Genomic DNA, 56,034 nt, shown 5'->3' on the forward strand with positions numbered 1-56,034 from the left:
TTTCTTGCTTCTTTTAACTGTTCGATTAATAATTGTTTCCAATCTTGATTATCCATATGTAATAATTTAGAAAGAGTTTAGAAGATATCCCATGAATATAAATTATAATCTATTATTTTTATTTGTTAGCAATATTATCGCTTTAGGTTTAGCTGTATGGAGATTATCTCAATGGGAAGAAAGATTACAGCATCAAATTAATGAAAATAAAAAAGATATTAATTGTGGGTTAGAATCTTTGCGCTCCGAAATGCGTAGACGAGATTATTTAATGGGAATTAAACTTAATACCCTTATTAAGTTTATTGAAAAAACGAGTGATTACCAACCACCTACTATGGATGATTTCGATATTAAGGATTAATTGAAAATGGTACAATAAAGGGTTATTTGTTTTGGAGTGAGTTTTATGGCTGGAAAAGGTGGAAATACCAAGAGCGATATTGATTTTCGGTTAAGCTGTCCTACTGTAAGAATCCCCAAGCCCTATCATCGCGCTTGCCAGGAATATGCTAAGGAGCTAGAAAACCGAGATGTTGAATCAGGAAAAGTGTATCAAGCCGATGATGGAAAATGGTATTACCGCGATTAATCCAAGTATTGTTATAAGCTATTGACTTAAACCCATACTTAATAATCTTTCGTAATATTACTTTACAGGAATCCTATTGACGGATTCTTTTTTTTGTTGCTACTGTAGGTTTATTGGTGAAACATCAATTGCTATAGATGAAACATCAATAAAGTTAAGTAAACAATGAGCGCATAAGGAAAACAAAATGCCTAGACATAAAAAGACCGTTAGCTTAACAACTGCTAATGACGCAGAGTTAACAAAAGTAATTCCCCATTTGACTCAATTGATTATGTCGATTAGTCCATTATATCCAGGGTTTCCAGCTTTAACTTTGCACGATAAATTACAAAACGACAATTGGGATTTAAGCCCCCATGAACAACAATTTTTGTACGCAGGGATTGAGATGTTATCCATTCTGAGTAACGAGTTAAGACTCAATAACACATCTAGTTTTAAGTCAAAAATTGAGCAGAAAATTGAGTTGGCTCAAGCCCAAAATTCTCTCTAGTTGACCTCTAATTATTTTCTATAGCCGCAATGGATAGCGGCTATAGACAGAAAACCTAACCACTAACACGATGGATAATGACATCTACGACTGGACAGAAGTGATGGGAAACAACATGATCACCCCTACACCCAGAATGGTTTATCTAAAACATCACATTCTTACCCGTAAAACCCGATTAAAAAGGGAAGGTAAGGACGGGATTGTTAGACCTTTAAGGGTTAAGCATGATATTCACTTTGTAGTTTGGAGAATCGCTAACGTTTTAAAAGACTTTAAGTCATGTGATGAAGAAAAACTAAGAGAGGTTTTTGAATTAGTGATCCACGAAATTAATTCCAGGGGTGATGCTAATGAAGTATCAGAATAGTCCTGTAATAATGTACGGGATACAGTTTGATTCTAAGTGGGAGTGTGAAGTTTATAGACTTATCAAGTCTATAATTCCCCCAAGCTATATTTCTGTTCACGAAAGAGTGTTAATCAAGCCTACGACTAAAAATTATCGTGCGAGATATTGGAATTGTGACTTCATTATCAAAGATGATTTTGATAACCCCCTGCTACTAGTTGAAGCGAAGGGTATGCCTACAAGAGAATTTTTGAGGCAACTACAGTTGTTAGATGCCTTTGAACCTACATTGATTGGCAAAATCAGAATCGTTCAACAGCAATCAACAAAAATTGATGAATGCTTTACCTCTCTTAATCCAACACAATTACAGGCGGAATTAAAGATTGTTTCAAAACAACTAAAAGGTGATTCATGAACATTACAGATACCGACACTCAAACCCTAACAGATGAGCAATTCATTAACTTGTTAGCATTTGCTTTTTTAATTTTGGTCAATGAAGTTACTGATGATGAAACCCGAAATGAGGTGAGTTCTTTAGTTGCAGAACAAGCTGTTCACATGACCGGTAATATGGAACCCGAGGATCTTAAACTGTTAGTTGATGCAGCAAGAAAGGCGTTCACTGCTGACTGGTATTTCTATCAGAACAACAAAAATTAATTGCTTGACCGAAACGTCGTTAAACTACCCATCAGTTATTAGTTATCAGGATTAAAACTTTAGTAAGTAGGTGAGAGTATGTATCGCTACAATAAAATCAGTGAAAAACTGAGTAAGTTAACTTTTGATAGCTATAATCGTCAGGATAGTGAGTTAACTTTCTTGGAAGCAAAGATTGTTAAAACCGAAAATTTTCTAACGATTTACGGTGCAATTTTGCCGGGAATATCTGGAAAATTTACTAACATAACAAAAGCAAAAAAACTGGATGACGGTAAATGGGGTAACGACCCTGACTTTAAGTTTCCAGTAGAAGGATTAGAAGCTAACCCCATGCCGTTAGTAATGATTCAAATACCTATCAAGGCATTCACTAACGATAAAGGTAAGGATATCAAACCTTCTGTGAGTGAAGAATTTATTGCCAAAAAGTTGTTAGAAGATTTTGGCAATGGTGGAATGTTTGAGGGAATGTTGGATCTCGGTGTCGATAAAACAAGGATAGCTAAGTATGAGGAGTACATCGGATATGGTGACGCAGGATTATCCCGTGCGGTCGGAGTCTTAAAGGAGTTTTATAACGTATCGAAAATTGACGCTTTGACAACGATAACCGATGACGTTTTAAGTCAGGACACTAATGGAGCCAAAGGTAACGGGTACGGTGGGAAAAATTTTGTCCCTAAAGAGACAGAATCAGAGCGACTCAATGCCCGTGCCGAGTTCGCTAAACGATTCTTAGCTGATGACTGGGACAAAACCAAAGATTTCTCTGTGATTACATTTGATAGTTGCTTAACCCTCTGGGATGGACGCTCTCACGACTTAGGACAAAGTGGATGTCAGTATATGACAGACATTCTTAAAAATATCCTTTCTTAGTAGTAACAAGCTCTAATTATTTTCTATAGCCGCAATGGATAGCGGCTATAGACAGAAAACCTAACCACACGAAAGGAATATGGAACATTTAGACTTTGTTGATTATCGACTTGACAGAGAGGAGGACGGCATAGATTATCGTGACCTCTGCGATCCAAAAGATAATTTTTATTCAAGAATCGACTCCCTTCTGTCTCAGATAGTGATTTTACCGTCCAGTGACTTGCAGACAATCCCGTTAATCTCGTTCCTGTTAACACCGAGTGCAATGTCAAATAACTTACCCATAGGGGTGCTATACGGTGCAAGCGGTAGCGGCAAAAGTGAGACAGCAAAATTTATCGCAACATTACACAACACCCCTATGCAGACCGCAGCGAGTACGTTCGCGAGTATCCGTAACCTGATTTCAAATAGCCGCTATTATGATAGCGATAAAGAGTTTGAGAAAAATTTTTTATTGGTTTGGGATGATATCAACGAAAAGGTTTTTACCGATTCAGAACAAATGTTTTCAATGTTTAAAAGCGGTATTAATCGAAAATCAGTTATCACTATTGCTGACAAGATGGGGATAAACATGGAGTTTTACCCGTTCTCGCCAAAGCTGGTTAGTACCGTTAATCCGTTCTGGGATAACCCTAAGCTAACTGAATTAAAACGCCGTTTAATACCGTTTTTATTCTCTAAAATCCAAGATTATTCAAGTGTAGAAGTTAACCTACTCTCTGTAGAAGATATTAACTTCAATGGATTAAATAGCGAATTTGAACAATTCTGGCACATCCAAGAAAATAGAACGAGCTTTAACCAAAAAAAACGGGGGCTTGCCCGATTGAAAAGTGAAATAATCCCGTTAGAAGTTTTTCGACTGTATCAAGATAATATGGCTGCGTGTTGCGTATTACTTGATATTCCACTTAAAGAAGCATTAACGCTTTGGGAAAAATACTTCCAATTCATAAACGAAAAGATATTTGATACTAATGTTGGTATCAAGCGAATTTTTGAAGATTATATCGATAGAGAGGAGAATGAAGTTTTAGAGATAATGGAAATTCAGAATAAATTATCTGAGAGAATCTTCATTAAACCCCTAACAATCTTTGATTATTTAGATGGTTGTTACTCTAACGGTGAGATATCTCAAAAACCAGATAGAGCGATTATTGAGGGTTTGTTAGTAGGTTGTGGATATCAAAAGACCAAAACAAAGATTGGTTATCAGTGGACTAAAACATTAAATCTGTAAATAATCAGTCATCAGTTATCAGTTTTAACCAAATCTATCAGGATTGAGGATTAAACCAATGAAAATTAGAACAATCAAACTCAAACATTGTGATTTATGGTCAGTCAGTCTTTCAAGGGATATTAACTTGTGTTTGAGTTTCTTTTCGTTAAAAGCATTAATCATTAAGCCGGAATTTTTCACTAAAGGAATAATGGGGTCACAAATAACAACCTTTAATCTTTTCACCCTTTCAATTCAATTAATCACCCCTAGATTATTCTTTTGGGTTAATGACAATAAACTAATTAATCTAGCGGTAAATATCCTACATGACAGGGCTTTAGAATTACAGGATTATCAAGTTGATTACCTACTCGGGAATATTGAGTACAACGCTGAAAAAATGGCAGACTGCAACGCAGAATCAAGTGTTTTATGGAATTTAATCAATTTTTATGGAGTTAATAAAGAGGTAATACTGAAGCGATGAAATATTTACTTGAATTTAAGACGGAGGACGACTACGAAATTAAGGAAATAGAGTTTGACACGATACAGGAGGTTTGTGAATTTGTCATCAAAAACAGAACCGATATGTGGGAATACTGGTTACTCTATGATCCTAAAGGTAATTGGATTGCAGACAATTGGACAGGTCTTAATAGTAGTTGGCTGATTGACCTCTAATTTCCTTTTATAGCCGCTATCCATTGCGGCTATAGAAAATAATTAGCTACACATAGAAGGAATGCTGGACATTATGGGCAAAATTGACAACCTAGAAAAAGGTAGGCAAAAAATATTTAATGATGATTTGGAAAAGGTACGAACCACGCTAACCCTATCTAAATCATCCCGTGAGTTTCTAAGTAATAGGGGTAATAAGATGAGCGAAACTATAGAAGCGTTGGTCTGGTTAGCATCTAACGGCAAGTCGGGGTATTTAAGCCAAAGATTTGAACTATGGAAGGAGTTGCCACCGGGTAAATTTAAACATCGGTAATTTATTTTGTGCAACTACTTATTAGGAGATTAAACAATGAATCATCAAATCAAACCATTTTCTAGGTATATATGGCAGATAACTTATCAATTTGGAGAATATGCCACTTATACCGAAACACTAAAAGAAGCAATGAATAATAGTTGTTTTCTTAATTATGCTGACCATGATGTAGAATGTGGGTTCTGGACATGGGATTCCATCGAAAAACACTGTAAAAAATACGGCTATGCCAGAGGGAGTTATGATGTAAAAAAAGATGATTATTGGTGGGAAGTTAAAAAAGTAAAACAATTTTCGTAAAAACAGTATCCCCCCCAACCGGACAAAACCTCTTAAATGAAGCGTAGTAAAGTTGTCAAGAGGTACTCAGTGAAACGTCTCTTGACAAGTGAACAAGCGAAATAAAATAGAGGTTGACGGTTAGGGGGGGGATACTGTTAATATAAGTTTGAGCTTGAGTTTAGTAAATCTCGCTTCTTAAAAAAATCAAAACTACTATTAACCCTCCTGAACAGATACCCGGTTGCAACTTAATGGAAATCGGTAGTAGGTAATCCAGGGGGGTTTTAAGTGTCTACTTTTTTACGGTTCTGTAGAAATATTTTCTATCTTCCCTTTATACATACCTTGGGAAGATTCACACTCAACACTCCCAATCCCTACCGACACAGCCCCAATAAAAAAGCAACCCTGGTTAGAGGTTGCTTGATAGATTTTTAATTTTGTCTTAGGCTCTAATCGTCTAATTGATAGATGATTCGCAGAATTGCTTTAACCGATGGATCGTCTAAGTTAAAGCCAGAGGATTCTAGTTCTCCTATGGCTACCTGATAGGGTAGCGGGTATTTTGTCGCTTGTTCTGCTAAATCATTAGCGGTCGCCATTGTTTGACGGTTATAAAACTGTTCACTAGCCAACTCTGTATGCCCCATATTTTTGGCGATAACTCCTATGGGTAGCCCTGACAACAAACCCATCATCTTCCCTAGGTGTCTAAATGAGTACCCTTGAGTTGTTGGACATTTCCAGTCTTGTAGTTTGTCACCAAGTTCATTAGAAAATCCACCCGCTATTGTTCTTGGTTTACTATTGGCGTTTGGAGTATATTCTGGTAACTGAACGGGAATATTCTGTAATTTTAAGTAATTTAAAATTACTTTGTTTTGACAGGGAGGGTAGCAAAATCTCCCACCAGTTTTATTGGTAATAAAGTGTTTTTTACCAGATGTATCAGTAACCTCAAATCCGTTGCCCAAAATTAACAACATTTTGGGATTGTTAACCTTATCATTAAATGCGGGGTTAATGCCTTTAGAGTCGGCGTACTTTTTTCCTTTTTCGCCCCATAGTTTTTTAACTTCATTATTGCTAATTGGTTTAAACAAATTAATGGCACTCATAATTTCAGCAGGTCTTAACCCGTAGGCTACACACATTTTAAAAATCCATAACCATCCCTCCCTTGCCATTGCTTGCTTTTCTGGCATTTCTTGGACTAACTTCTCTTGAGATTGCAACCATTCAAAGAATTGCTCCCAATCAATGGCTTTAGTATTCTCCCCTCGTTTTTTTTCAACCTTAATTCTGTTAAGTTTTGGCAATATTTCCTTTTTTGTTAATTCAGGACAATAGGAGATGATTTTTTTAATCTTTCCTAACGCTTCATACTGACAGGTATTTTCTGGGAAGCGTTCCCAGAATGCTTTGGCGTTATCCCAATCAGGGTACTCATCCCAGTTAAGACATTTTACAAAATAATCTGTATATGTCCTCTGAAAAGATGATTGACAACTAACTGACTCTCTTGACCGCTTCTCACCCGTAAATTTATGCCGTCCTTGATAGTATTCATTTTCGATAATCTCGAAAATTTGACGGTAGGTTAGACGGTCATCGCTCCCTAACTTGTTGCTGGGTAGGATATTCTTAAGCCACAAATCCCATTCACTAGCGTTAATTCCCTCCCGTTTAGCTTCATTTAGTTTTGTTCTTAACTTGATACACTTTTCCAAAAAGTCATTAATACCCGCAATACTCCATTCACACCCTGATCCTAGTAATTTTTGCTTACCTCCCTGATAAGGTTCTGTGAATTTAAAGTTAAGTCGGGTTTCAACCCTTTGGGCTACCCCTTTAGGGATTAGCGGCTCAATAGCCAACCAATGTTTTAGAACGTCTCCATACGTTCCAAAACCCTCTACAGTGACGTTATCCAATCTATCCATTTTCTATCCATTCCAAAATTAATCACTTATTTTGGATAGACTACTGAACGATAGAATCAGTGTTTGAACGTTATTCGGGAGTTCGAGTCTCGCCATCCGCATTAGTTTTAAACCTGATCAGTACCTTGCTGTATATATTTCAAAAGAGTAGAGGCGACAAAAAAAGCCAAATTAACAGGAACAGAGTTTCCAATCATTTGTTCTAAATTGGTTTTTGTTCCTATAAATTTAAAAGAATCGGGGAAGGTTTGAATATAACTCCGTTCAATTGTTGATAAAGGTCTGATTGTGGTTAGATCAATATCTTGCGGATCACCCCTATGGAGTTTATAGTTGGGTGGGATCGGACGATTAACCCCTCTGATGGTGGGACTGGGTTCATCAATAGAAAATATCCCTCGTCGCGCGTAGCTTCTGGGATGTCTATAATAATATTGGAGATTCAATCTATCCCCAAGATAATCTCTAACTGTCATTGGTTTTTTTGATAAACCCAACTTCAATAAATCTACCAAAGCATTATATTTCCCCCCCAGTTCACCAATCAGAAAAAAGCGAGATCTCGATTGGGGTGTATGACAAAAAGACGCATTTAAAACAATTGCAGATAAACCATAACCATTGCTCAAAAACTGCTCAGATATTTGCTTCAAAATAGGACTTTTAGTTATTCTTGGTACATTTTCCATAACAAACCATTGAGGCTGAATAGCACAAACAATATTAGCAAAGTTATAAGTTAAATTAGCGCGATCGCCGTTTAAATCTCGCTTTCCCGCACTAGAAAAATCTTGACAGGGCGGGCCACCAATAATCATTTCAGGATCAAGTTTTTGAATAATTTTGATAGCTGCAACTTCATCCGTGAGATCTTGTAAAATTGCCAAATGATCAAAATTAGCTTGATAGACCTCTAGGGATGGATTCCAGTTGTCAATAGCTGCCAATATCTCAATTCCCGCTTGCTTAAACCCAAGGGATAAACCACCACAACCACAAAATAAATCAACCGCAGTAATCATGAAAACAATGTGATTAATGATTCGAGACTGTTAAAATCGTTCTCCCATTAACCGTTGTCGCATACCCTCGGCAATTTTTTGGCCAAGATATTCAGGAATCAAACTTTCATTCGGCCCCAATAAATATAAAATTAATCGGGTGCGTCCTCGCCAGACTAACAAATTAGCATTGACCACCAATAAATCCTCCTGCCAGATAGCATACATAACCTTATAAAACAATCCGGGCTGGTTATCCGCCTCAATTAATAACGCCGGGAGATGAAATACCGGGTCAACATAAAATTCCGTGGCCACATCCTCTAACCCGGCATCCAGGTTAAATTCCACCGCCAACATTTCTTCCACCTCAAAATGTCCTGCTAAGGCTTCCCGCACGGCCCGACAAACATTTTCTGAGGTTTTATCCGTGAGGGCTTTTCCCCCGCGAGAAACCACTAACTTAATAAACACCAACATCGGCGGATAAATTTGGCCATACAAACTCAGACTATGAATCGTCAGGCCATAGGCTGCCAAAACCCCAAAAATATCGCTGAGTAAAAATGATTGATTTCGATAGGCAAAATGGAGAGCACTTTTGTTCCCATCCGGCTCAATTTCAATAACAGCCTGCTTAGTTTGGTAAACTTGATAGGCCAGTTTAAGATTTTGCAGTTGAATTTCACTACTGACAAATTGCTCATAAAACTGTGGAAACGCCCGATTGAAGCGTTTTAGGAGTTCTAAAGTTGAGGATTTTAAGCCCGGAGCCATAATTGAGGTGAAGGTACGGGAGATATACTATCTAATAAGGTCATTGAAAATCTATTACCTTAACTACGCCTGCATGGGTTTTTGGAAAAACTTGTTTAGCAGTTCAGATTCCTCCGCCTCGTCCTCCTGCCAAGTGGAGTATGAGGGGTATGAGGGAGGAAGCGAGGAGTCAGTATCCCTAAACTCTCGCCCGTCATCGAGCAATAATGGTCGCATTTTTTTTAGTACGGATCGGGACATTGATTTATATGAATTGGAAGAACTTTGCAATGCAGTGGGCTGGTCTCGGCGACCCCTGCGGAAAGTAAAAAAAGCCATTCAGTATAGTTTCCTTGTAGTTTCTATGTGGCAAATTCGAGGGAATCAGCGACGGCTGATTGGTTTTGCTAGGGCCACATCCGATCATGCTTTTAATGCTACGCTCTGGGATGTGGTTGTTCACCCAGATTTCCAGAATAAGGGTATGGGTAAAGCCTTGATGAAATTTATCATCAAAAAACTCCGTAGCGATGATATCAGCAACATTACTCTATTTGCCGACCCTCATGTTGTAGATTTTTACCGAAATTTGGGTTTTATGTCCGATCCAGAGGGGATCAAAGGAATGTTCTGGTATCCAGATTAGGCTTGGGTTGGCGGTTGAGGTGTTGAGGTATGGAGGTGTGAACAAATAACCGATAACCGACAACAGACAACCGACTCCTAGCTTCTTATGAATCAATTTTGCAATTTTTAATCAGATTTGTGTAAACTTAGGGTATACTCAGAAAAGATTAAACGGGATGTAGCGCAGCTTGGTAGCGCGCCTGCTTTGGGAGCAGGATGCCGCAGGTTCGAATCCTGTCATCCCGATTCTGGATTTTAACTTGATTAGTGCCGATTCTTTTTGTCCATCCTCTGATCGGTGTGTTACGATGGGTCATGTTTTAAATTGAGTATAACTACACAACTTTAAAACTTAACGGGACAGGCTGACTTGGGTTAAAACTTTCTCCTGGTGACAATTTCCTCAGATTTTGGGGAGAAAAACAACTCCCTGATCGTCAGTGCAATCTATCAGTGGTCAACACGACCCGGGTTCTCTGTTTAGCGTTACTCCTACTGTATCCCCCTGGGTTCAGTGGTACATACTGCATCTGCAATCTAAAAAATATTTAATTCAAAATTTGGAAACATGATCAGATCAATTGTTCGTTTGGGCGCGGTATTGGGAGTTGTGGGCGGTACGTTTTTACTAAGTCCTGATTCGGGATTGCGTGTATTCAACTTTATTCCGGTGGGAACTGAGCCAGCCTATGCCATTCCAGAAAGCCAAATTCTGGAAAAACTCCGTTCAATTCCGGTGTTCACGATTACCGATACCCAGGGCGCGCCTTTAGTTGCGACTGTACCCCAGGGAGATAAAAAAGCGGCGGTGGCGGGTGTGTTTATCAGTCGCACCGATGCTGTGGCTTTTGTCGATCGCTTAAAAAGTCGTGACCCAAAATTGGCTTCGACCATTCAAGTGACCACGGTTTCTCTGGGTGAAGTATACCGCATGAGCCAGCAAGGTCAGGGTTCGGCGGAGGAAGTGCAGTTTGCCTATGTCCCGGTGCAAAAACAGGTGGATTTGGCAAAAACGGTTCTCAAGGAAAATGGGCAAACTGTCAGCGATTTTAACGGTGTTCCGCTATTTATTGCTAAGGGTGGGCCGGATAATGGCTATCTGACGATTCAAAATGGCAATGAACAGGTGATCCCGATGTTCTTCTACAAAGAGGATCTGCAAAGTATGTTGACTCAATTTAAAAGTCAACAGCCTGATTTAATCTCTAACGTTAAGATTGATGTGGTTAACCTGGAAGGGTTGTTGGATGCTTTGAAAAAGGATAATGATCAATTCTTAAATCGGGTTGTGTTGATTCCGCCCCGTGAAACTTTGGAGTATTTACAAAAAAATCAACCCTCCCCCGCCCCCGCCCCCCGTTAATTGAATCAATCCTAGGAAACTATCATGGGGGAAATGATATCGGGTTGGCAACTGGAACAGTGGATGGAACAGGCTGATGCTGAATGTACCGCCCTGGGGATTTCTCCGAGTGAAATCCACTGGTTTCTCCAGGAGTTGGGAGGTTTAGACCGATTAACGCTACGTTTACAAACCTTCAAACAACAACCTGCAATTCCCCTGGGAGTTCCTTGGTCGGAATTGACCCAACTTTGGCAACGACGCCTAACGGAGCGTATCCCTTTGCAATACCTGTTGGGGAGAACTTACTGGCGCGATTTTGCGTTAAAGGTGTCTTCTGGGGTGCTGATTCCCCGTCCTGAAACGGAATTAATCATTGATTTAGCCGTATCTGCTATTGAGGATATTAATAATAATGGGGTTTGGGTGGATTTGGGTACCGGAAGCGGGGCGATCGCCCTGGGTTTAGCCGATAGTTTTCCAATGGCCGAAATTCATGGGGTAGATACCAGTTTAGAAGCCTTGGCGATCGCTGAATATAACGCTCAAACCACAGGTTTAGCTGATCGCATCCAATTCCATCACGGGTCTTGGTGGGAACCCCTAGAATTCCTACAAGGAAAACTAACCGGAATGGTTTCTAACCCTCCCTATATTCCTTCTGATATTATTCCAACTCTGCAACCAGAAGTAGCCCAACATGAACCCCTGTTAGCTTTAGATGGCGGTGATGATGGTTTGGATTCTATTCGCTATTTGGTTGAAACAGCCCCCCGTTATTTGCGCCCTGGAGGGGTTTGGATTGTGGAAATGATGGCAGGACAAGGAGAAGCGGTTGCCGGGTTGTTAGAGGCTCAAGGAAGTTACTCTGGGATTAAAATTATCCCTGACTTAGCGGGATTTGATCGTTTTGTTATAGCTTATTTGAATTGACTAAAGATCCAGCGGTTGAAACCGTGGCTACACAAACAAAAACCGCCTGCGCGGGTTTTAAACCTGCTTTTTGAGTTAACGCTATGGTTCAAATCCAGCGGTTGAAACCGTGGCTACACAAACAAAACCCGCCTGCGCGGGTTTTAAACCTGCTTTTTGAGTTAACGCTATGGTTCAAGTCTCTATTGATACTCTAATTGATATGGCAATTTCGGGTGAGGCGGTGGTGAGTTTCCCGACGGATACTGTCCCCGCTTTAGCTACCCGTCCTGATCGGGCGGAATTGATTTTTCAGACCAAACAACGTAGTCCAGATAAACCCTTAATCTTAATGGCCGCCACACCGGAAGCGTTATGGCCCTATGTGCAGGGGACGCTGGAAGAATTATCCGTTTGGCAAAAGACTGCCCAGAAATATTGGCCTGGCGGCTTAACTTTGGTATTACCCGCTTCTGAGCAAGTTCCTCCGGCCATGAATCCGGCTGATCCGTCTACGATTGGGGTAAGGGTTCCCGATTGTGCGATCGCTCAATCTATTTTAGCCCGCACTGGCCCGATGGCAACCACGAGCGCCAATTTATCAGGACAACCGCCCCTGTTAACCATGGCTGAAATTAATCATCAATTTCCCAAGGTTTTGACGTTATTTTCGTCAGACTTTGATCCAATTATCCCTCAATCTACCTTACCTTCAACGGTGGCAAAATGGGAAAGCAATGGTCAATGGACAATCTTACGACATGGTAATTTATTAATCAGTTAACAGTTATCAGTTAACAGTTATCCGTAAATAAATAATACCAATCTGTTGATAAACTTCGAGCTTACAAACCGTTATTCAACTCTTGCACTAATAACTAATAAATGTTAACTAATAACTGATTCGGTGTTGACCAATAACTGATCAACTCTTACACTGATAACTGATCACTGATTACTGATAACTGAAATGGGTTGGAGCGAATTTTTATATTTCGGTTTTGGGTTAGGGTTAGGGGTTAGCCTAAATCAGCTATGGCGGGGAAAAGGAACAAAATCGCCCGACCCGGTTGGGACAGAAGACCGCTCCAAAGAGGTTGATTATCAACAGCAGGTGCAAACCCTCTCTTATCAATTGAAACAAACTCAACTTGCCTATCATTCGGCGGCGGAATTGAGTTTATTTAAAGCGGGGTTTTTGGCGCGGACGTCCCATGAGTTGCGATCGCCTTTGAGTAGCATGATTGGTACGTTACAACTAATTATCTCCGATCTGTGCGAAAACCCAGAGGAGGAGCGAGAATTTATCAATCTCGCCCACACATCGGCGTTAAAAATGGTGGGATTATTAGATCAAGTGATTTTTGTATCTAAAACCGAATATGGCACAGACACAATGGATATTCATGCCATTGAGTTAGCAAAAGTCATGGATGAGGTAGAAGATTTAACTTGTATGCAGGCGGCAAATCGTAGTATTAGATTAAACATTGATCCTCCTGATCAAGATATTTATGTGATGGCAGATTTACCCCGACTGCGACAAGTTTTAGTCAGTTTAGTTGATACTGCGATCGCTCAAATGAAAGAGGGAAGTGTGAATGTTTCTGCCCATCCTTCTCCCGAAACAGGATTTGTGCATATTTGGGTTGATGATCAACGTCCTATTAGTGCTTGGAGTGAGTCTTGGGATTTATTAAAATCTACATTAGATATTGATCAACCTCCATTTGAGCAAGGGACTTTATCCCCAGGAATGCGGCTGTTGATGAATCAAACTTTATTGAGTTTAATGAAGGGTCGTTTAGAAATTTTAGCGATTCCTTCTGAGGGAGAAGATTCTAATTTTAATCGGACTCAATGTTCGATTCCCTTAGCAAAACCCTAACGCAGTATTTTAGACAGTTTAAGCTCTAATTAAGTTATAATATTGGCAAACTCTAATCGTAACCTAATATGACTAAAACTCTTGATGTTACTGGCTTAACTTCTGAACAAATCGAGCAGATTTATGTAATCATAGACACATTCAGAGCTATTAATAAACAGCAAAACCCATTGACAGAAGATCAACTATCAGAATTTGATCTAACTCCGTTGTTTTTTGAAAGTGAAATCCTTCAGCCATTTAATCGAAGTCTGCTTTATGGCAACAGAATCTAAACGAATTTATCTTGATACCAACATTCTCGCTTATGTTGCTAATACCAAAGCACCTCAACACAAGACTGCATTAGAAATATTTCGACCCTGTGAAACAGAAATTCTCTGCGTTTCATCACAAGTTTTAGCAGAATTTTATTCCTATATTACAAATCCTGCTATCTTAGCAAAACCCTTAGAACCAACAGAAGCTATTAAGCGCATTCAACGAATTTGTCAAATGCCTCATGTCCGCTTGCTCTCAACTCCTTTCGATCTTTTTGAAGGTTGGATGAGGTTATTGGAAGAACAACCTGTGACCAATGGAGGGATTTTTGACTTACTTCATATTGCCATTATGTTATCTCATCAAGTCACCAGTATTTACACTTTTAATGTCAAGGATTTTTCTTGGTGTTCCCAAATTAAAGTTATTGATCCTAGTCATCTTTAAAAAGTCCAAATAAATACTGGAATACTTAACCGAAAATACCTTTAAAAATTCAGTAGAGACGCTGCATTCAACGCCTCTACAAACAACAAATTAAAATCCCATGACTGTTGCAACAGCTTCCATTTCTGGTGCAATTCCGGCTTTGAATTTATTGTTGCTGTGAGTAATAGCCGTATCGGGATCTTTTAACCCATTTCCAGTTAACACACAAACAATTTTAATCCCCTCTGGAACCTGATCTTTCACTTTCAATAATCCGGCAACGGAGGCGGCACTAGCAGGCTCACAGAAAATTCCCTCCCCAGAAGCTAACAACCGATAGGCGTCGAGAATTTCGGCATCGGTGACAGCGTTAAAACTACCTTGACTGGCATCTTTAGCCGCCACCGCAAAGTCCCAACTCGCCGGATTTCCAATTCTAATTGCTGTTGCTAAGGTTTCGGGGTTTTCCACCGGATGGCCTAATACTAACGGTGCGGCTCCGGCGGCTTGAAATCCCATCATTTGGGGTAAACGAGAACATTTCCCAACAGAATGATATTGACAAAATCCCATCCAATAGGCACTAATATTCCCGGCATTGCCCACCGGAATACATAACCAGTCGGGGGCATCTCCCAGGGCATCTACCACCTCAAAGGCGGCGGTTTTTTGGCCTTCTAAACGATAGGGATTAACAGAATTAACTAAAGTAATCGGATAATGTTCGGCCATCTCCCGCACAATATTTAGTGCCTGATCAAAATTACCCTTAATCGCTAAGACTTCTGCCCCATATAATAACGCTTGGGCCAGTTTCCCTAACGCCACATAACCATCGGGAATTAAGACAAAGGCTTTCATCCCGGCTCGACGGGCATAGGCGGCGGCTGCTGCTGAAGTATTTCCGGTACTGGCACAGATGACGGCTTTGCTGCCTTCCTCTTTGGCTTTGGAAATCGCCATGGTCATGCCTCGGTCTTTGAAACTACCTGTGGGGTTGAGTCCGTCATATTTCACATAGACTTGCACCTGTTTGCCAATGATTTCGGCAATGGTTGGGGCCGGAATCAGGGGCGTGTTGCCTTCTTGTAGGGTGATAACGGGTGTCGATTCAGAAACAGGTAAATAGTTGCGGTAGGCTTCAATCAGACCAGGCCAGCACTTCAATGAGGACTGGGTTGTAGGCAAAGTCAACGTCATCTCGGTAGTAGTTAATAAACGAAAAATAATCCGGTTAAGGATTGACAAATAGACGGATTTATGATACTCAGGAATGCTCTTGACGGTTGGAATCTATAAACTTTATCAGTTGACAGGATCAGCCGTTGGGTGTATTCCTTAATTTAGTTTACCTTCTCGTTTACATTCCGTGAAAAAACTAATCAATTTTGATGTTTTTTTCTATGGGAGTAAACGTTCAGGGTAAAATATAGTTAAGATTTGTTGAGCTAACATTTTTAGATGTCAAATCAACTGCTGATGCCCACTCGTTCATCCACCGTATCTGGGACTCAAACCTTAGATGCCCCTTCAAGCCGGACTTCCGGTTCTGTTATGTCTAAGCCACTGACGATTGATACGATGAAAAATCTGTACAACGCCGATCAGCAAGTGAAGTTTCTGCATTTGCACGCTGAAGTTGAAACCTTGCTCCTAGAATTGCAAACTGTCAAGCAACAGCGCCAAGAAACAACCTCACCCGCAAAGACTTGTTGAGTTGTCCTCTAAGTTCCACTCCCCCGATCATCACTAGCTGGGTTTAGCAAAAACCGCTAAACACCCTAGCTTTTGATGGACTCCGTTTAGAGGCGGTTACCATCGGAGTCGGAGTTACATGGATAGATGGAAAGTGCCTGTTTGTCCCATGCAGGTCGGATTTTTCGTGTCAAATTAAGTAATTGATCAGACTACCCAAAAATTGGGAAGATAAAACCACACAACCTTAGTATTACCCTAGCCCCCAGTGCTGAGGGATTTGAAAGTTTAAAAAATTCTATGACATTATCCTCTGTTCAACCTCAAACCCTAGCATCTTCTGCTAGTTTTCCCTCGGATTTACGTTTAAAAGACATTATCAAAAGTCTCCCTCGGGAAGTTTTTCTTAAAGATCAGAAAAAAGCTTGGCTGACTGTTGTTGTTAGTGTTCTTCTGGTGGTTGCGGGCTATTTTGCGATTGCTTACTCTCCCTGGTTTCTTTTACCCTTGGCTTGGGTTTTTACCGGGACAGCTTTAACGGGTTTTTTCGTCATTGGTCATGACTGTGGACATCGTTCTTTTTCTGACCGTCGTTGGGTAAATGATTTAGTCGGTCATTTGACATTTCTTCCTTTAATTTATCCCTTTCATGGTTGGCGTTTAGGACATAATCACCATCATAAACATACTAATAAACTGACTGAAGATAATGCTTGGGAACCCTGGAAAATCGAAAATTATGAAGCATCCCCTAAAATTGTACAAATTGCTTATAAATTAACCCGAGCTAGACTGTGGTGGTTAGGTTCAATTTTGCATTGGGCAATTGTTAACTTTGATTGGCGCAAGTTTGAAGGGAAAGGAGAAGAACAGGTTAAATTTTCTGCCTTATTTGTGATTGGATGTGCGGCGATCGCCTTTCCTACGATAATTTTTACTCTCGGAATTTGGGGCTTTGTTAAATTCTGGTTAATGCCTTGGTTAGTATACCATTTCTGGATGAGTACCTTCACTATTGTTCACCATACTGCCCCCGATATTAAGTTTCAAGAACCCGAGGATTGGAATGAAGCCCTAGCCCAATTATCGGGAACAGTTCACTGCAATTATCCCGCTTGGGTTGAGTTTTTCTGTCACGATATTAATGTTCACATTCCTCACCATATTTCTACGGCTATTCCTTCCTACAATTTACGGAAAGCCTATAAAATTATTCAAGACAATTGGGGTGAATATCTCTATCCTGAATGTGATTTTTCCTGGTCTTTAATGACTCATATCGTAGATCAGTGTCATTTATATGATGCTGAAAATGCTTATGTTTCCTTTAAGGAATACAAGCAGTAATTAGATTTAGTAGTGAGTCCTAAAAAACTCAAATATAGAGAGTCCTGAAGGACTCACTACGGGTTATTCGGGTTGATTTGGGGTGAATATCATTACCCCAGATCCTTGATTTGTTTTATAGTTAATTTGTAGTTTACCTTCAGCATTAATCTGAAAAGTTCGACTTTTTTCTAAAGCTGAGAGAAATTGATCTTCTTGCTTCATAATTTCTTCAGGACAGGCCATTTTAGTTCTCCCGGCTACACCAAATTTTAATTGCTCATCCTTGAGGGTGTAGGAGGCAAAATAACGGTTACAACTCGATGAACCACTAATTTGATTATTTTCAAATTGTAGGGTGATTTCCGTTTCTTTTAGGGGCGTTTTGGTGGATTTTTCATTCCCCCAGGATACTAATTTCCAAGAGGTTCCACTGAGAGCATCAGAAGCTATAGAGGGGTTAATCATAGACAAAATGGATAGACTAGCAACGGATAGGGATAGGAGTAGTTTTTTCATAGGGGTCGGTTTATTTTTTAATTGTCCACAAGGGTAATTGTTGAGTTAATTGTAAACGAATATTGTCAATCCCGTTTTGAGCAAAAACATAGGTTTTATCTTGCCAAAGGGGAATATAAGGCACATCTTCGGCGAGCAGTTCTTGAATTTCCTGAAAGATTAATTTGCGAGTTTCTGGATTTTGTTCCTGCCGCTGTTGAGCAATTAATTGATTCATGCGATCGCTATAATAAAAAGAACCCTGATATTGACTAGAACCCTTGACACATCCAGTTTCAACGGAACCTTGACTACATTCTAAAAAGGGTTGAATATAGTTATCCGCATCAAGAAAATCCGCATACCAATCTAAGACAAAAGTGGGATAAATCCCCTCCTCTAAATATTTAAAGGCTGTAGTCGATTCTACACTATTAAGTTGTAATTTTAGTAACCCGCCTAAATCCCTATCTGCTAAGGCTTTTAAGGTTAATCCTAAAAACCCTTTATTAGATGAATTAGACGCATACCAAAGCTCAACGATGGCTGGATTTTCTGGCGTATATCCAGCTTGGGTTAAAAGTTGTTTGGCTTTTTCAATATTACCATCCCCGTACTTTAAATAAAAGGTGGGTTGATAATCGCTAAAGGTGGTAGGAATTAAACTAAACAGTTCTTCTCCTTGATTTTGTAATACCCGTTCATTAATAATAGAACGATTGATTAAAGCGGCTAGGGCTTGTCTAACTTCTATCCGATTTAATGGTTCTGATTTAACATTAATCAGGAGATAATTAATCGTATTTCCATTAGCAGAAATCACTTGCCAATTTCCCGCTTCTGCTCCTTTTTGTAAACTCGAAATTTGATCGGGATTTAAGGATAAATAGGCAATATCAACTGCACTACTTCTAAAAGCATTAAATAAATTAGAGGAACTGGAAAAACGTTGAATATCAACTCCGGCATTGGCGGGTTTTTCTCCCCAATATTGGTCAAAAGCATCGAGGCGAATGACATCAATTCCTAAAGACTTTAATTGATAAGGCCCGGTTCCGACAAATTCATTGGGTTTAAATTTACCTTCTCCAATTTCATAAAATTCGGGAGAAACTGCCGTAATTCCTGAAAATGCTAGGAGGGAAGGAAAGGCGGCAAAGGGTTTTTTAAGTTTAATCGTTAATTCATATTCTCCTATTGCTTGAACTGTATCTATTGTATCTGCTAATAAGGAGGAGGGAGACCCGGCATTTTGAATAAATCTTTTAATAGAAAACTCCATCGCGGCGGCGTTAAAAGGGGTTTGATCATGAAACAAAACGCCCTTTCTGATCGGAATAGTATAGGTTAATCCATCGGCACTCAGGGTGGGTAAAGCGGTGGCTAGTTTGGGTACAAGTTGATTGGTTCCTAGTTTATAATCATAGAGGCGATCGCCTAAATTATACAGGATATTTCCTGACATAACTTCATAGGCATCAGCCGGATCTAAGGTGCGGAGTTTTAAGGTTGTTCCAATAGTAATTCGTCCATTACCCGATGAGGATGAAGAGGAAGAATTAATCGTTTGATGAGAAGTACAACTAACAAGAATTAGACAAAATAAGCAAAATAAACTAATCCATTGGGTGAAAAATTTTCGGGAAAATAGATGCGGATTTTGTAATTGATTCCACAGGTTTACCATCGGTTAAAAATATTAAGGATAAATCTAATCTTTGATCATAGCATTTTGCAACCCCATAAGCGAGATGCAGTGCGAGCGTCCTCGCTCGCTAAGTTTTAGAATACTGCTAAGTACCTAAACAAAATTAATTACAAATCCTCTAACCTGTTCCCTGTTCCCTCTCCCAACTAGGTAATTTATTTTGCACAAGCACTTATATTTTATTGAATTACCCGTCAAGTTTCCGAATCCGAATTTTTATCTTTTTCTTCCTCAATAATCACCATTCCAGGTTGTAGGGGGATATCGGTTGGAGGAATTACTAAGGTATCACCCACTTTCAAACCGGATTTAACTTCAACTTTAGTTAAATCTTTTAGTCCCAGGGTTACGGGTTGTTTTTGAACTTGATTATTTGCGTCTAATTTCCAGACAAAAGACGATTTTCCTTGGGATTGAATTAATTCTGTATTGACCGCAATCACATCTTTTTGTTGTTCTAAAATGATCTCAACACTCACCTGACCCCCTGGAATTAATGCCTGGGTTGGTTGATCCAATCTTACCGTAGCAGGAACGGTGACTTGACCGGATGAACTGCTAGATTGGCTGCTATTCGTATTTTCAGAGACCGCTTGTCGATTGACCCGTTCGACCCGCCCGGAAAATGGTTTTGAATCAGGGCCAATAATTGTAATTCGAGCGACTTGATTCGGTTTAACTTGAGCCGCATTCAGGGTCGATAACCGAAGTAGAACCAGTTCTTGATTTGGATCTCCAATTGTAATTAAATCACTTCCTCGAATAATTCCATCCCCTGGTTTAATATTAATATTTAGTACGACTCCATCCAAGGGAGAAATGACAAGATTATTCTGTAAATTTGATTCTTGTTCTTTATATTCTACTTTGAGTCGCTGAAGTTCACTTAAACTTTTTTGAAATTCAGATTGAACTTGTTGGAGTTCGATTTTAGCAGTTAAGATATCATTGGTGGGATCTGTGATTGGTTCAAATTTATTTTTACTGGTTTCCAGGTCAAGAATCGCATTTTTCAAGGCTAATTGTTCATTTTTTAAACTTGCTTCTTTTGACCGAATATCTGCTTTCTTTCCATCTAATTCTGTTTCTGGAATAAACCCTTTTTCCAAGAGATTATTTGATTTATTTAACTCCGCTTCTGCGACGGTTAAATCTTCTTTTGCTTCAATAACTTTCTGTTGTTGACGTTCCAATTGCGCTTGGTTCTTTTGAATTTCAATCCTTTGAGTGATTTGTTGAGATTTAACTTGCTTTCGATACTTCTCTAACTCATCTTTATAATTAATTTCGGAGTTTTTTAATTTGATTTTTGCTTCTTCTACTTTTTGGCGATTTCGTTCTATTTCAAGTTCTTGTTGCTGAATCCCTAATTGTTTTTGCAGTAAGGAATTTTCCCCGGCGGTAGATCTCAACAGAATTAAATTTTGCCCCCGAATAATCGGATCGCCTACCTTAACAAAAATCTGCTCCACCGCACTATCAGCAGGGGATTTAATTGTTCGTTGCCCACCTAATTCAACGGTTCCCCCTTCACTAATTTTGTTTTCAACCGTTCCCAATTCCACTTTTTGTAACTCAGCTGGAACCGCTTCTGCATCCTTTTTTTGTAGTTTATAATACAAAGCAATACCCGCTAAACTGACTCCAGTTAATAGAGTCATCACCACTAACCATTTAACTCCCCGTTGATAGGCTCTTTTTGCTTGGTAATCTAGGGTTGACACAGATTTCTAACATCCTCCTTATAAGTTGAAACAGGGGACACCATCATTATATCCTAAAAGGATGAATAGGTTTGTTTTAGACGGACAATTAATCGTTAATTTTTATTGTGTATCGTGAAGATTTATATAATTTAATCAAGTGATTATAAAACAAGAAAAAACTTAGTTTTAGGTGGGATATAATCAATCAATACGATAGGTCAATGCCACCAAAACAGTTTATTCTAAAATCTGCCTAATGTTCATAAATTAGAGAATAAAATGGAGAAGTCAAGATGTATACATCTGTAAAATCTCAGAGTACAGTTCTCGCTGTCGATGATAGCATTCCTGTGCAAAAACTGGTTAAACGGATTTTGGAAAAACACTATCAGCTAGTTTTTGCAAACAATACCACTGAGGCTTTAGCGGTACTCCATCAGCAGTCCATTGACTTAATGCTTTTAGATATCTCTATGCCCGGAATGGATGGTTTAGAACTGTGTCGAGTTTTGCGAGGATTACCCAATTTTAATCATCTCCCGATTGTGATGCTCACATCCCGGAATGGGGCTCAGGATCGGGTGGAGGGTCGGTTATCCGGGGCAACGGAATATTTGACTAAACCTTTCTCTGAAGAAGAACTGCTGCATACGATTGAAAAAATTTTGAATCAGACAGTCAGTCTAATGTCTGAATTCTAATGGATTTTGGGAATATTTAGATTAGTTACTATAACACTCGAGAATCGGAAAACCCAAAGAAACGATATAATTTCTTTAGGTTTTCCGATGCGCCTTTAACGATGACAAGCATAATTCCACAGGGTGAGCAGAATCAAGTAGATCTGCATCAGATCGCCGATAATTTGCCGGGAGTGATTTATCAATCGTTGCTACACCCTGATGGTGCTCAAGAGTATTTATATATTAGTCCTAGTTGCCGAAGAATTTACGAGCGAGAACCCGATGAAATTCAGCATAATGCCGCTTTAATGTGGGGATGGATGAATGATCGGGATCAATGGGTTTTTACTCAATCCCTTGTAACCTGTGCTCAAAAATTAATTCCCTGGCAACGACAATGGCAATATCAAACTCCATCGGGACAGATCAAATATTTATCTGCGATCGCCCAACCTTGTCCTCAACCCAATGGCGATCTAATTTTTGATGGATTAATTTTAGAAATTCCACCCCCAACCCTTGATAATTGTTGTCCCTGTTATCCTAAAACCTGCGAGATTGAACCTATTACAACCCATGAAATTGAACAAGTTTTAACTTGGTTTGACCCCTCAGATCATTTAATAGAACCGGAAAAAACTGAAGCAGTTGTAGAAGAACAAGAGGAATTTTTAAGAAATATTTATAACGGCGTAGAACAGGTTATTTTTGTTGTTGCAGTTTTTCATGAAAAGAACTTTCGATGTTTAGGTTGGAATCCCAAAACCGAACAAATAACGGGACGGAAATCTGCTGAGGTTTATGGAAAAACCTTTACAGAAATTTTCGGTTTGGTGGAAGGGGAAAAAGTTCTACAACATTATCGAGATTGTGTTCAGGCTAAAACCTCAATTCAATATGAAGAAGAAATTTGGTTTGAAGAAAAACAAACCTTTTCTTTAACCACCCTCAATCCCATTTTAGATCCCAGAGGAAAAATCTATCGAATTATCGGGACTTCTTTGGATATCACCGCCAGAAAAAACGCAGAAATAGCATTACAAAAGTCACAAATCCGCTTCCAACAATTAGCAGAAAATGTCCCCGGTGTTACCTATCAATATCATCAATATAATCATCAAGGACAGGGCTGTTTTACCTATTTAAGCCCGAAATGTTTAGAATTAACTGAAATTAGACCCGAAGTTATTTTAAAAAATGCTGATTTCTTGTGGAAACTGATTCATCCTGATGATCTAAATAGCTTTGTAGATTCCATGGCCCAAGCTGTAGATACGGGAAAACCTTGGCAACATCAATACCGTTTAATTACTCCTTCGGGTAAGATTAAGTGGATTCAAGCCGGAGGCAGTTTAGGGAAACAACCGGATGGATCAATTGTTTGGGATGGTTTGCTTTTAGATATTAGCGATCGCAAACAAACTGAAGCAGCTTGGCAAAATTCAGAACAACAATTGCGGGAATTAGCCGAACGAGAAAAGATGCAAAATTGCATCGGTAATTTGATTAGAAATTCCCTAGATTGGAATACAATTTTAGAAACAACAGTACAAGAAATTCGTCAATTATTAGGAATTGATCGCTGTTATTTTGTTGGATATCACTCCGAATTAGATCCTCCAGAATGGGAAATCCTCAAGGAATCCAAAGCCTCGAATTTAGTCAGTATTTCTGAAATGTATCCCGGGGATGCCCTACACCCGATTAGTGAGATGGTTTTACAGGGAAAAATGATCCAAATTGATCAAGTAATTACCTGTGAGATTTCATCTATTAGGAATTTTTTAATGGTTTTAGAATTGGAATCGGTTTTAATTTTCCCGTTAAAAATTCAATCTGGTGATATTGGAGCTTTAGTATTAGCCCATTCTCAGGAGCCTCGACCTTGGAAACCTCAAGAAGTCGAACTTTTGCGCTCTGTTATCAATCAATTAGAAATCGCAATTAATCAAGCAAAACTCTATACAAAATCTCAAGAATCTGCTATAATTGCAACAGCAAAAACCCAAGAATTAGAACAAACAGTTTCTAAATTGCAACAAGCTCAAATGCAATTAGTTCATTCAGAAAAAATGTCAAGTTTAGGACAAATGGTTGCCGGAATTGCCCACGAAATTAATAACCCTGTGAGCTTTATTTTTGGGAATCTCACCTATGCTAAAGAATATCTGGATGATTTATTTTCCGTGATTAAACTATATCAAAAACACTATCCCCATCCTGACTTAGAAATAGAAGAAAAATTAGAAGCAGTCGAACTAGATTTTATTGCAGAAGATCTCCCCCAATTATTAAATTCAATGAAAACTGGGGCGGAGCGAATTAGAGATATTGTTAAATCCTTGAGAATTTTTTCTCGTTTAGATGAATCAGAACTAAAAAATATTGATTTACATGAAAACTTAGACAGTACCTTAATGTTGTTAGAAAGTCGTCTCAAAGAACAACCCCATCATCCGGCAATTCAAGTGATTAAACAATATGGAAACTTACCTTTTGTTGAATGCTATGCCGGGGAACTAAATCAAGTTTTTATGAATTTATTGGCTAATGCCATTGACGCTGTAGAACAACGCAATAAACAGCGATCATTAAAGGAAATTATTGCTGATCCGGGTGTAATTTGGATTACGACCTCATTAACAGATTCCCAGCGCGTACAAATTAGAATTGCTGATAATGGAATTGGAATGTCCGCCGAGGTTTTAGCGAAAATTTTTGATCCATTTTTCACCACTAAAGATGTGGGTTTAGGAACGGGTTTAGGACTATCTACCAGTTATAAAATTATTGTTGAAAAACATAGAGGTCAATTATCCTGTATTTCAGAAGTGGGGTTAGGGACAGAATTTGTCATCGAGATCCCTACAGCACAATCTATGACTGACTAACGGGCTGAGAATTTTGTGTTAATGGGACGCTTTAAAACAGGGAGAATTTTGTTATGTTCTTAACTGTCGGCAAATGGGAAAATCCTCCTTACGGGTTCAAACGTCTCACCTTTGCCCTTTTAGGGGTAACAACTCCTTTCAAATAATTCCTCTTATCTCAATAAATCCTCAATTAAAGTTACTAAATTATCATCGATTTCTAAAGGTGAAATTAACTCAAATTCAACGGTGGGGAATTCTTGAGAAAATTTTTGCAGGGATTGGGTGATCGCATCTTTTATTCCACCAGAAAACATAAAATAAGGGATAATTCCAATTCGGTGAACTCCCGATGCAGTTAATGCTTGAATTTGAGTTTCTAAATTCAAAGAAACTGACCAATAGGCAGGAATTGCCCCGATTTGAGTTGCTAACTGTTCAATGGGTTGATTCCCCCCAGGATGGCGACTTCCATGGGCTATTAAAATCCAATTTTCGATCTCAACCCTTGCCATTTTTGTTGCGATCCAATCGGCTAAAAGGTTGATTTGAGAACCGAAATAAGGTAATAAATTCAGTTGAATTTCTGCTCCGAGTTGTTCCTGAGCAATCGCAACTTCTTCGGGTAAATCGGTGTTAACATGAACGCCTGACGAGAGAAATAACGGCAAAATTTGAACTTGAGAATATCCCCAAGATTGACTTAACTTGGCAAAGTTTTGAATCTGTTGATGCAGAGGAAGGGGAGCTAATTCTAAAGTTGCAGTTCCAACGGAAGAACAACCTGAACGTTCCCCTAAGCGTTTAGCCAATTGATTTAAGGCTTCTTGGGGACGGGGATCACGGCTACCGTGAGCAACGAGCAAAGATGTGGATAGCAAGGGTTAGGATCAATCCTGAATGTGCAGTTAACGATTGATATTGTATCGAAAATTGATCAACTTCAGGAGTTTGGGAATAGAAAACACAAACCAAAATAAATTTTTTTTAAAAAAGTTGCTGATAATTTTGTGATTCCAAAACAATCAACTACATATCAACTAATTTCACCCAACCGCGGCGGACATTGTAAAGTAGTCGATTAATAATTGCTTGTTCGTCTTCAGTTAAACTATCCCCTAAAATGGCGGATCTTAGATGTTGGCGATCGCTACGGGTCACCACACTAGAAAACATAATTTGACCAAAAAGCTCCTCAAGGGGTACGGGACAGTATGCCATCATGGATCACCTCTACTTAGAATGGCTTGCTCAAAGATGAAAGTTCGTGAGCTTGTATAGATTAATTATGAACTTTTTGTACAGAATATTAAGTGATTCAAAGCTATGTAAATTTGTGATTAATCTGGATAACTGTTGTGATTTGAGTCAATGTGCATCCAAACCCAGCCATAAAGAGGGTTTGGAGACCAAACCCCTACGATAAAATACTACAACCTACAAACATTTTTCTAAGGTAGCCACCACCGATTGGGATAAACTCGGCAAATCATAGCCCCCCTCAAGTCCAAAGACAATTTTAGAAGTAAGTTGTAGACAATATTCGGTAAATATTCCATAGTCTTCAGGTTGTAGAGAAATACTAGCTAAGGGATCATCTCGGTTAGCATCGTACCCCGCACTCACGATCAGCAGATCCGGCTCAAACTGCCGTAAAAAGGGCATAATATAACCTTCAAAAGCAGGTTTATATAACCCCATTGTGCTGCCCGGAGACATGGGAATATTCAGAACATTGTTGTGAGAGCCACGTTCATCAGCATATCCCGTCCCCGGATAACAGGGAGATTGATGTAAAGAACAGTAAGCAATCCGAGGATTATCTTCCACTAACTCTTGAGTTCCATTGCCGTGATGGACGTCCCAATCTAAAATTGCCACTTTCTCAATTCCTGGCTTTTTGAGCGCGTAATAAGCCGCGATCGCCGCATTCGACAATAAACAAAATCCCATACCCCGATCCGATTCAGCATGATGTCCGGGGGGACGAGCTAAAACAAAAACCGGACGTCCCCTATCCAAAACCCGATCCACCCCATCCAACCAAGCACTCACCGCCAAAAGTGCCACATCATAACTTTCCGCCGACATGGGGGTGTCCCCATCTAAATATCCCCCTCCCTGATCTGAGATCGCTTTCACCTGCTGAATATGGGCGGGAGTATGTACTGTTTCCAAAAGCTTGATTAAAGATTCCAGGCGATCGGCTACCGGAGTCGGCTGTTCCCACCGTAACTGTTCTGTCCAAGGTACGGATTTGAGGGCGTTTACAATTGCCGTTAAACGTTCTGGCCGTTCGGGATGGAACAATCCCGTCTTATGGTTGAGGAATTCGTCAGAATAAATAACTGTTAGCATTTGTCAAGAGTTTTTTCAATTTTAAATCCCAGATTTTACCCCCAATCAGAAGGCAAATTATGGTAGAATTTTAGGCATTAGTCACTGATTTTAGAACCCCCACCGAAAGGGATTTTTTTTCTATTAATATTTTCGGTTAAATGTGACTAATTTTAAATTGTAATGGAGTTTTTGAAGGTATGAGTACCTCTGAGTCGAGAATTGTCCCGACGGATCTGAGAAATGAAATGCAGCAGTCCTACCTGGAATACGCCATGAGCGTGATTGTAGGGCGAGCGCTGCCAGATGCACGGGATGGTTTGAAACCCGTTCACCGTCGGATCTTGTACGCGATGAACGAACTGGGCTTAACCCCCGATCGGCCCTTCCGTAAATGCGCCCGTGTGGTGGGGGAGGTACTCGGTAAATATCACCCCCATGGGGATGTGGCCGTTTATGACGCCTTGGTGCGGATGGCACAGGACTTTTCCATGCGATCGCCCTTAATCAACGGCCATGGTAACTTTGGCTCGGTTGATAACGATCCCCCAGCGGCTATGCGGTATACCGAATGCCGTCTACAGGCCCTCACCAGTGATTCCCTCCTGCGAGATATCGATTCAGAAACCGTTGCCTTTGGCGATAACTTTGATGGATCTCAACAGGAACCCTTAGTTTTACCCGCACGAATTCCCCAATTACTATTAAATGGATCTTCGGGAATTGCTGTGGGAATGGCGACCAATATTCCCCCTCACAATTTAGGAGAATTAATCGATGGTTTAGTGGCATTAATTCATAATCCTGAGATTACCATTACCGAATTAATGCGCCATATTCCCGGCCCAGATTTTCCCACCGGAGCACAAATTTTAGGGACATCGGGCATTAAAGAAGCCTATAATGATGGTCGAGGTTCGATTACCATGCGCGGCATTGCTACCATTGAAACCATCGAACATAAAGGTAGACCCGATCGAGAAGCAATTATTGTTACCCAACTGCCTTATCAAACCAATAAAGCGGCGATGATTGAACGCATTGCCGAAATGGTGAATGATAAGAAATTAGAGGGAATTTCCGATATTCGGGATGAAAGCGATCGGGATGGAATGCGGATCGTGATTGAACTGAAACGGGATGCTTACCCCAGAGTTATCCTCAATAACCTCTACAAACAAACGCCCCTACAAACCAATTTTGGGGCGAATATGTTAGCTCTGGTTAATGGTCGTCCCGAAATTCTCACCCTGAAACGCTTCTTAGAAGTATTCCTGCATTTCCGAGAACAAACTATCCGCAAACGCACGGAATATGAACTGAGAAAAGCCCAAGAACGGGATCATCTTTTACTGGGTTTATTAATTGCCTTAGACAATTTAGACGCAATTATTGCCTTGATTCGTCATGCGGCGGATATTCCCATCGCCAAACAAGAATTAATGACCAACTATGGCTTATCTGAACAACAAGCCGATGCAATTTTACAAATGCAATTGCGACGGTTGACCGCTTTAGAATCCCAAAAAATTGACCAAGAACACCAAGAATTACAAATCAAAATTACTGATTTAGAGGATATTTTAGCCCGACGAGAAAGAATTTTAGTAATCGTTGAAGATGAAGCCCTAGAAATCAAACAAAAGTTTAATACCCCCCGCCGTACTATTATTGAACATACCGAGGGAGAGTTAGAAGATACGGATTTAATCGCCAATGAAAAAGCATTGATTCTATTAACAGAACAGGGCTATATGAAGCGAATGCCTGTTAATACCTTTGCCGCCCAAAGTCGAGCCACAAAAGGCAAACAAGGCACAAAAATGAAAGAGGATGATGGGGTTGAACACTTTATCACCTGTTGCGACCATGACACGGTTTTATTCTTTAGTAATCGTGGGGTAGTTTACAGTATTAGAGCCTATCAAATCCCTGCTTCATCCCGCACGGCGCGAGGAGTTCCCATTATTCAAATGTTACCCATTCCCAAGGAAGAACGGATCACATCTATTGTTCACGTTAGCGAATTTAGCGATGATGAATACTTAGTGATGTTAACTAAAGGCGGATTTATTAAGAAAACTCAACTCTCCGCCTTTAGTAATATTAGAACTAATGGTTTAATCGCCATTTCCTTAGAGGAAGGAGACGAATTACGCTGGGTCAGACGGGCAAAAGTTGACGATGGTATTATCATTGGTTCCCGTCACGGCATGGCGATTCATTTTAAAGCTAATAATAAACAATTGCGACCCTTGGGACGGGCAACCAGGGGGGTTAAATCCATGAAATTGAAAGGGGATGATACCTTAATCAGTATGGATATTTTGCCTAGTGCAATTATTTCTAATTTTGTTGAAGCGGAGGGAGAAGAAATTGAAACCGATGACGAGTTAGTGCTCACAACGGTAGAAACCACCGAGGAAGAAAACGAACTCACACCCGCAGAAACCACCGAAGAAAATGAAACAGAAACTGAAGTTGTAGCGGAGGTCAATTCTCTGGGACTATCGGTTTTAGTCATAACTGCTAGTGGTTATGGAAAACGGGTTCCGGTGTCCCAATTCCGCCTCCAAAATCGCGCAGGAAAGGGGATTATTGCCACCAAGTTTAAACCCCATGCTAAAAAGGATGAAGTTGTGGCTTTAAAAGTCGTGGATGAAACCCACGAATTAATGTTAATTAGTAGTCGAGGGATTATTATTCGTCAAGTCGTGAATGCCATTCCCCTGCAATCTCGAAGTGCTACCGGGGTTCGGGTTCAACGATTATACGAGGAAGATTCCATTGCTGCGGTGGCCATTGTTCCCGCTTCTGGGGAAGAAGACGTGGAAAGTCTATCCAATGCTGAAGAATCTGGAGAATCTGGGGAGTCTGGAGAAGAAGAATAAAAAATAACCCCCTTTCCCTCCGAAACCTCCCGTCTGGGGGGGCAGGGGAGGCAGGGGGAGCAGGGGGAGCAGAGCCCTGCTAATATAAATGTTTTCCAGGTAAGTTAACTAAAAAAGTTCACCTTACCTGAAAAACCAGATATTAAGTAATCTAACGGGCTAGGAGGGATTCGAACCCCCGACACCGTGGTCCGTAGCCACGTGCTCTAGTCCACTGAGCTACAAGCCCCCGTCAGTTCAGCACAACAATCTCAAAAATTAGCTTTTTTTGACTGCTTTATTAGCATAACACATTTTTTCCAAATGGCAAACATTTTTTTTTCAGAATCCGCCGATCTCCTTTCCCACCTGGATGAAACCGGAGAAGCAAGGATGGTGGATGTGTCCGAGAAGGAGGTTACTCGTCGTCAGGCGATCGCAGGGGGACAAGTCAGGATGTTAAGCACCACCTTTGACGCCATTGAAGCCGGAAACGCACCCAAAGGGGATGTTTTAAGCACAGCAAAACTGGCGGGAATCATGGCGGCCAAACAAACGGCCCAATTAATCCCCCTGTGTCATCCCTTACCCCTGGGCAAAATTGATGTCCAAATTATTCCCGATCCCGAATTACCCGGGTATCAAATTCGAGCCCAAGTGATTACCAAAGCAGAAACCGGGGTAGAAATGGAAGCCTTAACCGCCGTTTCCGTGGCGGCTTTGACCCTCTATGACATGGCCAAAGCCTTGGAAAAATCCATTGTGATTGAGTCAATTCGCCTGTTGAGTAAAACCGGAGGAAAATCCGGGGACTACCAACAACAGATAGAAGTCAATCCCAGTTAAGCCTAAAATGGAATAGAAATGCTTGGGAATTAATTGTCTATGCCTCCTCGTTGGCCCCGTCAACCTGACCGGAAAGATCCAGACTATCGTCGTTTGGATGATCGGGTGAATTTTGCCACCCATGTTGCTATTTTTGCCACGATTAATTCGGGTTTATGGTTTTTCCATAATCTGCAATCCACGGACTGGTCTTGGTTAACTGGATTTACTCTAATTTGGTTATCTGCGATCGCCCTTCATGGTCTTTATATTTTTGCGATCGCCGACTATTCTCCCGTCACCCCCGATCAATAACATTTGAGTTAACCATTAATCGTTAACCCTTAACTATTTAGGAGTTTAATCATGTCTGTTTTAGATACCAAAACCCTGGAAAAATTAGCCGCTGAAATTGGAGAAAATATCTATATTGATATTGCTAAATGGCATCTGTATTTATCGGATGCCCATTTGCATACACAATTAGCCGAACAACTTTATCCCCTCTTGGAGCAGGGAGACTTTACCGAAAGTGAAGTTCAACAGGTCTTGCAAAAAGTTTATGTCAATTTAGGGGGCGGAAAACAGACGACCTCCTTAGTGAATTTAATTCCCAATGCAGGAATTCAAGACCTGGTAAGAATTTTAAAAGACTTCCAAGAAGACCTGTAAACTTTGTTGTGAGGCGTTCACGCCTCCCTCAAATTCCCATGATCTACACTTATTATCAGTTTGATTGAACTTTACTACTGGTGTTCCCTTTGAACAACAACAGCAAAATTTAGAAGATTTTCCCCACTTAAAAGCTTGGTTTAATCGAATTCAGTCCCGTCCAGCAGTGATCCGGGCTTATGAAAAAGGAAAAGCCTATGCTTCCGGTAAAAAAATGACCGATGAAGCTAAAAAAATCCTGTTGGGTCAAAGTGCAAAAACCCTGGAAAATTAGGATTCAAAAAATTAGAAAAACCGGGTTTTGAAAGTTAATAAACCCGGCTTTTAAACGAGTAAAAAACACCGCTATCAACTAACGCAATAGGGTTTTAAAGAGTTTAATGCCATCGGTATTTCCTAACATGGGATCGGAGGCTCTTTCGGGATGGGGCATCATACCTAAAACGTTACCTTGACGGTTACAGATTCCCGCAATATTATTTAAAGATCCATTAGGATTTTCTTCGGGTTTGGGAGTTTTATCAGTTCCATAACGGAATAAAACCTGGTGATTTGCTTCTAATTCTTCTAGGGTTTTTTCATCGGCATAATAACAGCCTTCCCCGTGGGCAATGGGTAAATTAATCACTTCTCCCACTTCATATTCAGAAGTCCAGGGAATATTCTGATTAATTACTGTTAAAGGGGCAGACTCACAAATAAAGTGTAAATCCCGATTTCTGACTAATGCTCCGGGTAATAATCCCGCTTCAGTTAATACCTGAAATCCATTACAAATTCCCAGAACAAATTTCCCTTGGTTGGCGTGTTCAATTGTTGAACGCATGATCGGAGAAAAACGCGCGATCGCCCCACAGCGCAAGTAATCCCCGTAACTAAATCCCCCCGGAATTACTACCACATCAATATCCGATAAATCCGTATCTTCATGCCAAATCATCCGGGTTGGTTGTCCTAATAATCCTTGAGTGACCCAAGCCACATCTCGATCGCAATTAGAACCCGGAAAAACAATAACCCCAAATTTCATAGTGTATTTATGTAGTAAATTAGTGATAGAAAGAAGTTGATCAAAAAATGTTTTTAGTTAATTTTTGATCAACCCAAATGTTCATCAACTTAACGAGTAACAGCCACAACTTCCGTCAGATCAAATCGATAAATTTCAATCACGGGATTAGCTAGTAACTGATCACAAATCTGGTCAAGTTGACTTTTTGCTTCGGTTTCATCCGTTGCTGAAAGGGTCATTTCAATATATTTACCAATCCGCACCTGTTCAACATTGTCATATCCCAGATGTTGAATACCAGATTTCACCGCCACGCCTTGAGGATCAAGAACAGAAGGACGGAGGGTAATATAAATTCTAGCTTGGTAGTGATGGGTCACAACAATCCCTACTTTAATGGCACAGTATTAATTATCCCTCAAAGATTGAAAAAAAGAACCTGTAAGTCTAATTTTCCGTCAGTATGGTTTGAATGGAGTGCATTAATTGTAGGAGAAACTTAAAATGAAATTACGCCATGTAACATTGATGGGATGGGTTTTCAGCCTGGTTTTAGCCCTTGCGCCCAGTGCTGGAGCGAATCTACAGCAAATCAGCCCCGGAGCTCCTGTCTCCCTCTCAGGAACCTCTGGGGGGCCTGTGAATAGTCAGGACTGTGGGTTTATTGCCCAAACTCCGAATCACGTTATTCAGGTTACTGATGATTTACCCTACTGGCGAATTATGGTGACCACATCGGGCTCACCGACCCTATTAATTGATGGCCCCACCGGACGTTATTGTATGTTACCCGAAGGTTCTGCCAATAGCGGTGTTTTACAGTATTCGGGTTATGGAGTTAAGGGAAATTATAACATTTATATTGGCGATCGTCAACAGGGTCAAAACCCTTATCGACTATCAATTTCTGATCAAAAATAATAGTTGAGATTGGGATAAATTAATCGAATTTTGATTAATTTATCGGAATTTGTACTTCACTATATTTGAGGTTCTCAGGTGTCATGGGAGAATTATAAAACAACCGTCGGGGAGAACCCACAATTTCGTATTCAGGATGTTGTTTTAACCAATTTTTTAACCGTTGTAAATTAACTTGATAACTCTCCCAACTATAAGCTCCTTGAATTCCAATACTCAGGACTTTCATGGTAGGAGTATCCGTTATATTGACATCGGATTGTATTTGTTGAGGGGTAATTTCAGGATGGGAATAGAGAAAAGAAACCTCGGCTTGATTCTGACAATCAGATTCCTGTAAATACCGAGCTTCCACCGGAGTTGTCATGGCAATATTATTACTGCTAATATGTTGAAATAGGGGATTAAATGCCTGGCGAGTGGCTTGAGTTAAATCCCCTTGATGGACATAGGTTACCCCTCGATAGGCGGGATATTGTTTAACTTCAATTACCCCAATGGGAGTCGGTGGTGGAAATCCTTCTGGAAAAGTAGCCATAGATTAGGGAAGGGGTAGTGGGTAATAGGTAATGGGTAAGGGGTAAGGGGTAATAGGTAATATTTAAGAGGAAAGTTTGATCAATAAACTGGCAACTTTTGCTCCTAAACTTTCTACATCCTGCTGTTGTTTGGGATCTTTCAAACTGCCATCGGGATTAAACACTTCAAAGGCTTGGGAAATAGACTTTTGTTGAGGAATAACTAACACCCCAATACTTTCTAAAATAGCCCGAACATGAACTAACCCGCGCATTCCTCCAAACCCTCCAGGGGAGGTGCTCATAATTGCTGCAATTTTATTATTAAAACAGGCTAATCCGGGTAAATTAGGTTCGGGACGAGATGCCCAATCAATGGCATTTTTTAATAACGGTGTAATCGAACTATTATACTCAGGACAGGCAATTAATAATCCTTGATGGGCTAACATTAAATCTTTAAATTCACGAACAGCCGCCGGAATTCCCTGTTGAGCTTCTAAATCTTCATCAAATAAGGGCATCGGGAAATCCCGTAAATCAATATAGGTGACTTCCGCCCCGGCTGTTTTGGCCCCGGCGGCGGCGATTTGGACTAACTTTTTATTAAAGGATGCTTCCTTTGCACTTCCAGCAAAGGCGAGAATTTTGGGGGAATTTGCCATGATGGTATCGGTGATTATTTCTGAGTATTATTATAAGTTAAAGCCGGGGAATTTGTCGAACTTGCTCCTGGAAAAACCGGGCAAAAATCCGATAATTGTTGCAGATGAGTTAGGGTAATTTCGGGTTTATCTCGGTACATGGTCACCTGTCCACTAATATAAACATAGCCCCGTCCTAACCCCGTATATCGTTTATTAATTAAATGAACGATAGGAGCATATTTATTATCACTAGCTTCAGGAATCCATAATTTCAAACTCCGGTCTTTTGTTCCCGTATGAATAATCCCACTATTCCCAATCCATTTAGTAATTCCCTCCTGTAAATCACAAAAAATAGTAATGGATTGTTGCTTCATCGCGGCTAATAATATTTTAGGATAATCTAAACGTACGGATAACACGCCATTCGGTTGTCCATAGCGACGAAAATCATCCACAATCGAAGCTCGTAACGACCACCAAGGCATTAGAATTGTATAGTTTCTAAACGCACTACTTTCGTTAGTTTGGCGATTCCAAATCATGCGATTATGGGCTTGAGCTTCCGCTTCAGCCAGCATCATTTCTTGATGATATAATCGAGATGATCCATATTTAATAAAATAAGGACTCCAACCTTCCTTAATTAATTTTAAATTATAATTTTCTCCTTGTTTATGAACACAACAAATTAATCGTCCGTGATGATCTCGATATTTTTCTAAGCATACTTCTACAGGTTCATTGCTATCAAATTCAATATCGACTTTTGTTAAAAAACCATGTTCATTCATAAAATATTGCCGCGCCATTTCTGATGCCGCAATTCCCGCATTGGTTCGAGGTTTAGAATCATGGTTAAGTATTTCTTCGGTGTCCACACAATCGAGTCTTAAAAATTCCCGCTTATCATTGAGTAACACCTTGATTGTGTCCCCATCCACAACTCTTGTGACTTGTAAGTTCTTAATCCGAGTTCCCACAATATTTGATTGTCCTTTTCGTGATAAATGATACCGTTTATTTTGATACTGGCATTAATCGTCGTCGCCATAATACCATAGTGGGTTAAAATTGCATCCTAAACATTGATTAAGATGGAACTTATTAGGTATAATTATTAAAGATGAATAATCCTAACCTGATTTTACAGGTTGTTTTTTACAAATCTGAAGAAGAAGGAATATTATCATAATTAGGTAAAAAATTCAACTTTTAATTTTTTTTAGAATCCCATAAATAATAGTGATAGCCAATTAATTAAAGCGACTATTTTTGTTTTAAAACCACTAATGTGATATCATCAAATACCTTCTGATTGCCAATAAATTGTCGAAGATCATCAATCACAGACTGACGAATATCTGGGGCAGAAAGATGTCGATTTTTGACCACAATTTGACAGATTTTTTCTAACCCATATAGCTCTTGATTAATATTTTCGGCTTCCGTAATTCCATCGGTATATAAAATGATAATATCTTGGCTATTTAATTGGACTGTTGTTTGAGCAATAAAATCAGCGATTTCTGCATCTAAACCAATGGGAAATCCTAAATCAATCGTATCAAATTTTTCCACAACACCATCGGCTCGCACGACAATCATTTCCTCATGTTGTCCGCTTAATTTCACCACACCATCAGCATAATCTATAATGGCTAAGGTCATATTTTTATCGGAGTTCATCCGTTCAATATTACCATAAAGGGTGCGGTTGAGGATATCTAAAAAGCGCACTGGATCGGTTTCGTTACTTTCTTTTAGAGCGCGTACTGCGGTTTGTGCCATTAGCATTAATACACCACTTTCTAAACCGTGTCCTGTGACATCACCGATCGCGATCTTCACCCCATGCTCACTCAATAAAACATCATAATAATCGCCCCCTACTTCATCGGCTGGTTCCATATATCCAGCAATATCTAAACCCTCGATCGCGTCTAATTCTGCGGGTTTGGGTAACACCATTTCTTGTAATTTTTTCGCCACATCTAACTCCGCACTCAGGCGCAAATTTTCCTCTTGCAATTTTTCGTTAAGGGCACTAATTTCTTGATTAGCTTCGGCTAATTGGGCGGTGCGTTCGACCACTTTATTTTCTAAGGTTTGGTAGAGACGGGCATTTTCTAGCGCGATCGCGGCTTGTCCTGATAATAATTTAATCACTTCTAATCGGTCGGGTGTAAAAGCTCCAGTCGTGAGGTTATTTTCCAGATAAACAATGCCAATTAATTGACCTTGATTGAGCAAAGGGGTACATAAAATTGATTGAGGTTGATGGGTGATAATATAAGGATCATTAACAAAATTACCCTCTTTGGTGGCATCTTTTAAAACCACATCTTCCTTCAGTCTGGCTACATAATTGACGAGGGTAACAGGTAAGTGATTTTCCAGGGGAATTGATTGTAATGCTGTGATGTTATCATCATTGACAACTCCCGAGGCTTCAATCAGTAATTGTCCCTGAGTTTCTAAGACTAAATAACCTGATTGAGCTCCGGCATTTTGGATGATAATTTTCATCAAAGATACCAGTAATTGATCTAAGACAATTTCCCCAGAAATGGCTTGAGATGCTTTCATCACTGTCGCTAAATCTAAAGTATCGCCGGAGTCAACCCCACTTGATTTGCGGGTAGTTCTTGTTCCTTTAATCAGGGGAGTAGTTGACGTTAAAGTTAATAATTGCGGGTATTTTTTCTCTAAGTCTTTAACTTTAGCCGTAGCACCCCAGAGAGTATACGCGTAGTGGGCTGACTGCATATAATCTTTGGCAATTTTTTCTTTGCCCCAATTTAGGTAAAATTTAGCCGCGAGTTCATTAGCCAGTGCTTCTTCTTGGATAAATTGATTTTCTTTAGCTCCTGAGATAGCGCGATCGTAAAGATCCATTGCTTCTAATTTTTGTCTAAAAACCCGACATTTTTCTGCTTCCACTAAATCAAATTTATGCTGAAAATTCATCGGAGCATGATTCGCCCATTTTTGCATTTTTTCCTGATTAGCTTGCACTTTATTCAACAGACAATCTTGTTCTGCATTCGGAACAAATGGATATATGATTAACCGCACCAAAGAATCATAGAAATGGAACACGGATTCCACTAAAAATGCTGTCACTCCATCTAAATAGTTGGCCGCGTCCATCGTATGTTCTAAAGCTTGCTGATCATCTCCAAACAAATAACAGAGGATGAGTTTATTGACATAAAAATAGTGCAATCCCGTTCGATCATTCGCTTGCTTAAGCATTGGTAAAGATGTCTGCTCATTATATGCTGCACCCAGTAAATAACAAGGATTGTTAGAAGTTTCCAACAAATTAAGAACTGTCTGCTGAAATATTTGATTCCAAATTAAAGCATTATTTTGCTTAAGTTGGGCCAGGGAATGACTTGTGATTGCCATTTCCCTCGCAAGTTCTGTCAGTTCCTGACCGATAAAATATGAATATTGGCCTTTTTGCATGGCAGCATAGCCACCATATTCCAAGTGTCCATTTTCCAGTCCGCTTTGATATCCTTCTGATAAAAGAGATAGGGTTTCTTTTGCATGAACTTTGCCATGAACTGTACAAGAACCAGCTATAAAATTAATTTCAGTTTTAAATTCTAAAGCATTTAATTTATTTACCAAAATTAAAGCTAAATTTCCAAAATTATAACCCGAATCAATCTCTAACAATACTCCCTTTAGGATGACTCCATAAGAGGCATAACCATAAGGAGAAAACAAAGAATTACCATGTTTAACAGATAGAGTAACCAGTGATAATACAATCAAAGGAAACAGTGTAGGAGCTGCTTGATAGGTAGAAGAACCCATACTTGATAAGATACGCATAATTGCTAAGTGATCGGGATCTGTTGCTAAAGGAAGATTGAGTAAATCATCTATAGTTTTCCCATTTAAACAAGTATTTGTTTCTAAAAGTGCTTGCTGAATATCCAACGGTGTCGGAGATTTAGGCAAACTAATTCCCATTAAATTTAGCACTTCTAGCCCAACTTTTACGGCTTCTAATTGTTGGGATTTAGCCATACTAGTTTGAATTTTTACCTCATAAATTTTTACTTTTTCAAGCATAGTTTTTGCCTGTTTAAGCACAACTTCTGCCCATTTTTCCATCTCCTCATAATTGCCGTTAAGGTATGCTGCTTCTACCGCTTCTGAGTACAAGGATAGAGTGAGGTGATACTGACTCTGCCAACTATCTGCACTTAGGAGTTTTATCCCCAAATTTAAGTATTCAACTGCGGCATTATAAGCTGTAGCAATCTTAGCTTTTTTACCTGCTAATAGATTCAATTTAGCTAGGGCATCTCTCTCGGATTTTGTGGTAATTAGCTCCTTCCCTAAATTCAGATTATTGACAATCTCAAATATTTTTTCTTCTCTCTGTTGTTCAGACAATTTTTCTAATAGTTGTTTACCAATTTTTAAATGTGTTTCCGGTTTTTCTAATTCAGGAATCAAGGTATATGCCGCTTGTTGGACGCGATCGTGAATAAATTTATAGTTCGGTAATTCATAATTAGGAGTTTTTAATAAAGCTAATTCGATATTTTCTCTCGTATCTAATGGCATGACCAAATTCTCTGAGACAGCCCTATCAAGACTATCAATAATATTTCTTAACCCGGTTGACTCAACTGCGCTCACCAGAGGTAAATCGAATTGATTACCGATCGCGGCTCCTATTTTTAAAATATCTTGAGTTTCTGGGGGCAATCTTTTGATTTTACCTGTCATTAATTCTACGACATTATCGGTAAAATCTCGCTTTTCAATATCATCTAAATCCCAATCCCAACTCAAAGATATGCGATTGAATTTCAACAATTCTTCTGTATAAAGTGATCGCAAAAACTCATTAATAAAAAACGGATTACCCCCCGTTTTTAACAAGACTAATTGCGCTAAAGATTTAACCTTTTCTGGAGTAGTTTTTAGCGCATCCCTGATCAATTCTGAAATGGTCACTAAATCTAAAGGTGAGAGGAAAACCCGCTCAATAATCGCCCCATTTTTGGCAATTTCATCTAGGGTTAATATTAAGGGATGGGCGGGAGAAACCTCATTATCTCGATAGGCTCCCATTAAAAATAATCCCTGTACATCACCACTCATTAATAATTGTATTAATTTTAATGATGCACCATCAGCCCATTGTAAATCATCTAAAAATAAGGCTAAAGGATGTTCGGGTTGAGTAAAAACTTTAATAAAGTTCTGAAAGACAAAATTAAAACGGTTTTGGGATTCATTCGCCCCTAATTCGGGTACCGCAGGCTGTTTACCAATGATTAATTCTAGTTCGGGAATGACATCAATAATAACTTTACCATTTACTCCTAAACTAGCTAGTATTTTTGCTTGCCATTTATTCAGTTCTACTTCTGTTTCAGTTAACAAGTTTCTGATTAATTCTCCTAATGCTTTAACTACCGCACTATAGGGAATATTTCGCTGAAATTGGTCAAATTTTCCGGCAATAAAATAACCTCTTTTTTCTGTAATCGGTTTATAAATTTCTTTCACTAAAGCTGTTTTTCCGATGCCAGAATATCCAGCAATTAATATTAATTCAGAACCCCTAAAGTCTTTATTAGCAAGGAGTGAAGATGGACTACTAACTCGCTCAAAAGCTGTTAATAAAGTTGTGATCTCGAATTCTCTCCCATATAATTTTTGAGGGATTTGAAATTTATCGGAAATATCTTGAGTCGCTAAAGTAAAATTATCTATATTTCCCGTGGATTGTAATTTTTGTAAACAATTTTCTAAATCTGCTTTTAATCCCCAAGCACTTTGATAGCGATCTTCGGCATTTTTCGCCATTAATTTCATCACAATATTGGCTAGTACCGGAGGAATTAATGGGTTAATTTCTGAGGGTAATATAGGTTGTTTCGCAATATGACAATGGACTAATTCTAAATCATCCTCTGTTTCAAAAGGCAGTTTTCCAGTTAACATTTCATAAAACGTGACTCCCAAGGAATAAAAGTCAGTACGATAGTCTAAACTTCGGTTCATCCGCCCGGTTTGTTCAGGAGAAATATAGGGTAACGTTCCCTCTAATACGTTGGGATTTCTTAAGGTGGGATTTTCTCTAGTTAAGCGCGTAGAAATCCCTAAATCAATAATTTTTAATTGTTGGGTTTGGGGGTTAAGTACGATATTGGCAGGGTTAATATCTTTATGGATAATATTGGCAAAGTGAATTTGTCCTAAACTTGTAGAAATTTTAATCGCAATTGACAGAAATTCTCCTAAACTAAACTGATGATGTTGTCTCAATATTTTCAAAGATTCGCCCCCGAAATCTTCGACAAACATGACAAAAGCATTCTGATATTTTTCTAAACCGTAGGCTTTAACGACACCTTCCTGGTTCAGAGTGCGAGTCAGTTCATATTCTTGTTTATAGCGAGTCAGTTCCGCAGGGGTAGGATAATCTTGTTTGAGGACTTTGAGGATCACTCTTTGGTTATCAGTCTCGCGAATAGCGCGATAGACTGCTGAATTAGCACTTTCATAGATTGCAGTGAAAGTCTGGTAGCCATCAATTTTTAGCATTTTTGGTTTTTCCCCTTAACGGATAACTAATAACGATCTAATTAATTATAATCCCTAACCAGAGGTTCTATTAAATCAATAATTTGCTCAAATTGAAATTGACGCACCATTTTAGTTAAGATTTTAGCGAAAGAAGTTTCTGTTTCGGGAATTTCTGGGATTAATCTCATAATTTGCTGATCATCTGCTTCCAGAACGGCTTGATATAATTTGAGTAGCCATTCTTGGGGCATGATTTGGAATTGTTCTGTAGTTAGTTGGGATAATTCATTTATTTCTTCTCCTGTTTGGCTATTTCCATCTGTCATATCTTCATAAATATATTTAACTCCTAAATGCTTTCTTAATATTTCAAAAATTGTATATTCTTTAAAGGGTTTTCTCATAAAATCATCACATCCTGCTGATAAAGTGATCGCTTTTTCTTCTTCTAAGACACTGGCAGTTAAAGCAATAATCGCGGTAGTATTACCTTGAGTCGTTGACTTAATATATTTAGTGGCTTCATAACCATCCATAACAGGCATTCTCATATCCATAAAAATTAAGTGAGGTTGCCATTGCTCCCAAATAGTAATAGCTTCTTGTCCATTACTTGCTTCTTTCACATCAAATCCTAAAGGTAAAAGTAACTTTATTAATAATTGGCAATTAATCGCTTTATCATCTACCGTCAAGATTTTGTAAGTCGGTTGTTCGGGTGCTAGTTTTAATACTTTTTGCTGTGAAATATTCTGATTATTAATAGTTTCTTGACCTAATTTTACGTTAATCAAAAATTGAAAAGTTGTGCCTTTTCCTAATTCACTTTCTACCGTAATATCTCCCCCCATTAACTGCACAAATTGACGACTAATTACTAATCCTAATCCTGTTCCTTCTTGGGCTTCTCGTCCCGATTCTGTTTGCGAAAATGCCTCGAATAAGTTAGTTAATTCTGCTTCAGAAATTCCTGTTCCTGTGTCGCTAATTGTAAAATTTAAAATATAATTTTGATTGTCTTGATTTTCCTGTCTATTAACCATTAAAATTACTTCACCTTTCTGAGTAAATTTAATGGCATTCCCTAATAAATTTAATAAAACTTGACGTAATTTTACCCCATCAGCATAAAGATAACGAGGTAGCTTTTCTCCCCGCACAAAAATTAATTCTAAACCCGCATTAAACGCCCTTAAATGTAACATATCTTCCAAATCATCTAATAATTGATAGAGGTCAAAATCCTTTTGATTCAGAGTCGTTTTTTGAGCTTCAATTTTAGAAAAATCCAACACATTATTAATTAATGTTAATAAATATTCTCCACTACGATGAATAATACCAGCATTTTCATAGTGTTCAGAGGGTATGTTTTTTGTGCGTAAAATTAATTGGGAAAAACCAAGAATTGCGTTTAATGGACTCCGCAATTCATGGCTCATATTGGCAATAAATGTACTTTTTGCTTGATTGGCTATTTCCGCCTTTTCCTTAGCAATAACTAACTCTGCTGTGCGTTCTTCTACTCGATTTTCTAAAGTTTCAAAAGATGTTTGTAACTGAATTGCCATACTATTAAATGAATTGGCAAGAGTTGATATTTCTGTAATACTTTTAGTTTCTATTAGATCATTTTTTTGATCAGAATTTTTCCATTCTCCTAATGCTAAAGTCTTACTTGCTTGACTTAATTGTAAAATTGGTTTAGTAATCCATCGAGCCGTGAGGATACCAATTATTGTAGCAACAACAAGAGTTAGACCACAAAATACAATTGTCAAATAGGCATTTTCCTGAATATGTTCTATAAAGTCAGATTCAGGAACAACAATAACTGTGAGCCAGTTTAAATTTTGTTTGTTCACTGGAAGAACCTGCACAAAATATTTCTGACCCTCCACTAATAAATTAAATTTTTGATTTTTTTGAATGTCTTGTAGTTTAAAGTGATCTGTTAAATATTGGGAGGTTAATCGAATGAGTTTATTTTTACTAGCTGTTGCTTTTAAGCGGCGGGAACTAACATTAAGATTTTGAGATAACTCACTTTTAGCAGTAGTTATAAATGGTACTTCATTAATGGAATTGGCAATCATTTGTCCTTGTTTATCTATTAAAAATGCTTGTCCTGTGTTCCCAATTTTTAGATGTTGGAGAAAATCCCCAAACTGAATCAGATATAGAATTGAAGCAAGTATCCCTTGAAATTCTCCCTCGTTATTATAAAATGGGAGATGATAGCCAATACCCAAAATTGGGTGGTCTTTTCCCCGTGATAAACTGACAAAAATTTGCCAATTTCCAGTTTTAGCCTTCTTTGCTTCACCATACCAAGGCTTACCTTTAGGGGGGTCATTATGAGGATTATAGTCAGTTCTAATCTGTAGTAACTGATGAGTTTTACCTGTAAGATCTGCTCGGTAACGATAGAAGTTTTTGCTTTTTGAACCATTCAAAATTCTCACGGTAAGTTCAGTAGATGTATGTCGTGAAACTTCTAAAAAGTCTTTCTGTTCGTTAGCAATCATCAGACCCCTGACTCTCGGAAAAATTTGTAATTGCTGGGCAAAATGTGTTTGTACTCTTGGTAAATTTTGGTAATCTAAAATTCCTTGACGGATGAGAGAAGCATTAGTTTGAACAACTTGTTCGGGTGCATCGAGATAGCTGTTTAAGTTTTGTTCAATGCGATCGCCGATTTCTGACATCAAAGATGTTGCCATATCTTCCACCGCTTTTTGTCCACTGCGATAGGAGAGAAAACCGACTAATCCTACTGCGCCCACAATTTGCAAAACAAAAGGGACAATTAGTAATAATCTCAGGGGAATTTGTCGAGATTTTGGGGTTTTATGGGCGCGATCGCTATTAATCATTCAGTAATCAGGAATATTATTTATAAAAATTATCAATTATCACTTGTCCATTGTCAATTGTCCACTGTTATGTTAAAGGTTCTATTAAATCAATAATTTGCTCAAATTGAAATTGACGCACCATTTTAGTCAAGCTTTTAGCAAAAGAAGCTTCTGTTTCGGGAATTTCTGAGATTAATCTCCTGATTTGCTGATCATCTGCTTCGAGAACTGCTTGATATAATCTGAGCACCCATTCTTGGGGCATTACTTGTAATTGTTCTGTAGTTAGTCGGGGTAATTCATTAATTTCTCCTCCTATTTTACTATTTCCCTCGGTCATATTTTCATAAATATATTTGACTCCTAAATGCTTTGTTAATCTTTCAAAGATTGTAGATTCTTTAAAGGGTTTACGCATAAAATCGTCACATCCAGCCGACAAAGTAATCGCTTTTTCTTCTTCTAAGACACTGGCAGTTAAAGCAATAATCGCGGTCGCATTACCTTGAGTCGTTGACTTAATATATTTAGTCGCTTCATAACCATCCATGACAGGCATTCTCATATCCATGAATATTAAGTGAGGTTGCCATTCTTGCCAAATCGCTATAGCTTCAATTCCATTACTCGCTTGTTTCACTTCAAATCCTAAAGGTGAAAGTAATTTTATTAATAATTGGCAATTAATCGCTTTATCATCTACCGTCAAGATTTTATAAGTCGGTTGTTCGGGTGCTAGTGCTAATACCCGTCGGGGATTAATTTGTTCAATTTGAGTTGATTCTTGACCTAATTGTACCGGAATTGAAAATTGAAAATTTGTGCCTTTTCCTAATTCACTCTCTACTGTAATATCTCCCCCCATTAACTGCACAAATTGACGACTAATTACTAATCCTAATCCGGTTCCTTCTTGGGTTTCTCGTCCTGATTCGGTTTGCGAAAATGCCTGGAATAAGTTAGTTAATTCTGCTGATGAAATGCCCTTTCCTGTATCTTTGACAGTAAATTTTAAAGAGTGATTCCCCTTAATCTCCTCTTGCTCCCCCTTTACTAAGGGGGGTTGGGGGGGATCGTATCCAACACTTAAAATAACTTCACCTTTTGATGTAAATTTAATCGCATTCCCTAATAAATTTAATAAAACTTGACGTAATTTGACGCTATCACTGTAAATATAACGAGGTAGATTTTCTCCCCGCACAAAAATCAATTCTAATCCCGCATTAAACGCCATTAAATGTAACATATCTTCTAAATCATCGAGCAATTGATAGAGATCAAAATCCTTTTGATTAAGGGTAGTTTTTTGGGCTTCAATTTTCGCAAAATCCAGTACATTATTAATTAAAGTCAACAAATATTCCCCACTGCGATGAATAATCCCCGCATTTTCTGACTGTTCCTGCGGTAAATTTTTATTCCGTAACATTAATTGGGAAAATCCTAAAATAGCATTGAGGGGCGATCGCAATTCGTGACTCATATTAGCAATAAATGAACTTTTTGCCTGATTAGCAACTTCCGCTTTTTCTTTGGCAATGACTAACTCTGCTGTGCGTTCTTCTACCCGATGTTCTAAAGTTTCAAAAGATTCTTGTAACTGACTTGCCATAATATTAAATGAATGGGCAAGAGTTGATATTTCTGTAATATTTTTAGTTCTTATTAAATCATTTTCTTGATCAGACTTTTGCCATTCTCCTAATGCTAAAGCCTGACTTGCTTGACTTAATTGTAAAATTGGTTTAGTAATCCATCGAGCAGTAAGAATACCAATTATTGTGGCAACAACAAGAGTTAGACCACACAAGACAATTGTTAAATGGGCATTTTCCTGAATATGTTCTATGAAGTCATTCTCAGGAATGACAATAACTGTTAGCCAGTTTAAATTTTGTTTGTTCACAGGAAGAACCTGCACAAAATATTTCTGACCATCCACTGATAAATTAAATTTTTGAAATTTTTGAATATCTTGTAGTTTAAAGTGATCTGTTAAATATTGGGAGGTTAATCGAATGAGTTTATTTGTACTAGCTGTTGCTTTTAAGCGGCGGGAACTAGCATTAACATTTTGAGATAATTCACTTTTCGCAGTAGCTATAAATGGTACTTCATTAACAGAATTAGCAATCATTTGTCCTTGTTGATCGATCAAAAATGCTTGCCCTGTGTTCCCAATTTTTAGACCTTGGAGAAAGTCTCCAAACAGAGGTAGATATAGATTAGAACCAAGTACCCCTTGAAATTGTCCCTGTGCATCTTGAAATGGCAAATGATAAGTTGCAGACAGAAGCGGGTGATTTTTTCCCTGTGATAAATTGACAAAAATGCCCCAAGTTCCGATCTTGGCTTCCCTTGCCTCACCATACCAAGGCTTCCCTCCGGGGGGGTCATTATGGGGATTATAGTCAGTTCTAATCTGTAGTAATTGATGAATTTTACCTGTGAGATCTGCTCGGTAACGATAGAAGTTTTTGCTTTTTGAAGTATCTAAGATTCTTACATTAAGTTGATCAGATCTGTATCGTGAAACTTCTATATAGTCTTTTGTTTCATTAGCAATTTTCACCGTACTCACACTAGAAAAAATTTGCAATTGCTGGGCAAAGTGTATTTGTAGTCTTGGTAAATTTTGGTAATCTAAAATTCTTTGCCGGATGAGAGAAGCATTAGTTTGAACAACTTGTTCGGGTGCTTTGAGATAGCTATTTAAGTTTTGTTCAATGCGATCGCCGATTTCTGCCATTAAAGATGTTGCTATATCTTCTACGGCTTCTTGTCCACTACGATAGGAAAGATAACCGACTAATCCTACTGCGCCCACAATTTGCAAAACAAAAGGGACAATTAGTAATAATCTTAGGGGAATTTGTTGAGATTTTTGGGATTTTGAGGTGCGATCGCTACTCATCATTTTGATAAATTTTAAATATAATAAAAAATCCCTGGTTTACCAGGGAAGATCACAAAATTAACACTGATCACTGGTACGGGCGGGTTCTTTTATATCTGTTGTTAATCACCTAAATCTCGATGAACCCGCCCCTACAAATGATTACGCCCCACCGCGCAATTTTTCTAATACACTCCGATCCTGTAACGTAGAGGTATCTCCGGTAATTTCCTGACCCGACGCCAGCGATCGCAATAACCGCCGCATAATCTTCCCAGACCGGGTTTTGGGTAAATCATCCGTAAACCGAATTTCCCCGGGACGGGCTAAGGCCCCAATTTCACCGACAACGTGCTTTTTCAATTCCTTGGCCAACTCCTCCGAGGCTTCCTTGCCTTCCTCCAAAGTAACAAAAGCCACAATCTCCTCACCCTTAATCTCATCAGGTTTTCCAACCACCGCCGCCTCAGCCACCGCCGGATGGGACACCAAAGCTGACTCAATTTCCATCGTCCCTAAACGGTGTCCTGACACATTGATCACGTCATCCACCCGACCCATGACCCAGAAATATCCATCCCGGTCTTGATGGGCTCCATCCCCGGCAAAATAGAGGGGTATACCGTCTTTGGGTTTCAAATATTCCCAATAGGTGCGCCGGAAGCGGTCGGGATCACCATATATCGTCCGCATCATTCCTGGCCAGGGATAGCGCACCACCAAATACCCGCCACTGTCATCGGTCACGGGTTGACCTTCGGTGTCCACCACATCCGCTAAAATCCCAGGGAAGGGTAAGGTGGCCGAACCAGGTTTGGTGGGGGTCGCCCCGGGTAAGGGGGTAATCATAAATCCGCCCGTTTCTGTTTGCCACCAAGTATCGACAATCGGGCATTGACCGTTCCCAATCACCCGTTGATACCACATCCAAGCTTCCGGGTTAATGGGTTCTCCCACGGTTCCTAAGAGCCGTAGAGACGATAAATTGCGGGACTTGGGATGATGTTCTCCCATTTTCATAAATGACCGAATGGCGGTGGGGGCGGTATAGAAAATCGTTACCCCGTATTTTTCCACCACATCCCAGAAACAACCTGGGTTAGAGGCCCTCGGAGCCCCCTCATACATGAGGGTTGTCGCCCCATTGGATAACGGCCCATAGACAATATAACTGTGTCCGGTGATCCAACCGACATCGGCCGTACACCAATAGACATCGGTATCCTGTAAGTCGAAGGCCCATTTATTGGTAATGTGGGTGTAGAGGTTATACCCGCCCGTGGTGTGAACAACGCCCTTGGGTTTGCCCGTTGTCCCACTGGTATACAGGATGAACAGCATATCCTCACTATCCATCGGCTCGGCGGGACAGTCGGCGGAAACCCCCTGTCTGAGATCATGCCACCAATGATCCCGTCCCGGTTCCATATTAATTTTTTGGTTAGTTCTCTGTACCACTAAAACGTTATCAACGCAGGTCGCCCCCGCTTCAATGGCCTTATCCACCTGTTCTTTTAAGGGGACAATGGCATCTTTGCGCCATCCCCCATCGGCGGTAATTACTAATTTAGCTTCCGCATCCACTAACCGATCTTTTAAGGCTTCTCCACTAAACCCGCCAAAGACAACGGTATGGGGCGCGCCAATGCGGGCACAGGCTAACATGGCAATGGCGGCTTCGGGTATCATGGGCATATAGATGCCAATGCGATCGCCTTTTTGCACTCCTAACTGTTTGAGAACGTTTGCCATTTGACAGACTTCTCGATGCAGTTGGAAGTAAGTTAAAGTTCGGGTATCGCCAGGTTCTCCTTCCCAAATTAAGGCGGCTTTATTTTTCCGCCAAGTGGTTAAATGCCGATCTAAACAATTATAGGAAATATTAATTTTGCCATTCACAAACCATTTGGCAAAAGGGGGTTGCCAGTCTAAAACCTGATCCCATTTTTGAAACCAATGGAGTTCTGTTTCCGCTAGTTCTGCCCAAAATGCTTCGGGGTTAGCTTTGGCTTTTTCATAGAGTTGTTTGTACTCCTCTAAACTTTTAATATGAGCATTCTGGGAAAACTCTGGTGTGGGTTGAAACAACCGATTTTCTTGCAGAATCGATTCTATCGTAGGTTGTGACATAATCAGTAATCAGTCATCAGGGATCAGTTATCAGTGTAAGAGTTAAGAGTTAAGGGTTAAGAATAGGCTTGATAATTCTTAACTTTATTGATTACTGATTAGGCTGCATAGGCATTTATAGCTTATAATTTAGCGAACGAGGACGCTGGCACTGCTTATATATAAAGATTTTTCAATCATAAACTTAGACGCTTAACCGCTTACTGATTACTGTTTACTGATTACTAATTATGGAAATGATTGGTCAACTCTTAGATCGAAGATACCGAATTGTTCAAGTCCTTAGTTCAGGAGCTTTTGGACAAACCTATTTGGCTGCGGATACCCGACGTCCGGGTCATCCCCAATGTGTGGTGAAACAATTGCGACCGCCTAATAATAATTCTAATACTTTAAAGACGGCATTGCGATTATTTCGCCAAGAAGCAGAAATTTTAGAACGGTTAGGAAAACATGATCAAATTCCGCAGTTGTTGGCTTATTTTGAGGATCATGATCAATTTTATTTAATTGAAGAATTTGTGAGTGGACAGCCTTTAATGAAAGAGTTAGTCCCTGGGGTTCCTTGGTCAGAAGAACAGGTGATTTTATTAATCGAAGATATTTTAGAAATTTTAGTATTTGTGCATGAGAATCAAGTTATTCATCGGGATGTCAACCCCTCTAATTTAATCCGTCGTAAATCCGATCAAAAATTAGTATTAATTGATTTTGGTTCCGTCAAAGAAGTCAGTAGCAGACTAGCTGATGGTAATGGTCAAGGATTACGAACCATTGCCACGGGAACCCCTTTTTATATGCCGATTGAACAGTTCCAAGGTCATCCCCAATATAATAGTGATATTTATGCGGTGGGGATGATTGCGATTCAAGCAATTACCGGGTTAGAAGCCTCGGATTTACCGAAGTTACAAGACCCGAGTTTATCGAGTACCGGGGAACCGAGTTGGCGCAATTATAGCAAAGCTAGTCCAGGGTTAGCCCAGGTTATTGATCAGATGGTACATCCTTATTATAGCAAACGCTATCTGACTGTAATTGATGTCTTAGATGATTTAAGAAAGGCAACTGGACGTTCAGGATTTAATATTAATAAGTTAAAAAATTTTCCTATTTATCAAGAAGAAAAAACTCCGATTTCCTGGCCTAAAATAGTAGCAATTACCACAACTGGATTAGTCGGTTTAATCGTGATTTTTGGATTGCTGCAAGTTTTAAATCGTCCCGATCCCATCAAAGCCGAAAATTCTTTAAAAAGAGGTGTAGAAAAAGTCAATCAAGGTGATCCAAAAGGTGCAATTCGAGCCTTTAATCAATCCATTAAATTTAATCCCAATAATCCCGAGGCCTATCATAAACGCGCCAATGCTCACTATGATTTGAAGGAATATAAAGAAGCCTTGGCCGATTATACCAAAGCCATCGAACTCAATCCTAACTATGTTAATGCTTATTTTAACCGGGGTTTAACCCGTTATGATACCTCGGATTTATCGGGGGCTTTAGCTGATTTTAACCAAGTCTTAAAACAAGAACCACAGGACGGAGAGGCTTTCTATAAACGCGGTTTAATCCATTATGACCTAGAAGATTATACCGCCGCTATTGGAGATTATAATACGGTTTTACGACTACAACCCAAACAAGCCAAAGTCTATCGCGCTAGAGGGACTGCATTGGTGAAATCAGGGGATTTACAATCAGGAATGGCCGATTATACCGAAGCGATTCACCTAGAACCTAAGAACCCGATCGGATATTATGATCGAGGTCGGGCTAGATTTCATTTAGGGGATTATCAAGGGGCTTTAGCGGATTATAATACCGTCTTGCAACTTGATCCGAATAATTCGGAAGCCTATGCTAATCGTTGTAGCGTTTATATTAATTTATGGGACTATAATCAAGCGATTAAAGATTGCACGGAAGCGATTAATAGAACTCCCAATGAAGTCGCCTATAATAATCGTTGTATTGCTAATTTGAATTTAAAAGATTATCCCAAAGCGATTGCAGATTGCTCAAAAGCTATTGAAATTAAAGGAGATGATTATAAAGCTTATGGTAATCGAGGATTAGCCCGTTCATCCGCCCAGGATTATCAAGGGGCAATTGCCGACTATACCCAAGGAATTAATATTAATCCCAATGATGCTGAAGCCTACGGAAATCGCGCCCAAGTCCATGTTACCATGAAGAATTATGATAAAGCGATCGCCGATTATGCCCAAGCAATTCGTCTGAAACCAAACTATGCGGCGGCCTATTATGGACGGGGATTAATTAGAATTGAAATCGGCGATAAAAGCGGTGCAATTAGTGATTTTGAACAGGCGGGAAAACTCTATTTGGAACAAGGCTTAACCGGGGGTTATAAAGATGCCCAGTTCCAAATTAAACGCCTACAATCCGGGGGGTAATTGAGTTTATCTGCCAATTCTATTTTTAAAACCAGAGGCTTTAAATTGTTTGAGTTGCAGGGGAGGTTCCAGATTAGAAGGAATCGAGATTCTAAATTCAAAATCACTAATTCCAGGAGGAACTGTATCAATATTGCCTAACCTTCCTCGATTTTGCATCACGGGGTTGTTAGTCGCATCATAAATCCGACCAAAAATATCCGCATCCACAACAACTTTTCCCGATGTATTATTCGCTTTTCCGGTAATAATAAAACAGTTGGCATCTTGACTAGAACCACTCGATACCGCCCCTTCAGATAATTCAGGAGGACAGTCTTTGTAACTTAAATCTTGCAGTTGAATCGGAATTAATGCCCAAGCTGGGGGAGTCCAAAAACTTGTAATTAAAACCCAGAAACAAGCGCAAACAATAACGGGTAAAATTCTAAATTTCATGGAAATTTTGAGTTATTTTATATGTAGATATTGTTGGAGAGACTGACCCATGATCTCAATCGGAGCAGGTTGCTTTAACCACAATTCTAAGGCGGCGGCTCCCTGCTGCACTAACATGGGCAGTCCATTTAAAATCATCGCACCTCTGGCAGCCGCTAAAGTCAAAAATTGGGTGGTTTCAGGAACATAAATTAAATCATAGGCGATCGCACCTAGTTTAATTTTGTCCATCACCGACACCTCCACGGGAGACTCTCCAACATTCGGGTACATTCCCACAGGGGTTGTATTCACCAGGAGGTCAGCTTGGGGAAGGAGACTCGATAATTGCTCCCAGGTACAGGTTTTGACCGCTACCGAGAGGGGGGACTTGATCCAACTCTGTTGAAACGTTGCTAATTTCTGGGGGTCACGACCGACCACATAAATTTCCCCGATCCCTAACTGGGCACATCCAGCCACCACCGCCCGCGCCGCCCCGCCATATCCCAAAATCACAGCCACCTGATCATCCCAGTTTCGATGATACACCTCTAAGGGAGTCAGAAAGCCCACCACATCGGTATTGGTACCGCTCCAACCCTTCTGAGTCCGCCAGACAGTATTCACCGCCCCGACGGACTGAGCCAGGGTGGTCACCTCCGATAAAAAGGGTAAAATTGCTTGTTTGTGGGGAATAGTAATATTAAATCCCTGAACTCCAATAGCCGCAAATCCCTCCATAGCGACCTTTAAATCTTGGGGAGAAATGGCAAAGGGGAGGTAAACATAATCTACTCCCAAATGGGCGATCGCGGCATTGTGCATCACTGGTGAAAGGGAATGTTCAATCGGATCACCGATTACTCCTAATAGTTTGGTTGTTCCTTTAATCATCTTTTCTCCTGTTTAATCAATTCTTGCCATTCTAAAATGATAGGAGAAGGAAGAATTAGAGTGTGTTTTTTACCCTCTAATGGTAAATGTAGCTTCACCTGTTCTGTTGAGGAGAGTTGAGGCAAAACTTCCTTGAGGTTATATTCACCAACATTAGGGGCAGGTGCGTTTTTAGCTAATTGATCCTCAGCTTGAAATAGTCTTCCTTGACGAGTCATAATTTCTAACCCTTGAGGATGAAGAAATGCAGCCTGATTCGGAAATCCCACTAAACGTAAATTAATGGTGTCAATCTGATCATTCTTGACTCGTTTAAACAGAACAACTTGCCAAGCACTCCCTGTTTCATCTCGTAAGCTATGACGGGATTGATACAACATTTGTCCGGGGGCTTCTTGTTGTTGCCCGATAGTCGCGTTGGCTGGTTCTAGGATGAAAAATTGGCTTCCTAAGATTAAGAACAACAAAGTCATCGGGATGACTACGATTTTGGTTAATAATCTCAACATCATTCCTCTCCTTGCAAATCATTAAAAATCAAAAATAGCTAGACAAAGCCCAGCTAAAATTCGTACAATCGGTTTAATCCATCTAAATCCGCGATCAAAATTCCTGAGCCTCTGCCAAAATCGGGTTAATATCATACCAAAAATGTTGGGCTTGGTGATATTCAAACACCCATAAACTTCTTAATAGGGTTTGATATTCCATTTGACCACTTAATTTTTTAGTCAGTGCTACTTGACGTAACATTTCTCTTTCATCGGCTTCAATAGCTAAGGTTAATTGATGGCGACGTTGTAAAATCACTTCCTCTAAGGATTGTCTAGTTAATGGAGGATCTTCTCTTTGTAAACAGCTATATAACAAAATTAGTAAACTCCGAACATGACCGCCACTAATTGTACAAAGTCGATCTAAAGTGTCAGGAGTGTCAAAAATACTTGTTACTAAGTCTGGATATTCTTTCGGATCAATACCCGGAAAAGCTCGAGCCATTACCATTTGGCGTAATAGTTCAATTCCTGGTTCACAGGGTGTACCGTCTTCAAATTTTACCGTAACCATGGGTAAGGTTTTCGGATCGCTCCCAAAGCGATTCATTAGTTGTCCTAAATTATTAGAAAAAATTAAACCGAGGGGAATAGTATAAACAACATGACAATTTAGTTTATTTAGTTGTTCACCCCGATCAATAAATAAATATTCCGGTTGCGGGCGTCCGGTACTATTTTGGGTATCAAGAATCCGGTCTAAATTATCAACAATGACGACTAATCCCTTTTTTCCCATTTGTTTCAATTGTTGGATTGATGGTTCCAATAATTCTTTATTTATCGCCTCTAAAATATTATTAGTTCGAGGTTCTAAATATTGACGCAATAAAGACCTTAAATCTCGACTATCTTTGGTTTTAGCCGTAATATTTCCAATTCCCATTGACAGGGAAAACTCCCCTTCCGTACTGGCAGCTAACGTCCCAATTCCGGGGACATTAATATCTCCTTTTAAATCAATTTCTGTATTTAAAACTCCGATCACTCCACTGAGTAAACTTTTAAAGCCTTTAGGTTGTAATTTAATTTTCAGTAGTTCAATACTTTCACTAACTTGACGGGCGATCGCTAATAAAATATCGGTAATATCCACATCCGCCATATCTAAATCCTTACTCGACTCAAAATAAACGACATGGAATCCTTCTTGTTTGAGTTGAGCTTGAAGTCGGAGTAATTCCGTTGACTTTCCCGATCCAACATGACCTGTAAACAGTTGACAAGTGGGGCGATCGGGTGATAAACGAGTAATCGTTCGAGCAATTTGCTCAATCAGTTTCCCACCGCGTGCAGGAGAAAAATCGATATAATATTGTTTATCTTCTGGGTTTTCTACATTTAGCGTTAAAACCGGATTAGAAGCGTTAAAAAAACGAGATAAATCAAGTTCCATTGTTGTTAAATGAGTTTGAATTTTGACAGGATCTCTATTACCTTAAGACTTGACATCGATGTTTCGATGTTCCCTATTTTCTGCGATTCAATATAAATCTTTAGTTTGCCAGGATTAGTAGGCTAACCACAACCCAAAACTAAAACCGAGACCGGAAGCAATCCCCAAAATCAAAAAGGTATAAAACCCATTGTACGACGCAAGTAATTTTTCTCCTGCTACCATTTGCGCCACGACCCCAGCAACCAAGGCGATCGCACCCCAAGCAGCAATAATAACCTCTGGCTGTATTTGTTCAATCACCCGCATCATAGCTTTTTGACCCGCCCCAATCCCAGCCCCAATCCATCCTCCTAATAGTAATCCAAATAGGCTCCCCGTTCCCAGTTTGGCTCTTGATTGAAATATTGCATCTAAAATAATCCCTAACATCAATCCCATAATTACCCCAAAACCCCCACCGAAAATCGCACCTAACCAGTTTCCTCGACGTGTTCCAGCAATTAGCCCGGCAATAGCAGCAATGCCCATCACCGTCAACAGTCCAATTATCGATTTAGAGGCCGTTTCTGAGCCAGCGATCGCCCCTAATCCCATGCCGACCATCCCCCATACCGTTGCTGTAATCATCCCGCCAGCTTCCTTTCCTAGCACCCAACCAGCGATCGCCCCAGCAAACATCAACGATATTAACCAAGGTTGAGACGAATCCGAATCTTCACTGGCGACTAAGGTAATAGTAAACCAAGCAATTAGACCAAATATCCAAACCCAGAAGGGAATCTTCAAAGTTATTAAAATCCAAGCTATCAGCGTATAACAAACAAACACCCCCGTGAGCCAGCCTAGGGGGATAGCAGGGGAGGCAGGGGAGGCAGGGGAGGCAGGGGGGGTTGGGGGAGCAGGGGAGGCAGGGGAGGCAGGGGGAGCAGGGGA

At 39.6% G+C, this 56,034-nt stretch carries 53 protein-coding genes and 2 tRNA genes; 30 read left to right on the top strand and 25 right to left on the bottom strand.

What is annotated here, in order from left to right:
- Positions 1-91: 91 nt before the first annotated feature.
- The 11 genes from PL11201_RS08640 (at position 92) to PL11201_RS08695 (ending at position 5,528) form a co-directional block, all read left to right on the top strand.
- On the top strand, positions 92-364 hold the full coding sequence (locus PL11201_RS08640; RefSeq protein WP_079678195.1) for a hypothetical protein: 273 nt from the start codon (positions 92-94) through the stop codon (positions 362-364).
- A gap of 45 nt (positions 365-409) precedes the next feature.
- On the top strand, positions 410-592 hold the full coding sequence (locus tag PL11201_RS08645; RefSeq protein ID WP_079678196.1) for a hypothetical protein: 183 nt from the start codon (positions 410-412) through the stop codon (positions 590-592).
- 187 nt (positions 593-779) lie between these two features.
- Positions 780-1,088, top strand: a complete 309-nt coding sequence (locus PL11201_RS08650) for a hypothetical protein (RefSeq protein WP_079678197.1) — start codon at positions 780-782, stop codon at positions 1,086-1,088.
- A gap of 70 nt (positions 1,089-1,158) precedes the next feature.
- The gene (locus tag PL11201_RS08655) at positions 1,159-1,458 is read left to right on the top strand and encodes a hypothetical protein (RefSeq protein WP_079678198.1); all 300 of its coding nucleotides are present in this window, start codon (positions 1,159-1,161) and stop codon (positions 1,456-1,458) included.
- Complete coding sequence (locus PL11201_RS08660; protein ID WP_079678199.1) at positions 1,442-1,858, top strand: DUF1064 domain-containing protein; 417 nt, start codon at positions 1,442-1,444, stop codon at positions 1,856-1,858. Before PL11201_RS08655 ends, PL11201_RS08660 begins: the two co-directional genes overlap by 17 nt.
- Positions 1,855-2,106 carry a hypothetical protein gene (locus PL11201_RS08665; protein WP_079678200.1) on the top strand — a complete coding sequence of 84 codons (252 nt, stop codon included), beginning with the start codon at positions 1,855-1,857 and terminating at the stop codon, positions 2,104-2,106. Before PL11201_RS08660 ends, PL11201_RS08665 begins: the two co-directional genes overlap by 4 nt.
- A gap of 78 nt (positions 2,107-2,184) precedes the next feature.
- The gene (locus PL11201_RS08670) at positions 2,185-2,988 is read left to right on the top strand and encodes a hypothetical protein (protein WP_079678201.1); all 804 of its coding nucleotides are present in this window, start codon (positions 2,185-2,187) and stop codon (positions 2,986-2,988) included.
- A gap of 79 nt (positions 2,989-3,067) precedes the next feature.
- Positions 3,068-4,240, top strand: a complete 1,173-nt coding sequence (locus PL11201_RS08675; protein WP_079678202.1) for a hypothetical protein — start codon at positions 3,068-3,070, stop codon at positions 4,238-4,240.
- A 58-nt stretch (positions 4,241-4,298) separates the two neighbouring features.
- Positions 4,299-4,712, top strand: a complete 414-nt coding sequence (locus tag PL11201_RS08680; RefSeq protein ID WP_079678203.1) for a hypothetical protein — start codon at positions 4,299-4,301, stop codon at positions 4,710-4,712.
- Positions 4,709-4,909, top strand: a complete 201-nt coding sequence (locus PL11201_RS08685; protein ID WP_079678204.1) for a hypothetical protein — start codon at positions 4,709-4,711, stop codon at positions 4,907-4,909. The genes PL11201_RS08680 and PL11201_RS08685 overlap by 4 nt, the downstream gene beginning before the upstream one ends.
- A 352-nt stretch (positions 4,910-5,261) precedes the next feature.
- Entirely contained in the window at positions 5,262-5,528 is a 267-nt protein-coding gene (locus PL11201_RS08695) for a hypothetical protein (RefSeq protein WP_079678206.1), read from the top strand.
- A 434-nt stretch (positions 5,529-5,962) separates the two neighbouring features.
- Here the strand turns inward: PL11201_RS08695 and PL11201_RS08700 are convergent, their stop codons facing one another.
- From PL11201_RS08700 to PL11201_RS08710, 3 genes are all read right to left on the bottom strand, one after another.
- Positions 5,963-7,453, bottom strand: coding sequence for a hypothetical protein (locus PL11201_RS08700; RefSeq protein ID WP_079678207.1), 1,491 nt, complete (start codon positions 7,451-7,453; stop codon positions 5,963-5,965).
- A gap of 107 nt (positions 7,454-7,560) precedes the next feature.
- On the bottom strand, positions 7,561-8,475 hold the full coding sequence (locus PL11201_RS08705) for a DNA cytosine methyltransferase (RefSeq protein WP_079678208.1): 915 nt from the start codon (positions 8,473-8,475) through the stop codon (positions 7,561-7,563).
- 30 nt (positions 8,476-8,505) lie between these two features.
- The gene (locus PL11201_RS08710) at positions 8,506-9,231 is read right to left on the bottom strand and encodes a hypothetical protein (protein WP_079678209.1); all 726 of its coding nucleotides are present in this window, start codon (positions 9,229-9,231) and stop codon (positions 8,506-8,508) included.
- A gap of 73 nt (positions 9,232-9,304) precedes the next feature.
- Here PL11201_RS08710 and PL11201_RS08715 point away from each other — a divergent pair, with 73 nt between their 5' ends.
- The 8 genes from PL11201_RS08715 (at position 9,305) to PL11201_RS08750 (ending at position 14,687) form a co-directional block, all read left to right on the top strand.
- On the top strand, positions 9,305-9,856 hold the full coding sequence (locus PL11201_RS08715; protein WP_079678210.1) for a GNAT family N-acetyltransferase: 552 nt from the start codon (positions 9,305-9,307) through the stop codon (positions 9,854-9,856).
- Between the two features lie 153 nt (positions 9,857-10,009).
- Positions 10,010-10,083: transfer RNA gene (locus PL11201_RS08720), tRNA-Pro, on the top strand.
- A 322-nt stretch (positions 10,084-10,405) separates the two neighbouring features.
- The gene (locus tag PL11201_RS08725; protein ID WP_200816730.1) at positions 10,406-11,200 is read left to right on the top strand and encodes a Tic22 family protein; all 795 of its coding nucleotides are present in this window, start codon (positions 10,406-10,408) and stop codon (positions 11,198-11,200) included.
- Positions 11,201-11,224: 24 nt separating this feature from the next.
- On the top strand, positions 11,225-12,112 hold the full coding sequence (gene prmC / locus PL11201_RS08730) for a peptide chain release factor N(5)-glutamine methyltransferase (RefSeq protein WP_079678211.1): 888 nt from the start codon (positions 11,225-11,227) through the stop codon (positions 12,110-12,112).
- A gap of 169 nt (positions 12,113-12,281) precedes the next feature.
- On the top strand, positions 12,282-12,875 hold the full coding sequence (locus tag PL11201_RS08735) for an L-threonylcarbamoyladenylate synthase (protein ID WP_079678212.1): 594 nt from the start codon (positions 12,282-12,284) through the stop codon (positions 12,873-12,875).
- 186 nt (positions 12,876-13,061) lie between these two features.
- Positions 13,062-13,979, top strand: coding sequence for a sensor histidine kinase (locus PL11201_RS08740; protein ID WP_079678213.1), 918 nt, complete (start codon positions 13,062-13,064; stop codon positions 13,977-13,979).
- Positions 13,980-14,047: 68 nt separating this feature from the next.
- On the top strand, positions 14,048-14,254 hold the full coding sequence (locus tag PL11201_RS08745; protein WP_079678214.1) for a hypothetical protein: 207 nt from the start codon (positions 14,048-14,050) through the stop codon (positions 14,252-14,254).
- Positions 14,238-14,687: a type II toxin-antitoxin system VapC family toxin gene (locus PL11201_RS08750; protein ID WP_079678215.1), complete on the top strand. Its 450-nt coding sequence runs from the start codon at positions 14,238-14,240 to the stop codon at positions 14,685-14,687. The genes PL11201_RS08745 and PL11201_RS08750 overlap by 17 nt, the downstream gene beginning before the upstream one ends.
- A gap of 90 nt (positions 14,688-14,777) precedes the next feature.
- Here PL11201_RS08750 and thrC read toward each other — a convergent pair whose 3' ends face one another.
- Positions 14,778-15,869 carry a threonine synthase gene (gene thrC, locus PL11201_RS08755; protein WP_079678216.1) on the bottom strand — a complete coding sequence of 364 codons (1,092 nt, stop codon included), beginning with the start codon at positions 15,867-15,869 and terminating at the stop codon, positions 14,778-14,780.
- Between the two features lie 279 nt (positions 15,870-16,148).
- On the opposite strand from thrC, the gene PL11201_RS08760 reads away from it, so the two are divergent.
- Both PL11201_RS08760 and PL11201_RS08765 read left to right on the top strand, forming a co-directional pair.
- On the top strand, positions 16,149-16,385 hold the full coding sequence (locus tag PL11201_RS08760; RefSeq protein WP_234996647.1) for a hypothetical protein: 237 nt from the start codon (positions 16,149-16,151) through the stop codon (positions 16,383-16,385).
- A gap of 279 nt (positions 16,386-16,664) precedes the next feature.
- Positions 16,665-17,711, top strand: a complete 1,047-nt coding sequence (locus PL11201_RS08765; protein WP_079678218.1) for a fatty acid desaturase — start codon at positions 16,665-16,667, stop codon at positions 17,709-17,711.
- Positions 17,712-17,774: 63 nt separating this feature from the next.
- On the opposite strand, the gene PL11201_RS08770 is transcribed toward PL11201_RS08765, so the two are convergent.
- From PL11201_RS08770 to PL11201_RS08780, 3 genes are all read right to left on the bottom strand, one after another.
- Positions 17,775-18,209: an META domain-containing protein gene (locus PL11201_RS08770; protein WP_079678219.1), complete on the bottom strand. Its 435-nt coding sequence runs from the start codon at positions 18,207-18,209 to the stop codon at positions 17,775-17,777.
- A gap of 10 nt (positions 18,210-18,219) precedes the next feature.
- Positions 18,220-19,875 (bottom strand): ABC transporter substrate-binding protein, encoded by a 1,656-nt coding sequence (locus tag PL11201_RS08775; protein ID WP_079678220.1) that lies wholly within the window; start codon positions 19,873-19,875, stop codon positions 18,220-18,222.
- A gap of 215 nt (positions 19,876-20,090) precedes the next feature.
- Entirely contained in the window at positions 20,091-21,620 is a 1,530-nt protein-coding gene (locus PL11201_RS08780; RefSeq protein WP_079678221.1) for an efflux RND transporter periplasmic adaptor subunit, read from the bottom strand.
- A gap of 275 nt (positions 21,621-21,895) precedes the next feature.
- Here PL11201_RS08780 and PL11201_RS08785 point away from each other — a divergent pair, with 275 nt between their 5' ends.
- A complete protein-coding gene (locus tag PL11201_RS08785; protein ID WP_079678222.1) occupies positions 21,896-22,303 on the top strand; it encodes a response regulator in 408 nt (135 codons plus the stop codon).
- A gap of 101 nt (positions 22,304-22,404) precedes the next feature.
- Positions 22,405-25,176 (top strand): PAS domain-containing sensor histidine kinase, encoded by a 2,772-nt coding sequence (locus PL11201_RS08790; RefSeq protein ID WP_079678223.1) that lies wholly within the window; start codon positions 22,405-22,407, stop codon positions 25,174-25,176.
- 152 nt (positions 25,177-25,328) lie between these two features.
- Here PL11201_RS08790 and PL11201_RS08795 read toward each other — a convergent pair whose 3' ends face one another.
- The 3 genes from PL11201_RS08795 to PL11201_RS08805 form a co-directional block, all read right to left on the bottom strand.
- Complete coding sequence (locus tag PL11201_RS08795; protein ID WP_234996648.1) at positions 25,329-26,036, bottom strand: sirohydrochlorin chelatase; 708 nt, start codon at positions 26,034-26,036, stop codon at positions 25,329-25,331.
- A gap of 148 nt (positions 26,037-26,184) precedes the next feature.
- The gene (locus tag PL11201_RS08800; RefSeq protein ID WP_079678225.1) at positions 26,185-26,376 is read right to left on the bottom strand and encodes a hypothetical protein; all 192 of its coding nucleotides are present in this window, start codon (positions 26,374-26,376) and stop codon (positions 26,185-26,187) included.
- Positions 26,377-26,592: 216 nt separating this feature from the next.
- Positions 26,593-27,513 (bottom strand): histone deacetylase family protein, encoded by a 921-nt coding sequence (locus PL11201_RS08805; RefSeq protein ID WP_079678226.1) that lies wholly within the window; start codon positions 27,511-27,513, stop codon positions 26,593-26,595.
- Between the two features lie 179 nt (positions 27,514-27,692).
- On the opposite strand from PL11201_RS08805, the gene gyrA reads away from it, so the two are divergent.
- The gene (gene gyrA / locus PL11201_RS08810) at positions 27,693-30,383 is read left to right on the top strand and encodes a DNA gyrase subunit A (RefSeq protein WP_079678227.1); all 2,691 of its coding nucleotides are present in this window, start codon (positions 27,693-27,695) and stop codon (positions 30,381-30,383) included.
- A 155-nt stretch (positions 30,384-30,538) separates the two neighbouring features.
- Here the strand turns inward: gyrA and PL11201_RS08815 are convergent.
- Positions 30,539-30,612, bottom strand: a tRNA-Arg gene (locus tag PL11201_RS08815).
- 74 nt (positions 30,613-30,686) lie between these two features.
- Here PL11201_RS08815 and moaC point away from each other — a divergent pair.
- The 4 genes from moaC to PL11201_RS08835 all read left to right on the top strand — a co-directional run bounded on the left by moaC (position 30,687) and on the right by PL11201_RS08835 (position 32,133).
- The gene (moaC, locus tag PL11201_RS08820; RefSeq protein WP_079678228.1) at positions 30,687-31,208 is read left to right on the top strand and encodes a cyclic pyranopterin monophosphate synthase MoaC; all 522 of its coding nucleotides are present in this window, start codon (positions 30,687-30,689) and stop codon (positions 31,206-31,208) included.
- Between the two features lie 39 nt (positions 31,209-31,247).
- Positions 31,248-31,502: a 2TM domain-containing protein gene (locus tag PL11201_RS08825; protein WP_079678229.1), complete on the top strand. Its 255-nt coding sequence runs from the start codon at positions 31,248-31,250 to the stop codon at positions 31,500-31,502.
- Positions 31,503-31,553: 51 nt separating this feature from the next.
- Positions 31,554-31,859, top strand: a complete 306-nt coding sequence (locus PL11201_RS08830; RefSeq protein ID WP_200816731.1) for a DUF3181 family protein — start codon at positions 31,554-31,556, stop codon at positions 31,857-31,859.
- 64 nt (positions 31,860-31,923) lie between these two features.
- The gene (locus PL11201_RS08835) at positions 31,924-32,133 is read left to right on the top strand and encodes a glutathione S-transferase family protein (RefSeq protein WP_079678231.1); all 210 of its coding nucleotides are present in this window, start codon (positions 31,924-31,926) and stop codon (positions 32,131-32,133) included.
- A gap of 78 nt (positions 32,134-32,211) precedes the next feature.
- On the opposite strand, the gene purQ is transcribed toward PL11201_RS08835, so the two are convergent.
- On the bottom strand, positions 32,212-32,889 hold the full coding sequence (gene purQ / locus PL11201_RS08840) for a phosphoribosylformylglycinamidine synthase subunit PurQ (protein ID WP_079678232.1): 678 nt from the start codon (positions 32,887-32,889) through the stop codon (positions 32,212-32,214).
- A gap of 89 nt (positions 32,890-32,978) precedes the next feature.
- A complete protein-coding gene (gene purS, locus PL11201_RS08845) occupies positions 32,979-33,251 on the bottom strand; it encodes a phosphoribosylformylglycinamidine synthase subunit PurS (protein ID WP_079678233.1) in 273 nt (90 codons plus the stop codon).
- A gap of 124 nt (positions 33,252-33,375) precedes the next feature.
- Here purS and PL11201_RS08850 point away from each other — a divergent pair, with 124 nt between their 5' ends.
- Complete coding sequence (locus tag PL11201_RS08850; protein ID WP_079678234.1) at positions 33,376-33,792, top strand: hypothetical protein; 417 nt, start codon at positions 33,376-33,378, stop codon at positions 33,790-33,792.
- Positions 33,793-33,826: 34 nt separating this feature from the next.
- Here the strand turns inward: PL11201_RS08850 and PL11201_RS25900 are convergent, their stop codons facing one another.
- The 7 genes from PL11201_RS25900 to acs all read right to left on the bottom strand — a co-directional run bounded on the left by PL11201_RS25900 (position 33,827) and on the right by acs (position 49,414).
- Positions 33,827-34,330 carry a heme-binding protein gene (locus PL11201_RS25900; protein ID WP_144017701.1) on the bottom strand — a complete coding sequence of 168 codons (504 nt, stop codon included), beginning with the start codon at positions 34,328-34,330 and terminating at the stop codon, positions 33,827-33,829.
- 63 nt (positions 34,331-34,393) lie between these two features.
- Positions 34,394-34,975, bottom strand: coding sequence for an NADPH-dependent FMN reductase (locus PL11201_RS25905; RefSeq protein WP_144017702.1), 582 nt, complete (start codon positions 34,973-34,975; stop codon positions 34,394-34,396).
- A gap of 14 nt (positions 34,976-34,989) precedes the next feature.
- Entirely contained in the window at positions 34,990-35,940 is a 951-nt protein-coding gene (locus tag PL11201_RS08860) for a thermonuclease family protein (RefSeq protein WP_079678235.1), read from the bottom strand.
- 286 nt (positions 35,941-36,226) lie between these two features.
- Positions 36,227-41,545: a SpoIIE family protein phosphatase gene (locus tag PL11201_RS08865; protein ID WP_079678236.1), complete on the bottom strand. Its 5,319-nt coding sequence runs from the start codon at positions 41,543-41,545 to the stop codon at positions 36,227-36,229.
- A 41-nt stretch (positions 41,546-41,586) separates the two neighbouring features.
- On the bottom strand, positions 41,587-44,403 hold the full coding sequence (locus tag PL11201_RS08870) for a hybrid sensor histidine kinase/response regulator (RefSeq protein ID WP_144017703.1): 2,817 nt from the start codon (positions 44,401-44,403) through the stop codon (positions 41,587-41,589).
- Between the two features lie 67 nt (positions 44,404-44,470).
- Complete coding sequence (locus PL11201_RS08875) at positions 44,471-47,305, bottom strand: hybrid sensor histidine kinase/response regulator (protein ID WP_200816732.1); 2,835 nt, start codon at positions 47,303-47,305, stop codon at positions 44,471-44,473.
- 141 nt (positions 47,306-47,446) lie between these two features.
- Positions 47,447-49,414, bottom strand: coding sequence for an acetate--CoA ligase (gene acs, locus PL11201_RS08880; RefSeq protein ID WP_079678238.1), 1,968 nt, complete (start codon positions 49,412-49,414; stop codon positions 47,447-47,449).
- Between the two features lie 230 nt (positions 49,415-49,644).
- Here acs and PL11201_RS08885 point away from each other — a divergent pair, with 230 nt between their 5' ends.
- Positions 49,645-51,834, top strand: coding sequence for a serine/threonine-protein kinase (locus tag PL11201_RS08885; RefSeq protein WP_079678239.1), 2,190 nt, complete (start codon positions 49,645-49,647; stop codon positions 51,832-51,834).
- Positions 51,835-51,840: 6 nt separating this feature from the next.
- Here the strand turns inward: PL11201_RS08885 and PL11201_RS08890 are convergent, their stop codons facing one another.
- From PL11201_RS08890 to PL11201_RS08910, 5 genes are all read right to left on the bottom strand, one after another.
- Positions 51,841-52,272: a hypothetical protein gene (locus PL11201_RS08890; protein WP_079678240.1), complete on the bottom strand. Its 432-nt coding sequence runs from the start codon at positions 52,270-52,272 to the stop codon at positions 51,841-51,843.
- Positions 52,273-52,284: 12 nt separating this feature from the next.
- The gene (locus PL11201_RS08895) at positions 52,285-53,148 is read right to left on the bottom strand and encodes a shikimate dehydrogenase (protein ID WP_079678241.1); all 864 of its coding nucleotides are present in this window, start codon (positions 53,146-53,148) and stop codon (positions 52,285-52,287) included.
- Positions 53,145-53,621, bottom strand: coding sequence for a DUF3122 domain-containing protein (locus PL11201_RS08900; RefSeq protein ID WP_234996649.1), 477 nt, complete (start codon positions 53,619-53,621; stop codon positions 53,145-53,147). Before PL11201_RS08900 ends, PL11201_RS08895 begins: the two co-directional genes overlap by 4 nt.
- 130 nt (positions 53,622-53,751) lie before the next feature.
- Positions 53,752-55,098: a P-loop NTPase fold protein gene (locus tag PL11201_RS08905; protein WP_079678243.1), complete on the bottom strand. Its 1,347-nt coding sequence runs from the start codon at positions 55,096-55,098 to the stop codon at positions 53,752-53,754.
- 114 nt (positions 55,099-55,212) lie between these two features.
- Positions 55,213-55,887 carry a hypothetical protein gene (locus PL11201_RS08910; RefSeq protein WP_144017705.1) on the bottom strand — a complete coding sequence of 225 codons (675 nt, stop codon included), beginning with the start codon at positions 55,885-55,887 and terminating at the stop codon, positions 55,213-55,215.
- Between the last annotated feature and the right edge of the window lie 147 nt (positions 55,888-56,034).

The sequence above is a fragment of the Planktothrix sp. PCC 11201 genome (genome assembly GCF_900009135.1).
Classification (GTDB): Bacteria; Cyanobacteriota; Cyanobacteriia; order Cyanobacteriales; family Microcoleaceae; genus Planktothrix.

Bases quoted from the DNA above. Each gene is read 5' to 3' on its own strand.
- PL11201_RS08640 (WP_079678195.1), top strand. From the start codon at position 92: ATGAATATAAATTATAATCTATTATTTTTATTTGTTAGCAATATTATC.
- PL11201_RS08645 (WP_079678196.1), top strand. From the start codon at position 410: ATGGCTGGAAAAGGTGGAAATACCAAGAGCGATATTGATTTTCGGTTA.
- PL11201_RS08650 (WP_079678197.1), top strand. From the start codon at position 780: ATGCCTAGACATAAAAAGACCGTTAGCTTAACAACTGCTAATGACGCA.
- PL11201_RS08655 (WP_079678198.1), top strand. From the start codon at position 1,159: ATGGATAATGACATCTACGACTGGACAGAAGTGATGGGAAACAACATG.
- PL11201_RS08660 (WP_079678199.1), top strand. From the start codon at position 1,442: ATGAAGTATCAGAATAGTCCTGTAATAATGTACGGGATACAGTTTGAT.
- PL11201_RS08665 (WP_079678200.1), top strand. From the start codon at position 1,855: ATGAACATTACAGATACCGACACTCAAACCCTAACAGATGAGCAATTC.
- PL11201_RS08670 (WP_079678201.1), top strand. From the start codon at position 2,185: ATGTATCGCTACAATAAAATCAGTGAAAAACTGAGTAAGTTAACTTTT.
- PL11201_RS08675 (WP_079678202.1), top strand. From the start codon at position 3,068: ATGGAACATTTAGACTTTGTTGATTATCGACTTGACAGAGAGGAGGAC.
- PL11201_RS08680 (WP_079678203.1), top strand. From the start codon at position 4,299: ATGAAAATTAGAACAATCAAACTCAAACATTGTGATTTATGGTCAGTC.
- PL11201_RS08685 (WP_079678204.1), top strand. From the start codon at position 4,709: ATGAAATATTTACTTGAATTTAAGACGGAGGACGACTACGAAATTAAG.
- PL11201_RS08695 (WP_079678206.1), top strand. From the start codon at position 5,262: ATGAATCATCAAATCAAACCATTTTCTAGGTATATATGGCAGATAACT.
- PL11201_RS08700 (WP_079678207.1), bottom strand. From the start codon at position 7,453: ATGGATAGATTGGATAACGTCACTGTAGAGGGTTTTGGAACGTATGGA.
- PL11201_RS08705 (WP_079678208.1), bottom strand. From the start codon at position 8,475: ATGATTACTGCGGTTGATTTATTTTGTGGTTGTGGTGGTTTATCCCTT.
- PL11201_RS08710 (WP_079678209.1), bottom strand. From the start codon at position 9,231: ATGGCTCCGGGCTTAAAATCCTCAACTTTAGAACTCCTAAAACGCTTC.
- PL11201_RS08715 (WP_079678210.1), top strand. From the start codon at position 9,305: ATGGGTTTTTGGAAAAACTTGTTTAGCAGTTCAGATTCCTCCGCCTCG.
- PL11201_RS08725 (WP_200816730.1), top strand. From the start codon at position 10,406: ATGATCAGATCAATTGTTCGTTTGGGCGCGGTATTGGGAGTTGTGGGC.
- prmC (WP_079678211.1), top strand. From the start codon at position 11,225: ATGGGGGAAATGATATCGGGTTGGCAACTGGAACAGTGGATGGAACAG.
- PL11201_RS08735 (WP_079678212.1), top strand. From the start codon at position 12,282: ATGGTTCAAGTCTCTATTGATACTCTAATTGATATGGCAATTTCGGGT.
- PL11201_RS08740 (WP_079678213.1), top strand. From the start codon at position 13,062: ATGGGTTGGAGCGAATTTTTATATTTCGGTTTTGGGTTAGGGTTAGGG.
- PL11201_RS08745 (WP_079678214.1), top strand. From the start codon at position 14,048: ATGACTAAAACTCTTGATGTTACTGGCTTAACTTCTGAACAAATCGAG.
- PL11201_RS08750 (WP_079678215.1), top strand. From the start codon at position 14,238: ATGGCAACAGAATCTAAACGAATTTATCTTGATACCAACATTCTCGCT.
- thrC (WP_079678216.1), bottom strand. From the start codon at position 15,869: ATGACGTTGACTTTGCCTACAACCCAGTCCTCATTGAAGTGCTGGCCT.
- PL11201_RS08760 (WP_234996647.1), top strand. From the start codon at position 16,149: ATGCCCACTCGTTCATCCACCGTATCTGGGACTCAAACCTTAGATGCC.
- PL11201_RS08765 (WP_079678218.1), top strand. From the start codon at position 16,665: ATGACATTATCCTCTGTTCAACCTCAAACCCTAGCATCTTCTGCTAGT.
- PL11201_RS08770 (WP_079678219.1), bottom strand. From the start codon at position 18,209: ATGAAAAAACTACTCCTATCCCTATCCGTTGCTAGTCTATCCATTTTG.
- PL11201_RS08775 (WP_079678220.1), bottom strand. From the start codon at position 19,875: ATGGTAAACCTGTGGAATCAATTACAAAATCCGCATCTATTTTCCCGA.
- PL11201_RS08785 (WP_079678222.1), top strand. From the start codon at position 21,896: ATGTATACATCTGTAAAATCTCAGAGTACAGTTCTCGCTGTCGATGAT.
- PL11201_RS08790 (WP_079678223.1), top strand. From the start codon at position 22,405: ATGACAAGCATAATTCCACAGGGTGAGCAGAATCAAGTAGATCTGCAT.
- PL11201_RS08800 (WP_079678225.1), bottom strand. From the start codon at position 26,376: ATGGCATACTGTCCCGTACCCCTTGAGGAGCTTTTTGGTCAAATTATG.
- PL11201_RS08805 (WP_079678226.1), bottom strand. From the start codon at position 27,513: ATGCTAACAGTTATTTATTCTGACGAATTCCTCAACCATAAGACGGGA.
- gyrA (WP_079678227.1), top strand. From the start codon at position 27,693: ATGAGTACCTCTGAGTCGAGAATTGTCCCGACGGATCTGAGAAATGAA.
- moaC (WP_079678228.1), top strand. From the start codon at position 30,687: ATGGCAAACATTTTTTTTTCAGAATCCGCCGATCTCCTTTCCCACCTG.
- PL11201_RS08825 (WP_079678229.1), top strand. From the start codon at position 31,248: ATGCCTCCTCGTTGGCCCCGTCAACCTGACCGGAAAGATCCAGACTAT.
- PL11201_RS08830 (WP_200816731.1), top strand. From the start codon at position 31,554: ATGTCTGTTTTAGATACCAAAACCCTGGAAAAATTAGCCGCTGAAATT.
- purQ (WP_079678232.1), bottom strand. From the start codon at position 32,889: ATGAAATTTGGGGTTATTGTTTTTCCGGGTTCTAATTGCGATCGAGAT.
- PL11201_RS08850 (WP_079678234.1), top strand. From the start codon at position 33,376: ATGAAATTACGCCATGTAACATTGATGGGATGGGTTTTCAGCCTGGTT.
- PL11201_RS25900 (WP_144017701.1), bottom strand. From the start codon at position 34,330: ATGGCTACTTTTCCAGAAGGATTTCCACCACCGACTCCCATTGGGGTA.
- PL11201_RS25905 (WP_144017702.1), bottom strand. From the start codon at position 34,975: ATGGCAAATTCCCCCAAAATTCTCGCCTTTGCTGGAAGTGCAAAGGAA.
- PL11201_RS08865 (WP_079678236.1), bottom strand. From the start codon at position 41,545: ATGCTAAAAATTGATGGCTACCAGACTTTCACTGCAATCTATGAAAGT.
- PL11201_RS08870 (WP_144017703.1), bottom strand. From the start codon at position 44,403: ATGATTAATAGCGATCGCGCCCATAAAACCCCAAAATCTCGACAAATT.
- PL11201_RS08875 (WP_200816732.1), bottom strand. From the start codon at position 47,305: ATGATGAGTAGCGATCGCACCTCAAAATCCCAAAAATCTCAACAAATT.
- acs (WP_079678238.1), bottom strand. From the start codon at position 49,414: ATGTCACAACCTACGATAGAATCGATTCTGCAAGAAAATCGGTTGTTT.
- PL11201_RS08885 (WP_079678239.1), top strand. From the start codon at position 49,645: ATGGAAATGATTGGTCAACTCTTAGATCGAAGATACCGAATTGTTCAA.
- PL11201_RS08890 (WP_079678240.1), bottom strand. From the start codon at position 52,272: ATGAAATTTAGAATTTTACCCGTTATTGTTTGCGCTTGTTTCTGGGTT.
- PL11201_RS08895 (WP_079678241.1), bottom strand. From the start codon at position 53,148: ATGATTAAAGGAACAACCAAACTATTAGGAGTAATCGGTGATCCGATT.
- PL11201_RS08900 (WP_234996649.1), bottom strand. From the start codon at position 53,621: ATGACTTTGTTGTTCTTAATCTTAGGAAGCCAATTTTTCATCCTAGAA.
- PL11201_RS08905 (WP_079678243.1), bottom strand. From the start codon at position 55,098: ATGGAACTTGATTTATCTCGTTTTTTTAACGCTTCTAATCCGGTTTTA.